Source organism: Streptomyces chisholmiae (assembly GCF_031845445.1).
Lineage (GTDB): Bacteria > Actinomycetota > Actinomycetes > Streptomycetales > Streptomycetaceae > Streptomyces > Streptomyces chisholmiae.
In genome coordinates this window covers 173,015-228,735 of sequence record NZ_JAVREO010000003.1, presented here as the reverse complement: position 1 = coordinate 228,735, position 55,721 = coordinate 173,015, and the positions used below count along the sequence as shown (strand labels likewise).

At 74.8% G+C, this 55,721-nt stretch carries 51 protein-coding genes and 1 pseudogene (2 of these 52 running past the window's edge); 36 read left to right on the top strand and 16 right to left on the bottom strand.

Annotated features, from left to right (window positions below; all coding sequences use genetic code 11):
* The 3 genes from RM844_RS06090 to RM844_RS06080 form a co-directional block, all read left to right on the top strand.
* A protein-coding gene (locus RM844_RS06090; RefSeq protein WP_311665631.1) for a serine/threonine-protein kinase crosses the window boundary here: on the top strand, window positions 1-60 show its 3' end. 2,199 nt of this gene lie to the left of the window's left edge; the window shows 60 of its 2,259 coding nt (coding positions 2,200-2,259); its start codon lies beyond the left edge, outside the window; it ends in the stop codon at window positions 58-60.
* A gap of 86 nt (window positions 61-146) precedes the next feature.
* The gene (locus RM844_RS06085) at window positions 147-1,172 is read left to right on the top strand and encodes an endonuclease/exonuclease/phosphatase family protein (RefSeq protein WP_394814448.1); all 1,026 of its coding nucleotides are present in this window, start codon (window positions 147-149) and stop codon (window positions 1,170-1,172) included.
* A gap of 49 nt (window positions 1,173-1,221) precedes the next feature.
* A complete protein-coding gene (locus tag RM844_RS06080) occupies window positions 1,222-1,599 on the top strand; it encodes a hypothetical protein (protein WP_311665629.1) in 378 nt (125 codons plus the stop codon).
* Between the two features lie 139 nt (window positions 1,600-1,738).
* Here RM844_RS06080 and RM844_RS06075 read toward each other — a convergent pair whose 3' ends face one another.
* Together RM844_RS06075 and RM844_RS06070 are read right to left on the bottom strand one after the other, a co-directional pair.
* Complete coding sequence (locus RM844_RS06075; RefSeq protein WP_311665627.1) at window positions 1,739-2,089, bottom strand: hypothetical protein; 351 nt, start codon at window positions 2,087-2,089, stop codon at window positions 1,739-1,741.
* An 81-nt stretch (window positions 2,090-2,170) separates the two neighbouring features.
* Complete coding sequence (locus RM844_RS06070; protein ID WP_311665625.1) at window positions 2,171-2,491, bottom strand: hypothetical protein; 321 nt, start codon at window positions 2,489-2,491, stop codon at window positions 2,171-2,173.
* A gap of 387 nt (window positions 2,492-2,878) precedes the next feature.
* Here RM844_RS06070 and RM844_RS06065 point away from each other — a divergent pair, with 387 nt between their 5' ends.
* Together RM844_RS06065 and RM844_RS06060 are read left to right on the top strand one after the other, a co-directional pair.
* Window positions 2,879-4,900: a glycosyltransferase family 4 protein gene (locus tag RM844_RS06065; protein WP_311665624.1), complete on the top strand. Its 2,022-nt coding sequence runs from the start codon at window positions 2,879-2,881 to the stop codon at window positions 4,898-4,900.
* A 284-nt stretch (window positions 4,901-5,184) separates the two neighbouring features.
* Entirely contained in the window at window positions 5,185-6,528 is a 1,344-nt protein-coding gene (locus RM844_RS06060; protein WP_311665622.1) for an MFS transporter, read from the top strand.
* A 109-nt stretch (window positions 6,529-6,637) separates the two neighbouring features.
* Here the strand turns inward: RM844_RS06060 and RM844_RS06055 are convergent, their stop codons facing one another.
* Complete coding sequence (locus RM844_RS06055; RefSeq protein WP_311665620.1) at window positions 6,638-7,066, bottom strand: PPOX class F420-dependent oxidoreductase; 429 nt, start codon at window positions 7,064-7,066, stop codon at window positions 6,638-6,640.
* A 123-nt stretch (window positions 7,067-7,189) separates the two neighbouring features.
* Between RM844_RS06055 and RM844_RS06050 the strand changes: the two genes are divergently transcribed.
* The 4 genes from RM844_RS06050 (at window position 7,190) to RM844_RS06035 (ending at window position 9,913) form a co-directional block, all read left to right on the top strand.
* Window positions 7,190-7,582 carry a winged helix-turn-helix transcriptional regulator gene (locus RM844_RS06050; RefSeq protein WP_311665618.1) on the top strand — a complete coding sequence of 131 codons (393 nt, stop codon included), beginning with the start codon at window positions 7,190-7,192 and terminating at the stop codon, window positions 7,580-7,582.
* A gap of 88 nt (window positions 7,583-7,670) precedes the next feature.
* On the top strand, window positions 7,671-8,453 hold the full coding sequence (locus tag RM844_RS06045) for a TSUP family transporter (protein WP_311665616.1): 783 nt from the start codon (window positions 7,671-7,673) through the stop codon (window positions 8,451-8,453).
* A gap of 125 nt (window positions 8,454-8,578) precedes the next feature.
* Window positions 8,579-9,331 (top strand): class I SAM-dependent DNA methyltransferase, encoded by a 753-nt coding sequence (locus RM844_RS06040; protein ID WP_311665614.1) that lies wholly within the window; start codon window positions 8,579-8,581, stop codon window positions 9,329-9,331.
* Window positions 9,332-9,394: 63 nt separating this feature from the next.
* Window positions 9,395-9,913 (top strand): hypothetical protein, encoded by a 519-nt coding sequence (locus tag RM844_RS06035; protein WP_311665612.1) that lies wholly within the window; start codon window positions 9,395-9,397, stop codon window positions 9,911-9,913.
* Window positions 9,914-9,961: 48 nt separating this feature from the next.
* On the opposite strand, the gene RM844_RS06030 is transcribed toward RM844_RS06035, so the two are convergent.
* Window positions 9,962-11,302 (bottom strand): MFS transporter, encoded by a 1,341-nt coding sequence (locus RM844_RS06030; RefSeq protein WP_311665610.1) that lies wholly within the window; start codon window positions 11,300-11,302, stop codon window positions 9,962-9,964.
* A gap of 374 nt (window positions 11,303-11,676) precedes the next feature.
* Between RM844_RS06030 and RM844_RS06025 the strand changes: the two genes are divergently transcribed.
* Genes RM844_RS06025 through RM844_RS06015 form a run of 3 tightly spaced genes read left to right on the top strand, consistent with a single transcriptional unit; the run spans window position 11,677 to window position 14,791 of the window.
* Entirely contained in the window at window positions 11,677-12,423 is a 747-nt protein-coding gene (locus RM844_RS06025) for a class I SAM-dependent methyltransferase (RefSeq protein ID WP_311665608.1), read from the top strand.
* Between the two features lie 5 nt (window positions 12,424-12,428).
* Entirely contained in the window at window positions 12,429-13,565 is a 1,137-nt protein-coding gene (locus RM844_RS06020; protein WP_394814447.1) for a pyridoxal-phosphate dependent enzyme, read from the top strand.
* A complete protein-coding gene (locus RM844_RS06015) occupies window positions 13,562-14,791 on the top strand; it encodes an ATP-grasp domain-containing protein (RefSeq protein ID WP_311665604.1) in 1,230 nt (409 codons plus the stop codon). The genes RM844_RS06020 and RM844_RS06015 overlap by 4 nt, the downstream gene beginning before the upstream one ends.
* A 34-nt stretch (window positions 14,792-14,825) precedes the next feature.
* Here RM844_RS06015 and RM844_RS06010 read toward each other — a convergent pair whose 3' ends face one another.
* Complete coding sequence (locus RM844_RS06010) at window positions 14,826-16,196, bottom strand: MFS transporter (RefSeq protein ID WP_311665602.1); 1,371 nt, start codon at window positions 16,194-16,196, stop codon at window positions 14,826-14,828.
* 315 nt (window positions 16,197-16,511) lie between these two features.
* Here RM844_RS06010 and RM844_RS06005 point away from each other — a divergent pair, with 315 nt between their 5' ends.
* The 11 genes from RM844_RS06005 to RM844_RS05955 all read left to right on the top strand — a co-directional run bounded on the left by RM844_RS06005 (window position 16,512) and on the right by RM844_RS05955 (window position 30,211).
* A complete protein-coding gene (locus tag RM844_RS06005) occupies window positions 16,512-17,468 on the top strand; it encodes an NAD-dependent epimerase/dehydratase family protein (protein WP_311665601.1) in 957 nt (318 codons plus the stop codon).
* A 43-nt stretch (window positions 17,469-17,511) separates the two neighbouring features.
* Window positions 17,512-19,170: a carbamoyltransferase family protein gene (locus RM844_RS06000; RefSeq protein ID WP_311665599.1), complete on the top strand. Its 1,659-nt coding sequence runs from the start codon at window positions 17,512-17,514 to the stop codon at window positions 19,168-19,170.
* 71 nt (window positions 19,171-19,241) lie between these two features.
* Window positions 19,242-20,270: a glycosyltransferase family 2 protein gene (locus RM844_RS05995; RefSeq protein ID WP_311665597.1), complete on the top strand. Its 1,029-nt coding sequence runs from the start codon at window positions 19,242-19,244 to the stop codon at window positions 20,268-20,270.
* The gene (locus RM844_RS05990; RefSeq protein WP_311665595.1) at window positions 20,263-20,892 is read left to right on the top strand and encodes a D-glycero-alpha-D-manno-heptose-1,7-bisphosphate 7-phosphatase; all 630 of its coding nucleotides are present in this window, start codon (window positions 20,263-20,265) and stop codon (window positions 20,890-20,892) included. The genes RM844_RS05995 and RM844_RS05990 overlap by 8 nt, the downstream gene beginning before the upstream one ends.
* Before the next feature lie 86 nt (window positions 20,893-20,978).
* On the top strand, window positions 20,979-22,007 hold the full coding sequence (locus tag RM844_RS05985) for a glycosyltransferase family 9 protein (RefSeq protein ID WP_394814455.1): 1,029 nt from the start codon (window positions 20,979-20,981) through the stop codon (window positions 22,005-22,007).
* Window positions 22,004-22,969, top strand: a complete 966-nt coding sequence (locus RM844_RS05980) for a glycosyltransferase (protein ID WP_311665593.1) — start codon at window positions 22,004-22,006, stop codon at window positions 22,967-22,969. Before RM844_RS05985 ends, RM844_RS05980 begins: the two co-directional genes overlap by 4 nt.
* On the top strand, window positions 22,969-24,210 hold the full coding sequence (locus RM844_RS05975) for a glycosyltransferase (RefSeq protein WP_311665591.1): 1,242 nt from the start codon (window positions 22,969-22,971) through the stop codon (window positions 24,208-24,210). The genes RM844_RS05980 and RM844_RS05975 overlap by 1 nt, the downstream gene beginning before the upstream one ends.
* A 114-nt stretch (window positions 24,211-24,324) precedes the next feature.
* Window positions 24,325-24,954, top strand: coding sequence for a D-sedoheptulose-7-phosphate isomerase (locus RM844_RS05970; protein ID WP_311665589.1), 630 nt, complete (start codon window positions 24,325-24,327; stop codon window positions 24,952-24,954).
* Window positions 24,951-26,384, top strand: a complete 1,434-nt coding sequence (locus tag RM844_RS05965; protein ID WP_311665587.1) for a PfkB family carbohydrate kinase — start codon at window positions 24,951-24,953, stop codon at window positions 26,382-26,384. Before RM844_RS05970 ends, RM844_RS05965 begins: the two co-directional genes overlap by 4 nt.
* Window positions 26,381-27,343 (top strand): glycosyltransferase family 9 protein, encoded by a 963-nt coding sequence (locus RM844_RS05960; protein ID WP_311665585.1) that lies wholly within the window; start codon window positions 26,381-26,383, stop codon window positions 27,341-27,343. Before RM844_RS05965 ends, RM844_RS05960 begins: the two co-directional genes overlap by 4 nt.
* Before the next feature lie 597 nt (window positions 27,344-27,940).
* Window positions 27,941-30,211 carry a catalase gene (locus RM844_RS05955; protein ID WP_311665583.1) on the top strand — a complete coding sequence of 757 codons (2,271 nt, stop codon included), beginning with the start codon at window positions 27,941-27,943 and terminating at the stop codon, window positions 30,209-30,211.
* A 33-nt stretch (window positions 30,212-30,244) separates the two neighbouring features.
* Here RM844_RS05955 and RM844_RS05950 read toward each other — a convergent pair whose 3' ends face one another.
* Both RM844_RS05950 and RM844_RS05945 read right to left on the bottom strand, forming a co-directional pair.
* A complete protein-coding gene (locus RM844_RS05950; protein ID WP_311665581.1) occupies window positions 30,245-33,253 on the bottom strand; it encodes an FAD-binding and (Fe-S)-binding domain-containing protein in 3,009 nt (1,002 codons plus the stop codon).
* Window positions 33,254-33,519: 266 nt separating this feature from the next.
* Window positions 33,520-34,371 (bottom strand): SDR family oxidoreductase, encoded by an 852-nt coding sequence (locus tag RM844_RS05945; RefSeq protein ID WP_311665579.1) that lies wholly within the window; start codon window positions 34,369-34,371, stop codon window positions 33,520-33,522.
* 101 nt (window positions 34,372-34,472) lie between these two features.
* On the opposite strand from RM844_RS05945, the gene RM844_RS05940 reads away from it, so the two are divergent.
* On the top strand, window positions 34,473-35,048 hold the full coding sequence (locus RM844_RS05940) for a TetR/AcrR family transcriptional regulator (RefSeq protein WP_311665577.1): 576 nt from the start codon (window positions 34,473-34,475) through the stop codon (window positions 35,046-35,048).
* A gap of 7 nt (window positions 35,049-35,055) precedes the next feature.
* On the opposite strand, the gene RM844_RS05935 is transcribed toward RM844_RS05940, so the two are convergent.
* On the bottom strand, window positions 35,056-35,436 hold the full coding sequence (locus RM844_RS05935; RefSeq protein WP_311665575.1) for a VOC family protein: 381 nt from the start codon (window positions 35,434-35,436) through the stop codon (window positions 35,056-35,058).
* 85 nt (window positions 35,437-35,521) lie between these two features.
* Here RM844_RS05935 and RM844_RS05930 point away from each other — a divergent pair.
* Window positions 35,522-35,602, top strand: a pseudogene (locus tag RM844_RS05930) (VOC family protein); the annotation flags it as partial.
* A gap of 69 nt (window positions 35,603-35,671) precedes the next feature.
* On the opposite strand, the gene RM844_RS05925 reads toward RM844_RS05930, so the two are convergent.
* Window positions 35,672-36,415 carry a hypothetical protein gene (locus RM844_RS05925; RefSeq protein ID WP_311665573.1) on the bottom strand — a complete coding sequence of 248 codons (744 nt, stop codon included), beginning with the start codon at window positions 36,413-36,415 and terminating at the stop codon, window positions 35,672-35,674.
* A 13-nt stretch (window positions 36,416-36,428) separates the two neighbouring features.
* Complete coding sequence (locus tag RM844_RS05920; protein ID WP_311665570.1) at window positions 36,429-41,048, bottom strand: DUF6531 domain-containing protein; 4,620 nt, start codon at window positions 41,046-41,048, stop codon at window positions 36,429-36,431.
* 573 nt (window positions 41,049-41,621) lie between these two features.
* Between RM844_RS05920 and RM844_RS05915 the strand changes: the two genes are divergently transcribed.
* The gene (locus tag RM844_RS05915; RefSeq protein ID WP_311665568.1) at window positions 41,622-42,062 is read left to right on the top strand and encodes a VOC family protein; all 441 of its coding nucleotides are present in this window, start codon (window positions 41,622-41,624) and stop codon (window positions 42,060-42,062) included.
* 106 nt (window positions 42,063-42,168) lie between these two features.
* Here RM844_RS05915 and RM844_RS05910 read toward each other — a convergent pair whose 3' ends face one another.
* Window positions 42,169-42,603, bottom strand: a complete 435-nt coding sequence (locus tag RM844_RS05910; protein WP_311665566.1) for a VOC family protein — start codon at window positions 42,601-42,603, stop codon at window positions 42,169-42,171.
* 48 nt (window positions 42,604-42,651) lie between these two features.
* Window positions 42,652-43,434 (bottom strand): SDR family oxidoreductase, encoded by a 783-nt coding sequence (locus RM844_RS05905; RefSeq protein WP_311665563.1) that lies wholly within the window; start codon window positions 43,432-43,434, stop codon window positions 42,652-42,654.
* A 157-nt stretch (window positions 43,435-43,591) separates the two neighbouring features.
* Between RM844_RS05905 and RM844_RS05900 the strand changes: the two genes are divergently transcribed.
* The 3 genes from RM844_RS05900 (at window position 43,592) to RM844_RS05890 (ending at window position 45,391) form a co-directional block, all read left to right on the top strand.
* A complete protein-coding gene (locus tag RM844_RS05900; RefSeq protein WP_311665560.1) occupies window positions 43,592-44,206 on the top strand; it encodes a TetR/AcrR family transcriptional regulator in 615 nt (204 codons plus the stop codon).
* 228 nt (window positions 44,207-44,434) lie between these two features.
* Entirely contained in the window at window positions 44,435-44,800 is a 366-nt protein-coding gene (locus RM844_RS05895; RefSeq protein ID WP_311665557.1) for a hypothetical protein, read from the top strand.
* A gap of 90 nt (window positions 44,801-44,890) precedes the next feature.
* Window positions 44,891-45,391 carry a hypothetical protein gene (locus RM844_RS05890; protein ID WP_311665555.1) on the top strand — a complete coding sequence of 167 codons (501 nt, stop codon included), beginning with the start codon at window positions 44,891-44,893 and terminating at the stop codon, window positions 45,389-45,391.
* Between the two features lie 19 nt (window positions 45,392-45,410).
* Here RM844_RS05890 and RM844_RS05885 read toward each other — a convergent pair whose 3' ends face one another.
* Window positions 45,411-46,145 (bottom strand): class I SAM-dependent DNA methyltransferase, encoded by a 735-nt coding sequence (locus RM844_RS05885; RefSeq protein ID WP_311665553.1) that lies wholly within the window; start codon window positions 46,143-46,145, stop codon window positions 45,411-45,413.
* 295 nt (window positions 46,146-46,440) lie between these two features.
* On the opposite strand from RM844_RS05885, the gene RM844_RS05880 reads away from it, so the two are divergent.
* Window positions 46,441-47,325 (top strand): UbiA family prenyltransferase, encoded by an 885-nt coding sequence (locus RM844_RS05880; RefSeq protein WP_311665551.1) that lies wholly within the window; start codon window positions 46,441-46,443, stop codon window positions 47,323-47,325.
* A 90-nt stretch (window positions 47,326-47,415) separates the two neighbouring features.
* Here RM844_RS05880 and RM844_RS05875 read toward each other — a convergent pair whose 3' ends face one another.
* Window positions 47,416-48,414 carry a LysR family transcriptional regulator gene (locus tag RM844_RS05875; protein WP_311665549.1) on the bottom strand — a complete coding sequence of 333 codons (999 nt, stop codon included), beginning with the start codon at window positions 48,412-48,414 and terminating at the stop codon, window positions 47,416-47,418.
* A 69-nt stretch (window positions 48,415-48,483) separates the two neighbouring features.
* Here RM844_RS05875 and RM844_RS05870 point away from each other — a divergent pair, with 69 nt between their 5' ends.
* Window positions 48,484-49,443 carry an EamA family transporter gene (locus RM844_RS05870; protein ID WP_311665545.1) on the top strand — a complete coding sequence of 320 codons (960 nt, stop codon included), beginning with the start codon at window positions 48,484-48,486 and terminating at the stop codon, window positions 49,441-49,443.
* A 22-nt stretch (window positions 49,444-49,465) separates the two neighbouring features.
* Window positions 49,466-50,599: a MerR family transcriptional regulator gene (locus RM844_RS05865; RefSeq protein WP_311665543.1), complete on the top strand. Its 1,134-nt coding sequence runs from the start codon at window positions 49,466-49,468 to the stop codon at window positions 50,597-50,599.
* Window positions 50,600-51,156: 557 nt separating this feature from the next.
* Here the strand turns inward: RM844_RS05865 and RM844_RS05860 are convergent.
* A complete protein-coding gene (locus RM844_RS05860) occupies window positions 51,157-51,765 on the bottom strand; it encodes a TetR/AcrR family transcriptional regulator (protein WP_311665541.1) in 609 nt (202 codons plus the stop codon).
* Window positions 51,766-51,856: 91 nt separating this feature from the next.
* On the opposite strand from RM844_RS05860, the gene RM844_RS05855 reads away from it, so the two are divergent.
* The 4 genes from RM844_RS05855 (at window position 51,857) to RM844_RS05840 (ending at window position 55,116) form a co-directional block, all read left to right on the top strand.
* The gene (locus tag RM844_RS05855; protein ID WP_311665538.1) at window positions 51,857-52,639 is read left to right on the top strand and encodes an SDR family NAD(P)-dependent oxidoreductase; all 783 of its coding nucleotides are present in this window, start codon (window positions 51,857-51,859) and stop codon (window positions 52,637-52,639) included.
* Window positions 52,640-52,688: 49 nt separating this feature from the next.
* Window positions 52,689-53,084 (top strand): ester cyclase, encoded by a 396-nt coding sequence (locus RM844_RS05850; RefSeq protein WP_311665536.1) that lies wholly within the window; start codon window positions 52,689-52,691, stop codon window positions 53,082-53,084.
* Window positions 53,085-53,349: 265 nt separating this feature from the next.
* Entirely contained in the window at window positions 53,350-53,655 is a 306-nt protein-coding gene (locus tag RM844_RS05845) for a DUF7677 family protein (protein WP_311665534.1), read from the top strand.
* A 384-nt stretch (window positions 53,656-54,039) separates the two neighbouring features.
* Window positions 54,040-55,116 (top strand): hypothetical protein, encoded by a 1,077-nt coding sequence (locus RM844_RS05840; protein WP_311665532.1) that lies wholly within the window; start codon window positions 54,040-54,042, stop codon window positions 55,114-55,116.
* Between the two features lie 149 nt (window positions 55,117-55,265).
* Here RM844_RS05840 and RM844_RS05835 read toward each other — a convergent pair whose 3' ends face one another.
* On the bottom strand, window positions 55,266-55,721 hold the 3' portion of the coding sequence (locus RM844_RS05835; protein WP_311665529.1) for a hypothetical protein. Its footprint extends 42 nt past the window's final position; the window shows 456 of its 498 coding nt (coding positions 43-498); its start codon lies off the right edge, out of view; it ends in the stop codon at window positions 55,266-55,268.

Here is a 55,721-nt window from a genome sequence, read left to right as displayed (position 1 = left end):
TACACCGTCCGGGACGTGTACCGGATGGAGCACTTCGTGCTGCACGCGGTCGCGCTCTGACCCCGCGGCACACCTCCCCACGCCCGCCGGGCACGGATCGCTCCGCCGGTTCGTCCGAGAGGGCGAGGGCTCAGGAAGGGGCGGGCGTGGCGGACGAGACGCGGGCAGGCGCCGGTGCGGCGGTCTCGGGTGCGGTGCGGGCGGTGCGCCGGTGGGTGGCGCGCTGCTGGGGCGAGGACGGGCGCGGCCGGTCGGCCTGGGCCAGGGGGCGGGTGCTCGGGGCGCTCGCGGTGGTGACCGGGGTGCTGCTGGCGTTCCCCCGGCTGGTGCCCAACTCGCCCGGCGGGCTGGGGAGTCTGCTGGAGTCCTTCCTGCCCTGGCTCGGCCTGGTGGTCGTGCTGCTGCTCGGCCTGGCGCTGCTGCGGCGGTCGGCCACCGCGCTGCTGGCCCTGCTGCTGCCGGCGGTCGCCTGGAGCTGGCTCTTCGGCGGGCTGTTCCAGGCGGACGCCGGCGAGCCGGACCTGGTCGTGGTGCAGCACAACGTGAGCGACGAGAACGCCGACCCGGCGGGCACCGCCCGCGCCCTGGCCGAGGCCGAGCCCGATCTGATCGCGCTGCAGGAGCTGCTGCCCACGGCGCTGCCGGCCTACCGGGAGGCGCTGGCCGCGCGGTACCCGCACCACGAGGTCCGGGGCACCGTCGGGCTCTGGTCGAAGCACCCGCTGACGGACGCGCGGGCGGTGGACATCAGGCCGGGCGCGGTCGAGGGGTACTGGAGCCGCGGGCTGCGGGCCGTGGTCCACACGCCGCACGGCGAGATCGCGGCGTATGTCGCGCACCTGCCCTCGGTCCGCGTCCGGGCCGGTGGCTTCGCCGCCGCCTGGCGCGACGAGAGCGCGGAGCTGCTGGGCCGGGCCATCGCCGCCGAGGAGCTGAGCACCGTGATCCTGCTGGGCGACCTCAACGGCACCGTCGACGACCGCGGGCTGGCCCCGCTGACCGGCCAGTTGAACGTGCCGGAACGCGGCTTCGCGTTCAGCTTCCCCACGGCCTTCCCAGTAGCCCGGATCGACCAGGTGATGACCCGCTCGGCGACCGTCCCGCAGATCAGCGCCCTGCCCGCCACCGGCAGCGACCACCTGCCGGTGGCGGCCCACGTCCGCCTGGACTGACGCCCGGCGCCGGCGCCTATCCTGGCGGTCGGCGAGTTGAGGAGGACGGATGGGGCTCGTGCTCTTCGCCGGGGACGACCCGACCGGCCCGGACGTCTCCTGGTCCCACAGCGGCTTCCACATGTACCGCGCGTGGCTGGCCCGGGCGGAGGGCCTCACCCTCAGCGAGATGCGGGGCTTCGGCGGCGACCGCACGTGGAGCACCGTCACCAGCCCGCTGACGCCACTGCTCGACCACCCGGACGACGACGGCGTCCTGACAGTCGCCCAATGTGCCGCGATGCTCCCCCGGTTGGAGGCGATCAGTACGGGGCCGCCCCCCGAGGACGACGACCCCGAGTTCGCGCGACGGGTCGCCGACACCCGCGAGCTGGTCACCGTCATCCGGCACTGCCTGCGGCGAAACACCGAGCTGGTCTTCGGCTGACCACCGCCGGCCCGGCGTCACCGCCGGCCACCACACCGACCCACGCACTACACCACGGTCCACCCCCGGCGCCCATCCCTCCCGTCACGCCTTCCTGGGACAGCGCCGCCCCGCGAGTCCGCCCCGCCTCCTGGCCGGCTCACGCGGCCATGCGCTGTGACCACTGCTCGCAGACGTCCTTCGTCACCGGTCCGAAAAGCTCCGGGCTCGACACCTCGACGAGAAACCGCGACAACAGGTCGAGGTCGCCCTCGACGATCTCAACGCTCTCCATCATGTGCACCGAGAACGCCCAGTGCGGAAGTTCCGCCAGGGCGAGATCGCCCGAGACGCAGCGCCGCAGCACATCTCGCACCGCGCTACGGCACAAGAGCGCCGCGGGCACCGTCCGGCGATCACACCTGTTCGCCGCCTCGATCAGCTCCCCCAGCGGCGCTTCCCAGCGGATCAGGCCGGTCAGGGCCTGAGCGTCGTCTGACTTCCCACTCATGTAGTCCCCTTCGAACGCGCCGTGCGCGACACCGCCACGGCGGCGGGCTGCCGGGGTGCGGGCGGGCGAGTGCGGCACCGTTCAGTCCGCGGTTGGGCGTAGCACGGCTGACGCGGGCAGCCCTGATTCCCTGAGGAACTGTTCGACGATCTCCTCGCCCGGTAGTTCCGAGACCGCGGTCATGATGTAGCCCGGAACCGGGGGGTGCACCTCGTGGCGGGCCAGGACGGCGATGACGCCCGTCTCCAGCCGCACGGGGGTGGAGAGCCTGGCCCCCAGGCCGTCCACCACCCGGTCAGGAGGCCCGCCTCCCAGTCGCTGGACTTCTTCGTCACTCACCAGGATCTGAGCGAGGTACTCCTGTCGCTTTCCGCGCAGCTCCGCGTCGCTGATCCTTCTCATCGGCTGAGCCTAGCCCGGAGGCGTGGAGCCCCTCCACACGTCGCACACCCCCGATGGCTGACGGAGGCCCCCGGGGCGTGGCGCTCGACATGGCGCAAAGCCGGGTGAACGGTCATTTCACGCCACCGGCGCGGCGGGATCGGCTCGTTCGCGATCGTGATCCCGATCGGATCACCGGACCCAAGAAGACTGTTGATCAAGGGAGTTGACGGGCACCCTACGCACTCCAGCGTCCCCGCGCGACCGCAACGAGGCAACGTCGAATGGCGTGTTCGACGCGTTGCGCTGACCTGCCGTCACAGCGCGTGGCATTATGGCCAACTGTCGAACAAAGGGTGGCTCTCGCGTGGGGGAACGCGGAGCCATGTGACCTGTGGGGGGTCTCCTGTGAAGATCGTGTTCCTGTTGAACAATGCCTACGGCATCGGCGGCACCATCCGGTCGGTCGCCAACCTCTCGGCCGGACTGGCCGCCCGCGGCCACACCGTGGCCGTCACCAGCCTCTACCGGCACCGCGACACCACCAGCTTCGCCTTCGATCCGCGGGTGCCGATCGAGACACTCATCGACCAGCGGGACGGCTCCCCGGACGCCGAGGCGCCGGCCGCCGGCAAGCCGAGCGAGCTGTTGCCGGCCTGGCAGGACGGCGTCTCGCTGCTCAGCGACCAGCGGATGCGCCAGCACCTCGCCGACCTGACGGCCGACGTCGTGGTCGCCACCCGGCCCACGCTCAGCGTCTATCTCGGCCACTGGGGCCAGCGCCGCTACCTGCGCCTCGGCCAGGAGCACGCGCCGCTGGCCACCCGCCCGCCCGAGGGGCAGGCGCTCCGGCTGGCGGCCGTCCCCCGGCTGGACGCCTTCACGCCGGTCTCCCAGGCCGACGCCGTCGCCTACCGCCAGGCCCTCCCCGAGGCCGGGACCGTCATCGAGCGGCTGCCCAACTGCTCGCCCCTCCCCCACACCGCGCCGGCCACCGGCGACTCCCGCACCATCGTGGCCGCCGGCCGGCTGGTCGAGACCAAGCGCTACGACCGGCTCATCGACGCCTTCGCGCTGCTCACCGACGAGTTCCCCGACTGGCGCCTGCGCGTCTACGGGCGTGGCCCCGCCCGGCCCGCGCTCCGCGCCCGGATCGAGGAGCGGGGCCTGTCCGACCGGGCCCGGCTGATGGGCGCCGTCAGCCCCATCGAGACCGAGTGGGCCAAGGGCGCCGTCGCCGCCGTCACCTCCCAGTGGGAGTCCTTCGGCCTCACCATCGTCGAGGCGATGGCCTGCGGGGTGCCGGTCCTGTCCACCGACTGCCCGCACGGCCCGGCCGAGCTCATCACCCACCGCCACGACGGGTACCTGGTGCCGCACGACGACGACCCGGTGCCGGAGATCGCCGCCGGGCTGCGCACCCTGCTCAAGGACGAGGCGCTGCGCCGCCGGCTCGCCGACAACGCGCTGGCCACCGCCCGGCGTTACTCGCCCGACGTGATCGCCGCGCAGTTCGAGGACCTCGTCGCGCGCCTGGCCCCGCGCCCCCGTGGCCTGGCCCGCCTCCGTGGCCTGTTCGGCGGCCGGAGCGGCGAGCCAGCCGGGGCGGCCGGCGCCGGCTCCGCGACCGAGGCGGCGCCGGAGCCGCCGCGGCCCGCCGCCCACGCCACGGCGGCCGGCGACGGCGGGCTGGCCGTCGCCCTCGACACCCCGGCGCGCGGCGAGCTGCTGTTCCGCCTGCGCAAGGACCCGCGCCGGCGCACCGTCCGGGTGCCCCTGGACCGCCACGGCCGGGCCACCCTCCGGCGGGCCGACCACCAGCTGGCCGAGGGCCGCTGGGACGCCTTCCTCGACGCCGGCGACGGGACCAAGCCGGTGCGGATCGCCGCACGCCTCGTCGAGACCGCGGCCCTGGTCCACGCGGCTCCGCTGGCCACGGCCCGGGGCGTCACCGGGTGGATCCCCTACCCGACCAAGGACGGCAACCTGACCCTCCGGGTCTGGCAGCGCGCCCAGCACGCCGAGGTCACCGAGATCCGCAGCACCGCCGGCGCCGCCACCCTCACCGTGGTCAGCGTCCCGCCGGTGGCGGACGCCGGCGTGGTCGCCCGCGACCAGGCCGGCCGGGAACGGCCGTTGACGGTCTCCCCCGGGCCCGGCACGGCCGCCGGCGCCGGCGGGGCGCTGCTGGCCACCCTCGACTGCCAGGGCCTGCACCCCGGCACCTGGACCCTGCACCTCACCACCCCCGAGGGGCAGCCCGACGCGCCGCTGGCCCGGATCGCCGGCGACACCGCCGACCGCCGGAAGACCGACGTCCAGCCCACCCACGCCGGACCCGACGGGGGCAGCCACCGACTCGTCTTCAACGGCGCCAACGAGCTGACGGTGAGCGTCACTTCGGCGGACGGCGCGGAGCAGCCCGGGTAGCGGGCGGGGCGGGGCGGCGGTGTGGGTAGCATGGTCGGCATGTCCGGTGCTTCGTGCGCGGCCGCCTGCGCCGCGGTGACGAGGACGCTCCGCTAGCGGCGGAGCGTTCGTCTCACTCTCTGTTGAACGTCTGAACGTTCCGCCGCTCCGTGTTGACCGGAGCGGCACGTTCGTGCTGCTCGGAACTCCCTTTCTGAGCAACGGAGCACCCGGTGTTTTCAGGCATTCTCCCTTCGCGCGGGGACACGGCGTCCCCGGCGCGCGCGTGGCTGACGCTGTCCTGCATGGCCATGCTGCAGTTCCTCATCGCGGTCGACGTGACCGTGGTCAATGTCGCGCTGCCCTCGGTCGGTGACGACTTCGGGGTGGCGGGTCACGCGCTGACCTGGGTGGTGGTCGGGTACACGATCACCGGCGGCGGGCTGCTGATGCTCGGCGGCCGGCTGGGCGACGTGCTGGGGCGGCGCCGCGTCCTGCTGCTGGGTACCGCGCTGTTCGGCGCGGCGTCGCTGCTGGCGGGGGTGGCGCCGACGTTCGCCGTGCTGGTGGCGGCGCGGCTGTTGCAGGGCGTCGGCGAGGCGATCGCGCTGCCGGCGGCGATGGCGGTGATCGTGCTGCTGTTCCCGGAGGGGCCGCGCCGGTCGCGGGCGCTGAGCGTGTGGGCGGCCGTCGCGAGCTGTGGCCTGGTCCTCGGCTTCGTGCTGTCCGGGGTCATCACCGAACTGCTCGGCTGGCGTTGGATCTTCCTGGTCTCGGTGCCGTTCATCCTAGTGGTGCTGGTGGCGGCGGCCGTCCTGGTGCCGGGTGAACGCCCGGCCGCCGGGGCGCCGTTGGACCTGCCGGGTTCGCTGCTGCTGGTCGCGGCCCCGTTCCTGTTCACGCTCGGCGTCGTCGAGGCGGGCGAGGCGGAGGGCACGCTGCCCTGGCTGCCGCCGGTGGCGCTGGTCGGCGCGGTGGTGGCCGGCGTGCTGTTCGTCCGGGTCGAGCGGCGGGCGGCGAGCCCGCTGGTGCCGCCGCGGTTCTTCCGCAACCGGCCGCGGGTGCTGGCCAACCTCGCCACCGCGCTGCTGAGCGCGGCGCTGTCCACCTCGTTCCTGCTGTTCGCCTACTACCTGCAGGAACGCTCGGGCGCCGGCCCGCTGCTTGCCGGTCTGACGATGCTGCCGCTGGCGGTGTCGCTGATCGGCGCCTCGGTGCTGGTCCCACGGCTGCTCGGGCGGTGGGGGGCGCGGGCCTGTGTGCTGGTCGGGGTCGGCTGCACCGCGCTGGCGATGGCGGTGATCGCGCTGGTGGCCCGCGTCGGGGCGGGCGGGGTCGCGCTGGTGCCGGCCATGGTGCTGATCGCCGCCGGGATGGGCTTCGGGATCGTCGGGTTGCAGTACGTCGCGGTGACCGGGGTGACCGAGGAGGACGCGGGGATCGCCTCCGGCGTGCAGCGGGCGGCCGACCAGCTGGGCGGTGCCACGGGCGTCTCGCTCTACGTCGGCGTCGGCTTCGCGCCGGCCGTGCACGGGGCGGACCCGTTCCTCGCCAGCAGTCTGCTGGCCGTCGCCGGCCTGGTGGCGGCGGGCGCCGTCGCCTGGCGGATCACCGGGCCGGCGGCGGTCCGCGAGGCCCCGGCGGGCTGACCGTCGGGCCGCGCGTCGGCCGACCGTTCGGCTCACCGCCGGCTCGCTCCGCGCCCGCCCGGGTACTCCTGGCGGGCGCGGGGGCGGGACGCGCGGGCAGCAGCTTGTCTTAGAGGGATATGGCAATGACCTTGCGCGCGGTGACGCGCACGACCAGGCGGACGACGTCGGCCGGTTCGGGGGGCGGGTCCTCGCCGAGGTACCGCTGGGAGAGTCGGCGGGGCAGGGCCTTGTCGGGGTCGGGCAGCAGTTCGGCCGTGCCCCGGATCTCCACCGACCGGTAGGGGTTGGCCCGGTCGTAGACGGTCAGGCTGACGCGCGGGTCACGGGCCAGGTTGCGCGCCTTCCGGCGCCCGGCGGTGGTGGAGAAGACGACGGCGTCCCGCTCGATCCCGACCCAGACGACGGAGGTCTGGGGGCCGCCGTCCGGGTTCAGCGTCGCCACCACCGCGAAGTTCCGGCCTTCGACCAACTCGCGCACGGTGGCGTCGAGTTTCACCGGTGGGGAAGGTTCCGCCGGGCCGCTGGTGTTGCTCATGGGTGGTCCTCCGTGTCCTGTCGCGCGCGGGGCGTTCCCACGCGGCCGGGCCCGCCCGTCGCGGAGCCGGTGCACGGGTTCCATCCTCGGAGGGAACGCCACACAACGGAAGGAGGCACATTTATGTCACGTACCACCGCATGTCGGACGGAAGGCGTCGAGGAGCGCGAAGTCTGCGTCATGCTCGACGTGTTGGGCCGGGTGAGCGGCAAGTGGAGCCTGGGCGTGCTGAGCGAGACCACCCGCGGCCCCGTCCGGTTCGCCGCGCTCGAACGGGCGCTGCCCGGGATCAGCCGGCGGATCCTCACCCTGACCTTGCGTGACCTGGAGGCGAACGGGCTGCTGACCCGCACGGTGTACCCGACGGTGCCACCCAAGGTCGAGTACACCGCGACCGAGCAGGCGCGCGAGCTGTACGCCCAACTCACCGGCCTCACCGCCTGGGCGGCCCGCCACCCGGCCGCACCCGCCCGGCCCGACCACGCCCGGCCCGACGCCGGCCGGCACCCGGCCTGACCGGGCCGCCACGGGGCACGCCGCCGTCGGGCGGGCCGCATACTGGGGCGGGCGGTCGGGCGGCGGGCCACCAGGTGGGAGGGGCGCGGTGGAGTGGGGAACGGGGCTGGCCGGCTTCGCCGCCGGTGGGCTGATCGCCGTGGTGACCGCGCCGGTCGGGGTCTCCGGGGCGGTCTTCCTGCTGCCGGTGCAGCTGAGCCTGCTGGGCGTGCCCAGCCCGGCGGTCACCCCGACGAACCTGCTGTACAACGTCGTCGCCGGCCCGGGGGCGCTGCTGCGCTACCGGCACGGCGGGGAGCTGACCGGCCCGTTGACCCGGCTGCTGCTCGCGGGCACCCTGCCGGGCGTGCTGCTCGGGGTGCTGCTGCGGGTCTTCGCCGTGCCGGGGCCGGCGGTCTTCCGGGTGCTGGTCGCGGCGCTGCTGCTGCCGCTGGGCCTGTGGCTGGTCGCGCGCACGCTGCGGCGGGCGCCCGGGCGGGCGCCGACCCCGCCGTCGCCGCGGGTCATCACCGGGCTGGCCGTGCTGGTCGGCACCGTTGGCGGGGTCTACGGGATCGGCGGCGGTTCGCTGCTCGGCCCGATCCTGGTCGGGCGCGGGCTGCCGCTGGCCAGGGTCGCGCCGGCGGCGCTCGCCGCCACGTTCCTGACCTCGGTGGTCGGCGCCGCCGGCTACGCGGCGTTGGCGCTGGCCGGCCAGGGGCAGGCCGCGCCGGACTGGCCGCTGGGGACGGCCTGCGGCCTGGGCGGGCTGGTCGGCGGCTATCTCGGCGCCCGGCTCCAACCCCGGCTGCCGGAACGGTTCCTCAGGCTGCTGCTGGGCGCCCTCGCCGCCGCCGTCGGCGCGCTCTACGCGGCCCAGTCCGTCGGCTGAGGCAGCTGAGCCGGCCCGCGGGGCCGGGAACTTCGGGGGGTGGCGGGCCGACCTGTGGGGTGGGTGCCCGTGGTGTGGCCCGGCGGGCACCGACGCCGGCGTTACCGATCCCTCGTGGAGGACGCGTGACACAGGACCAAGGACCCGAGACCTACGGCGAGTTGAACGCCGACGTGTACGACGAGTGGCATGCCGGACTGGACCCCGGGGAGGCGGTCGCGTGCCTGGCCGCGCTGGCCGGGGAGGGCCCGGCGGGGCCGGTGCTCGAACTGGCGGTGGGCACCGGCCGGGTGACGATCCCGCTGGCCGCCAGGGGCGTCGAACTGCACGGCATCGACGCCTCGCCGGCGATGGTGGAGCGGATGCGGGCCAAGCCGGGCGGCGAGTTGATCCCGGTCACCATCGGCGACATGGCGGACGTGGAGCCGGCGACCGACGCCGACTTCGCCCTGGTGTTCGTGGTCTTCTCCACCTTCTTCTTCCTGCTCACCCAGGAGGAGCAGGTGCGGTGCTTCGCCAACGTCGCCCGGCGGCTGCTGCCCGGCGGCCGGTTCGTGCTGGAGTGCCCGATGCCGGACGTGGGGCGCTACACCCGGAACCAGAACCTGGAGGTGCACCAGGTGGGACTGGACCGGGTGCGGCTGGTCGCCGTCCGGCACGATCCGGTCGAGCAGCGATTCGACGGGCACCACGTGCTGCTCACCAACGGCGGCGTCCGGATGGCGCCGGCGTCCATGCGGTACGCCTGGCCGGCGGAGCTGGACCTGATGGCCCGGCTGGCCGGGCTGGAACGCCGCCACCGGTGGGGCGGCTGGCGCCGGGAGCCGTTCACCGCCGAGGGCGGCCACGTGACCGTCTACGAGAAGCCGGCGGCCTGACCGACGGCCCCGGTCGGGGGCCGGAGCCGACGGGCGGGGCCGGAGCCGGCAGACTTGAGCGGCATGGACCTGGGGATCTCCGGTTTCCGGCCGTCGTTCCTGGTCGGGGTCGACGCGGTGCGGCGGGCGCACGGCGCCCGCCTGGCGGCGCTGGCCGGTCGGCGGCTGACGGGGTGCGCGGTGGTGCGGTTCGCCGAGGACGGGGAGTGGTTCGCCGACTGCCCGGTGGTGCTGGACTTCGACGGCGTCCGGGTGGAGGTGTGCCACTGGGGGCTGGCCGAACTCTCCCTCGGCTGGGACACGATCGACACCACCTCGCCGCTCACCGGCTGGGAGTGGCTCGGGCGCACGCCGCGCTGGGCGCACCACGACGAGCGTCTCGACCCGTTCGTCGGCGACCGGCTGCGGGAGGTGGCGCTGCTGGAGTGGCGGTCGGCGGAACGGGACGCGGCGGCCGGCACGGTGGCGGTGGAGTTCCGCTTCGGCGGCGGCCGCCTGCGGATCGTCAACGGCCTGGACGAGAACCGCGTCGAGGTCGGCCCCACCCCGCCCGGCTACCGCCGGCCCGGGCTCGGCCGCTGAGCCCGGCCGCTGCGCGCGTCCGCTGGTCGGGTGGCCGGCGGTGCCGGTTCAGTGGGGGGCGGTGCGGCGCTGGCGGCGGGCGGCGGCGAGCAGGAGCGGCGGGAGCAGCAGGCACTGGGCGGCGGCCAGCAGCCAGAACACGGGCGGCGCGGCCGCCTGTTCCAGCGTCGCGTAGAGCCGGCCGCCGACCGCCCCGCTGAGCAGCGCCCCGAGGCCGACCGCCAGCCGTTGCTGGCCGAAGACCACGGTCGGCGAGCGGCGGCCGGCCGCCAGCGCCTCCAGGTCGTTCTTCAGGAACAGCACGGCGTTGCCGACGCTCATCGCGACGGCGCCGGCCGCGAAGCCCGCCGGCCGGCCGGTGGCGATGGCCAGCATGCCGACGGCCATGCAGGGGAAGCCGACCGCCAGCGCGGTCGGGTAGCGCAGCCGGCCGATCCAGCCGGCCGCGAGCGGCTGGACCAGCGCCAGCCCGAGCGCGTACCCCATCATGACCGCGCCCAACGCCGGGGCGGCCAGCCGGCCTTCGGCGTACACCGACAGGTACTGGTAGAACTGCATGTACAGGTAGTGGGTGAGCACGGTCACCGCGAAGGGCAGCCCGGCGATCCCGTGCGGCACCCGCCGGAACGGCTCCGGCCGGCCGACGTTCCCCGCCGGCCGGTCCAACGGAGGGCTCCGGTCAGGTGGTTCGGGCGCGGCCGGGCGCGGCTCCCGGCGTGGCTCCGACGGCGGTCCCGGGCGTGATCCCGGCAGTGGTTCCGGGCGGGGTTCCGGGCGGGGTTCCGGGCGGAGGAGGAGGTGCCCGGCCGCCAGCAGGGCGTAGAGCACCGCGGTGCCGGCGAACAGCCGGCCCGGCTGGTCGAGGAGGAACGCACCCACCACAGGGCCGAGGGCGATGCCGAGGGTGCCGGCGGCGTTGCCGGCCGACACCAGGCGCGGGCGCCGCCCGGGCGGCGCCCCGTGCACCAGGTAGCCGCGGAACGCCGGCGAGTAGAGCGCCCCGGCGGCGCAGCTGAGGAACAGGCCGAGCACGGTCAGCGCCGGACTGCCCGCGCCTGCCAGGTAGGTGAGCGCGCCGAGGCAGTACAGCCAGGCGGCGAGCGACAGGGCGCGCTTGAGGCCGACCCGTTCGGCGAAGACGGCGGTCAGGGGCGCGCTGGCGAACTGCACCAGGGTGGCGGCGCCCAGCACCAGGCCCACCTGGGCCAGGCCGACGCCCAGCCGGTCGCGGAGCAGCACGGCCAGATACGGGTAGACCGCGAAGGTGCCGACGTTGACCAGCAACCCGGCGGCCAGCAGGGCGCGTTGGCTGCCGGTGAACGGCTGGCGGGCGGCCGGCCGCACGGGCCGGGCGGGGCGACCCGGCGCGTTCCTCGTCCACCGGACCATGAGGTGACCTCCGGGGGTCTGCTCCGACGACGCGAGCGACACGCCGGCCGGACGCGGGTGTGCTCCGGGTCTCGTAGCACGGGTCGGACGGCGACCCCGGTTGGTTCCCGGTGGCCGGCGGGGAATCCGAAGCAGTCAGCGGGAGCCGGAATACGCCGCGGAAATCCCCTTTACCAGTCGGATATGAGTAGCCGTCAGTTCCCGTATGCCCGGCGGTAATTCGGCTGACGTTTACCGAGTTTGCCGGGCTGGCCGGCGGGCAGCATGGCACTGCCCGGCGGACCGCATTCCCGGGTCATCGGGAAAAGGGAATGCGCGCATCGTGCGCGGTGTTCTCCGTCCCGCGCGGCTCCCCTCAGCGAGGTGACGACGACATGCAGTGGTACGAGGACGAGGCGTTCTGGTCGGACTTCTCCGACACCATGTTCTCCGCACGGAGACGGGACGAGGTGGCCCGCCTGGTGGCGGATTCGCCGCTGCTGGCGTTCGGTGCGCGGGCGCGGGTGCTCGATCTCTGCTGCGGCCCCGGGCTGTTTCTGGTTCCGCTCGCCCAACAGGGCTATGCGGTGACCGGAGTTGATTTGAGTCCGCACATGCTGGACCGGGCACGGAAAGTCGTCGCCGACGCCGGATTACCGGTCCGCCTGGTCCGGGCCGACATGCTCACCCATGTGGAGCCCGGCGGCTATGACGTGGTGCTCAACCTCTTCACCTCCTGGGGCTATTTCGACCGGCCGGCGGACAACGCACGGGTGCTGCGCAACGCGTTCGAGTCGCTGGCGCCGGGCGGCCGGCTGGTGGTCGACGTGCTGGGCAAGGAGGTGCTGGCCGGCTGGATCGGCCGGCCCCAACTCGTCGAGCTGGACGACGGGTACGTGGTCCAGCGGGACACCGTGCTGGACGGCTGGCGCCGGCTGCGCACCGACTGGACGCTGGTGCGGGACGGCAACGCCCGGGAGGCGTCGATCACCTGCTGGCTGTACAGCGGCGCCGAGCTGTGCGCGCTGTTCGAGGAGGCCGGGTTCACCGACGTGGAGTGCTTCGGCGGGTTCGACGGCGCGCCGTACGACCAGCACGCGCGCCGGTTGATCGTCCGGGGCGTCCGGCCCACCGGCCGGTGACCGCCATGTCCCCAACCGGCCCCGGGAGGCCGTCCGTTGACCCGTCCGCAGCCCGATCGGGCGAGCGTCCCCAGGCCGGTGCCCCCGATCGCGCGGTGCCCGTGCACGGGCACATCACCGACGCCGTCAAGGCGCCCGACCTGGTCCGGCTCGCCCCGCACACGGTGCTGGCCAGGTTCGAGACGCTGAAGGTCTACGCGGCGCTCGGCGCGGTCCGCACGCTGCTGGAGCGCGGCACCATCGCCCCGGGGCAGACCGTGATCGACAGTTCGAGCGGCATCTACGCGCTGGCCCTGGCGATGGCCTGCCACCGCTACGGCCTGCGCTGCCACATCGTCGCCTCCACCACGGTTGACGCCACGCTCCGCACCCAGTTGGAGGTGCTGGGCGCCACCGTCGACCAGATGCCGCCCTCCGACGACCTGCGGCTGGACCAGGAACGCCGGGTGCGGCGGGTCCGTGACCTGCTGGTCGAGCGGCCCGGCCTGCACTGGATGCGGCAGTACCACGACGCCGTCCACTACACCGGCTACCGGGAGTTCGCCGACCTGGTGGCCGCCGCGCTGCCGGGGCGGGAGTTGACGGTGGTCGGGGCGATCGGCACCGGCGCGTCCACCGCCGGCCTGGTGCTGCCGCTGCGCCAACGGGGCGTGGCGGTGCGGCTGATCGGCCTCCAGCCGTTCGGCAGCGTCACCTTCGGCAGCGACCGGTTCCAGGACCCGGAGGCGATCATCGCCGGGATCGGCAGCGCCATCCCGTTCGGCAACGTGCGGCACGAGCTGTACGACACCGTGCACTGGGTGGACTTCCGGCACGCCACCGCGGGGGCCGTCGGCCTGCTGCGGGACCACGCCGTCTTCGCCGGCCTGTCCACCGGCGCGGCCTACCTCGCCGCCAGCTGGGAGGCCGCGCGCCACCCCGAGCAGACCTTCCTGGTCATCGGCCCGGACACCGGCCACCGGTACAGCGAGCAGGCGTTCGCCCGGCACCGGGAGTTCCCGGACCACCGGACGCTGAAGCCGCACCAGATCACCGACCTGGCGGACCTGGTGCCGCCCTGGTCCGTCATGGAGTGGCGGCGTCGGCGCCACGACCACCCCGTCCCGCCGTCGCCGGCCGCCCGTCAGGAGAGCCCGAAATGACTGTCGCCGCAATGGAGTTGCTCACCTTCGGCCTCGGCGACCTGGTGCGGGCCGCCGGGCGGCGCGGGCACCGGCTGTGCCTGCTGACCCGGGACCGCGCCGTCTACCGGCACGAGCTGGCCCGGCTGGCGCCGGACGCGCTGGACCTCGTCGACATCGACACGCTGGACGCCGCCGCCTGTGCCGCCGCGCTGGCGGCGGTGCCCGAGCTGGGCGGGCTGATCAACGGCACGGACACCTTCGGCGTCACGGCGGCCGAGGTGGCCGCGCGGCTCGGGCTGCCGGGCCCGGACCCGGCGGCGGTACGGCTGGTGCGGGACAAGCGGCTGGTCCGCGAGCGCCTGCGGGAGCGGGGCCTGAGCCGGCTGCGGGCGCACCGGGTCGGCGCCCCGGACCCGGCCGCGGCCGCCGGGCTGGCCCGGGCCGTGGGGCTGCCGGCGGTGCTGAAGGACACCGCCGGCACCTCCTCGCGCGGCGTGTGGCTGGTGCGCGACGAGCCGGCCCTCGCGGCCGCCCTGGCGGCGGCCGGGCGGACCGCGCTGAAGGGGGAGCTGCTGGTCGAGCCGCTGCTGAGCGGCCCGCTCTACAGCGCGGAGACGCTCAGCTGGGACGGCGAGACGCGGCTGCTGGGCGTCTGCAGCCGGCAGATGTCGCCGGAGCCGGCCGTCCGGGAGGAGGCCGCGGCCTTCCCGGTGGCGTTCCCGGATGCCCAACTGGCGCTGTTGGAGCGCTGGGTGGGTGGGCTGCTGGCCGCGGTGGGGCACCAACGGGGCTTCGCGCACACCGAGTTCGTGTACACCGCCGACGGTCCCGAGCTGGTCGAGATCAACCGCCGGATCGGCGGGGCGCTCGTCGGGGAGGCGCTCCGCCGGCGGTTCGGCGACGACGTGTACGCGGCCGAGATCGACGTGGCGCTCGGTCGCCGCCCGGCGCTGCTGGCCGCGCCGCCGGGCACCGGGCCGGCCAGCGGCTTCGTGCTCCGCTACGCCCCGCGCACCGGGACGCTGACCGGCTGGACGGGGCTGGCCGGCCTGGCCGCCTTCCCGGGCGAGCCGCGCTGGTACCCGACGATGGCGCCGGGCGACGCGGTGGTGACCACCGACGACCAGCGCGGCTGCACCGGCATCCTGCTCACCGAGGGGCCGACCGCCGAGCTGGCGCTGCACCGGGCGCTGAGCGCCGCCGGCAGCGTGCACCCGGTGGTCGAGGGGCCGCCGGGCGGCTGAGCCGGCGCAGGCGCGGGCCGGCCGGGGCCGCCGGTCAGCCGGCCGGCACCAGCTCGGGCTCGGCGCGCGCGGCCGGGACGGGCGCCGGCGCGGCGGCGTCCGGGGTCGCGCCGGCCGGTGCGCCGGCCGGTGCGGTGGCGCGGCCCCGGCGGGCGTGCACGAGCAGGCCGGCGGCGGCGGGGACGGCCACCAGCAGGCCGCCGATGACGAGTGCCGTCCGGGCGCCGGCGAGTTCCATCAGCAGGCCCATGGCGGGCGGACCGACCAGCCCCCAGCCGGTGCTCAGGCTGCGCCAGACGCCCAGCACCCGGCCGCGCATGGCGGGGGGCGGGTCGGTCTGGAGCACGGTGGTGCCGGCGGTGTCGGCGACCGACTCGACGACGGCCATCGGGATCACCAGCAGGATCAGCAGGCCGAGCGTGGGGGTGAGGCCGGTGGCGATCTGGAGCACCGCGCCGATCGCCGACATGGCGGCGACCAGCCGCACCGAGGGGCGCTGGAGCACGCCGGCGAGCAGCGCGCCGGCGATGCCGCCGACCGCGAGCGCGGTGGAGACGGTGCTGAAGCCGCCGGGTCCGGCGGCCAGCGGACCGGTGACGAGGACGGCCAGGGTCAGGGCGTAGTTGCGGCCGAAGATGGAGCTGAGCGCCGTGATGGCGGCGAGCAGCATCAGCTGCGGCCGGGCCAGGAAGAAGCGCAGTCCGGCGCGGGCGCCGTCGTCGACGGGGGTGGCCGGCACGGTGGTGGCCGGCGCCGGCGCCGGCTGGCCGAGGCCCTCGGTGGAGTCGTCGGTGGCCCGGTCGACGAGCCGGAGGAAGGGGATGACCGCGGCCACGAGGACGAAGGACAGGCCGTTGGCGACGAAGGCGGACGCGGTGCCGAAGAGCAGCACCGCGCCGCCGGCGAGCGCGGTGCCGGCCAGCCGGCCGACGCTGTGCACGGCGGAGCCCAGGGCGATGGCGGACGGCACGTCGCGGCGCGGCACCAGGTCGTTGCCGAGCAGGGCGGTGGCCGGCCCGTCCACGGTGCTGATCACGCCGGTGACGGCGGCCAGCAGCAGGAGGGTGGGCACGTTGAGGGCGTCGAGGGCGACCAGGGCGGCGGTGGTGAAGGCGACCAGGCCGAGGGCCACCTGGCTGACGGCGGCGGTCAGCTTGCGGGGCCAGGCGTCCACGGCGGCGCCGCCGGCGAGCCCGAGCAGCAGGCCGGGGCCGGCCTGCACGGCCAGGCTGAGGCCGGTCATCGCGGCGGAGCCGGTGACCTGGAGCACCAGCAGGTTCTGGACGGTGAGCTGCATCCAGGTGCCGGCGTTGGAGACGAGGTTGGCGGCGGACCACCAGCGCATGCTGCGGTACCGCAGGGAACGCCAGGGGTTGCGCCCCCGGGGGCGACGGATGACAGGCATGAGGATTCCCGGTGCCCCGTGTCGAGGCGGGTGAGGGGGAGGACGGGCCGCGGCGCCCGTGCGTGGCGCGCTCCACCGTGGCAGACGGGTCGGCCGTTGAGAAGACCAAGATCGTTCCGCCCGGGCCGCGGGCCGGCCCCGGCCGTGTCAGCGCGGGGTGTCGGGGGCCGGGTGGGCTTGCTCACACGGCCTTCCGGGGGGTCATGCCGGGCCGTCGCGGGCGGTGCGTCCGGTTTGCCCTGGTCCGTCCGGGGTACCTGGGATCGCGGTCGGGGTGACGGGTCGGGGGTGAGCGTCGGGGCGAGAGGAGTGGACATGGATGGCAGGCCGTTTCGGCACGCCGTCGTCACCGGAGGCGCCGGCTTTCTCGGCTCCCACCTGTGCGACGCGCTGCTCGCCCAGGACACGGAGGTCACCTGCGTCGACGACCTGTCCACGGCGCCCCCGGAGCACGTGACGCTGCTGTCGGACCGGCCCGGGCTCACCCTGGTGCGCGCGAACGTCAACGAGCCCTTCGAGGTGACGCACGACGTCGACCTCGTCCTGCACTTCGCCTCCCCGGCGTCCCCGGCCGACTACCTGCGGCTGCCCCTGCACACCCTGGAGACGGGCAGCCTGGGCACCCGCAACGCGCTGGCGCTGGCCCGCGAGCACGGCGCCCGCTTCGTGCTGGCCTCCACCTCCGAGGTCTACGGCGACCCGCTGGAACACCCGCAGCAGGAGAACTACTGGGGCAACGTGAACCCGGTGGGGCCGCGCGGCGTGTACGACGAGGCGAAGCGGTTCGGCGAGGCCATGACGGTGGCCGAGGCCGAGGTCAACGGCACGGACACCGGCATCGTCCGGCTGTTCAACACCTACGGGCCCCGGATGCGCGGCCACGACGGCCGCGCCGTGCCGACGTTCATCCGGCAGGCGCTGGCCGGCGAGCCGCTGACGGTGACCGGCGACGGCGGCCAGACGCGTTCCCTGGCCTACGTCTCGGACACGGTCGCCGGGGTGCTGGCGATGGCCGCCTCCGACCTGCGCGGGCCGGTCAACATCGGCAACCCGGACGAGATCAGCATGCGGGAGCTGGCGGAGACGGTGATCAGGCTGACCGGCTCGCCGTCCACCGTGCGCCTCGTCGACCGGCCGGCCGACGACCCGATGGTGCGCCGGCCGGACATCACGCTGGCCCGCGGCAAGCTCCAGTGGCAGCCGGTGGTCGAGGCGGACGAGGGGCTGGCCCGCACCATCGCCTGGTTCCGCGACCACCGCCCGGCCGGCTGAGCGCCGGGCTCACCCCGCTCCCGGCCCACCTGACGGAGGTCCCATGCGCGTACTCGGCGTCAACGCCCTCTTCCACGACCCGGCGGCGGCCCTGGTGATCGACGGGCGGACCGTCGCCGCGGCCGAGGAGGAGCGGTTCTCCCGGCGCAAACACGGCAAGCGGCCGCTGCCGTTCTCCGCCTGGGAGCTGCCGCGGATGGCCGCCGCCTGGTGCCTGGGCCAGGCCGGGCTCCGCCCGCAGGACCTGGACGCGGTCACCTACTCGTTCGACCCCGGGCTGGCCCGGCCGGCCGACCAGCTGGGGCTGGACGACCCCTGGGACCACCTGCGGCAGACCTACGCCAGGGAGGCGCCGAACTTCCTCTGCGAGGCGCTGCCCGGCCTCTCCCCCGAGCAGGTGCGGTTCGTCCCGCACCACCTGGCGCACGCCGCCTCATCGGCGTTCGCGGCGCCGGCGGCGGAGCGTTCCTCGGTGCTGGTGCTGGACGGGCGGGGCGAGGCCACCTCGCACCTGGCCGGGCGGCGGGACGGGGCGCGGCTGGAGCCGCTGTTCGGGCAGGAGCTGCCGCACTCGCTGGGGCTGGTCTACGAGGAGCTGACGGAGCACCTGGGCTTCCTGCGGTCCAGCGACGAGTACAAGGTGATGGCGCTGGCCTCCTACGGCGACCCGGGGCGGTTCCTGCCGGAGCTGCGGCGGTATGTGCACCCGACCGGGGACGGCGGATTCCGGGCGGCCGGGGTGCCGTGGTCACAGCTGTGCCCGGCGCGCCGCCCGGGGCAGGGCTGGACGCCGGACCAGGCCGATCTGGCGGCCGGCGCGCAGGCCTGCCTGGAGGAGACGCTGCTGGACCTGGTGCGCTGGCTGCACGGCCGGACCCATGACGAGGTGCTGACCATGGCCGGCGGTGTGGCGCTGAACTGCGTGGCCAACTCGCGGCTGGCGGCGGAGGGGCCGTTCCGGCGGATCTGGGTGCAGCCGGCCGCGGGGGACGCGGGCACGGCGCTGGGCGCGGCCCTGCTGCACGCGGCGGAGGTGGAGCCGGCGGCGCCGGCCGCGATGCCGGGCGCCGACCTGGGGCGTGGCTGGTCGGATGCCGAGCTGGAGGGCTGGTTGAAGACGGCCGCCGTGCCGTTCGAGCGGCCGGCGGACGTGGCGGTCGAGGTGGCCCGGGCGCTGGCGGAGAACGCCGTGGTGGCGTGGTTCCAGGGCCGCTCGGAGTTCGGGCCGCGGGCGCTGGGGCACCGTTCCCTGCTGGCGCACCCCGGCCCGTCGGGGAACCTGGAGCGGCTGAACGACATCAAGGGCCGCGAGCAGTTCCGTCCGGTGGCGCCGATGGTGCTGGCGGACCGGGCCGCGGAGATCTTCGACGGTCCGCTGCCCAGCCCGTACATGCTCTTCGTGCACGGGGTGCGGCCCCAGTGGCGGGAGCGGATCCCGGCCGTGGTGCACGTGGACGGCACCGCGCGGGTGCAGACGGTGGACCCGGAGGCGGAGCCGCTGGTGGCGCGGATGCTGACCGCGTTCGAGCGGGCCACCGGGCTGCCGGTGGTGGTCAACACGAGCCTGAACACCGCCGGGCGGCCGATGGTGGACGACCCCAGGGACGCCCTGGAGTGCTTCGGCTCCTCCCCGGTCGACGTCCTGGCGCTGGGGCCCTTCCTGGTCCGGCGGCGGGACTTCTTCGCCGGCCGGGGCGACTGACCGGCCCGGCGCCAACGGCCGCCCCGGGCCCCCCGGGGCGGCGCCGACGGACGAGCCCCCGGAGGTGGCAGGTGAGCGAGGAGCCGTTCGCGTACGCCGTGGTGATCCCGACGCTGGGCCGGCCGTCGCTGGTGTCCACCCTGGCCGCGCTGGCCGACGGGGCGGGGCCGCTGCCGGCGCGGGTGGTGCTGGTCGACGACCGGCCGGCCGACCCGGAACCGCTGGCGGTCGCCGTGCCGGCCGCGCTCCGCGCGGTCACGGAGATCGTGCGCGGCCGCGCCCGGGGGCCGGCCGCGGCCCGGAACACCGGCTGGCGGCGGGCGACGGAGCCGTGGATCGCGTTCCTCGACGACGACGTGGTGCCCGGCCCCGACTGGCGGGCCGCGCTGGCGGCCGACCTGGCGGCCAGTGCCCCGGGGACGGGCGGCGTGCAGGGGCGGATCGACGTGCCGGCTCCCCCGGGGCGTCCCACGGACTGGGAGCGGACCACGGCGGGGCTGGCGTCGGCGCGCTGGATCACCGCGGACCTGGCCTACCGCCGGGCGGCGCTGGCCGCGGTCGGCGGCTTCGACGAGCGGTTCCCCCGCGCGTTCCGGGAGGACGCGGACCTGGCGCTGCGGGTGACGACCGCGGGCTGGCGGCTGACGGTCGGCGAGCGGCGCACCACGCACCCGGTGCGGCCGGCCGGCTTCTGGGTGTCGCTGCGCACCCAGGCGGGCAACGCGGACGACGTGCTGATGGGCCGGCTGCACGGGCGGGACTGGCGGGCGCGGGCCGAGGCGCCGCGCGGCCGGTTCCCCGCCCACCTGGCGACCACCGCCGCGGCGGCGGGCGCCCTGCTGGCGCTGACGGCGCGGCGGCGGCGGGTCGCGGTGGGCTGTGCGGCGCTGTGGCTGGCGGCCACGGCGGAGTTCGCCACCGCCCGGATCAGGCCCGGTCCGCGCACGCTCGACGAGCTGGGGCGGATGGCGCTGACCAGCGCCGCGATCCCGCCGGCCGCGGTGGGGCACTGGCTGCGGGGCGTGGTCCGACACCGTTCGGTCCCGCCCCACACCGTGTTTGAATCGGACATATCAGGAAACTCTGGGGCACATGACTGACCGCCCCGCGGCCCGGCCCCTGACGCCGTGGCTCTTCCCGCCCGGCGCCACACCACCCCGTGGCGTGGTCCGGCGGCAGCACGGCCCGGCCGCCGTCCTCTTCGACCGGGACGGGACCCTCGTCGAGGACGTGCCCTACAACGGGGACCCGGAGCGGGTCGTGGTGCTGCCCGGCGCGCGCGAGGCGTTGGCGCTGCTGCGGGCCGAGGGCGTCGCCACCGGCGTGGTCAGCAACCAGTCGGGGGTGGCCCTCGGCCGCGTCGACCGGGCCGGGCTGGCGGCGGTGCGGGCCCGTATCGAGGCGGAGCTGGGCGCGTTCGGGGTGTGGGCGGTCTGCCCGCACGGCCCCGGCGACGGCTGCGGCTGCCGGAAGCCGGCGCCCGGCCTGGTCCTCGCGGCCTGCGCCCGACTGGGCGTCCCGCCGCACCGCGCGGCCGTGATCGGCGACATCGGCGGCGACCTGGCCGCCGCCCGCGCGGCGGGCGCCCGGGGGGTGCTGGTGCCGACACCGGCCACCCGCCCCGAGGAGGTCGCCGCCGCCGAGGAACGGGCCCCCGACCTGCTGACCGCGGTGCGGACGCTGCTGGAGGGCGCCCCGCGCCTGGCCGGAGGCCGGCGGTGACCGGTCGGCCGCGCGGCGGCCAGCGCGGACACGGTGACCAGCACGGGCGGTACGACCGCCCCGCCCGGCCGGCGCCACGCTCGCTGGTGGTCCGGCTGGACAGCGCGGGCGACGTGCTGCTGGCCGGCCCCGCCGTCCGGGCGGTGGCCGCCGGCTCCAGCGAGGTGACGATGCTCTGCGGGCCGCTGGGCGAGGCCGCCGCCCGGCTGCTGCCCGGCGTCGACCGGTTCCTCGTCTACGACGCGCCCTGGGTCAGCCTGGCCGCCCCCGACCTGGACCGGACGCGGGTCGCCGACCTGGTCGACCGGGTGGCGGCCGGCGGCTACGACCGGGCCCTGATCCTCGCCTCCCAGCACCAGAGCCCGCTGCCGGCGGCGCTGCTGCTGAAGCTGGCCGGGGTGCCCTGGATCGGCGCCGACAGCGAGCACTACCCGGGCTCGCTGCTCCAGCTGCGCCACCAGCGGGACCCGCACCGGCACGAGGCCGCCGCCGCCGTCGACCTGGCCAGGGCGGCCGGCTTCGCGCTGCCCGACGGCGACTTCGGCGAGCTGCGGGTGCGCCGGCCGCCGGACACGGCCGCGCTGACCGGCCCGGGACCCTACCTGGTGGTGCACCCGGGAGCGGCGGTGCCGAGCCGGACGTGGAGCGCCGAGCGGGCCGTCCGGGCGGTGGCGGCGCTGGCCGCGGCCGGGCACCGGGTGGTGGTGACCGGCGGGCCGGGCGAGGCGGAGCTGACCCGCCGGGTCGCCGGCCGGCACGCGCTGGACCTAGGCGGCCGGACCGGGCTGGCCGAGCTGGCCGGGGTGCTGGCCGGGGCCCGGGCGGTGATCGCCGGCAACACCGGCCCCGCGCACCTCGCGGCGGCCGTCCGCACCCCCGTGATCAGCCTCTTCGCGCCCGTCGTCCGGGCCAACCGGTGGCTGCCGTACCGGGTGCCGCACCTGCTGCTCGGCCGGCAGGACGCGCCGTGCGCCGGCAGCCGGGCCCGGGAGTGCCCGGTGGCGGGCCACCCGTGCCTGGACTCGATCACCGACGAGGAGGTGCTGGCGGCCGTGGACCGGCTGCTGGTCGGTGGCCCTCCCTGCGACCACATCGGACGAAAGGCCCACGCGTGAACATCCTGCTGTGGCACGTGCACGGGTCGTGGACGACGGCGTTCGTCCAGGGCTCCCACACCTACCTCGTCCCGGTGCTGCCCGACCGGGGGCCGGACGGGCTGGGACGGGCGCGCACCTTCGCCTGGCCGGAGTCCGTGGTGGAGCTGGAGCCGGAGCGGCTGCGGGAGGAGCCCGTCGACCTGGTCGTGCTGCAACGCCCGCACGAGGCCGAGCTGGCCGCCCGCTGGCTGGGCGGCCGGCGGCCCGGCCGGGACGTGCCGGCGGTCTACCTGGAGCACAACGCGCCGGAGGGGGACGTGCCGCGCACCCGGCACCCGTGCGCCGACCGCGACGACCTGCTGCTGGTCCACGTCACCCACTTCAACCGGCTGTTCTGGGACAACGGGCGGGCGCCGACCGCCGTGGTGGAGCACGGCGTGGTGGACCCGGGCCACCGCTGGACCGGCGAGCTGCCCCGGGCCGCCGTCGTCGTCAACGAGCCGCTGCGGCGCGGCCGGACCACCGGCACCGACCTGCTGCCGGGGCTGGCCGAGGCGGTCGGTCTCGACGTGTTCGGCATGGGCACCGCGGGGCTGGCCGAGGCGCTGGGGCTGCCGGCCGGGCGCTGCCGGAGCTGGGAGCTGCCGCAGGAGCGGCTGCACGAGGAGCTGGCCCGCCGCCGGGTCTACGCCCACCCGGTGCGCTGGACCTCGCTGGGGCTGTCCCTGATCGAGGCGATGCACCTGGGGATGCCGGTGGTGGCGCTGGCCACCACGGAGGCGGTGGAGGCGGTGCCGCCCGAGGCGGGCGTGCTGTCCACCCGGCCCGAGGTGCTGCGGGAGGCGGCGGCCCGCTACGTGGCCGACCCGGACGCGGCCCGGGCGGCCGGCGAGGCGGCCCGCCAGGCGGCGCTGCGCCGCTACGGGCTGAAACGGTTCCTGGCCGACTGGGACCGGCTGATGGAGGAGGCGGTCCGGTGATGCCGCACGGCGACCCGCGAGACGGGCTCACCCTCGCCCTGGTCTCGGAGCACGCGAGCCCCCTGGTCGCGCTCGGCGGCGTGGACGCCGGCGGGCAGAACGTCCACGTGGCACAGCTGGCCGGGGAACTCACCGACCTGGGCCACCGGGTGACGGTGTACACCCGGCGGGACTCCCCCGGGCTGCCGGAGGCGGTCAGCCCCCGGCCGGGCCTGACCGTCCGGCACGTGCCCGCCGGCCCGGCCCGGGCCGTACCGAAGGACGAACTGCTGCCGTACATGGGGGAGTTCGCGGCCTACCTGGAGCGGGACTGGGCCCGTGACCAGCCCGACGTGGCGCACTCGCACTTCTGGATGTCCGGGCTGGCCGCGCTCACCCCGGCCCGGGCGCTGGGCGTGCCGCTGGTGCACACCTTCCACGCCCTCGGCGTCGTCAAGCGGCGCCACCAGGGCGCCGCCGACACCAGCCCGGCCAGCCGCGTCGACTGGGAGCGGCACCTCGGCGGCAGTTGCGACCTGACGGTGGCGACCTGCCGGGACGAGGTGGCCGAGCTGACCGCGCTGGGCGTCCCGCCGGATCGGGTGCGGGTGGTGCCCTGCGGGGTCGACCCGGACGTCTTCACCCCCGAGGGGGACCGGCTGCCCCGGGGCCCCTGGCGGCACCGGCTGCTGCACCTGGGCCGGCTGGTGCCGCGCAAGGGCGCGGAGATCTCGCTGGCGGCGCTGGCCCGGCTGCCGGACACCGAGCTGGTGATCGCCGGCGGCCCGCCGAGCGAGGAGCTGGCCGTCGATCCGGAGGCGACCCGGCTGCGGCGGGCCGCCCGGCGGCTGGGCGTCGCCGACCGGGTGCGGTTCACCGGCTCGGTGCCCCGCTCGGCGGTGCCCCGGCTGATGCGGGGCGCCGACCTGGTGCTGTGCCCGGCGGACTACGAGCCGTTCGGCATCGTGCCGCTGGAGGCGATGGCCTGCGGGGTGCCCGTGGTCGCCAGCGCGGTCGGCGGGCAGCGCGACTCGGTCGCCGACCCGGCGACCGGTCGGCTGGTCCCGCCGGGCGACCCGAAGGCGCTGGCCGACGCGGTGGCCGCGCTGCTCGCCGACCCGGCGGAACGGGCGGCCTGCGGCGCGGCCGGCCGGCGGCGGGTGCTCACCCGCTACCGCTGGGCCTCGGTGGCGGCCGCCACCGAGCAGCTCTACCTGGGGCTGCGCGCCCGCTGCCCGGCACCGGTCAGCGGCGCGGGCTGACCCGCCGGCGACCGACGAAGCGGCCACCCACCCGGCCCGGGAGCCCGGGACCGACCACCGCGAGACCACCGCACGACCACGGGACCGACGACGGGACGACAAGGAGACAGACACGTGGACGCACCCCCCACCGCGCGGCAGCACTGCGCGTCCCTGCAGGAGGCCCTGACCCACTTCCACGACGACCGGCGGGCCGGGCTGGCCCAGGCGGTCGCCTGGGGCCGCCGGCTGGCGGCGCTGCTGCCGACCGGCGGCCGGCTGCTGGTGGCCGGCAACGGCGGCAGCGCGGCGCAGGCGCAGCACCTGACGGCCGAGTTCGTCGGCCGCTACCGGCGGGAGCGCGCCCCCTACTCGGCCATCGCGCTGCACGCGGAGACCTCGGCGGTCACCGCGATCGGCAACGACTACGGGTTCGACGAGGTCTTCGCCCGCCAGGTCGCCGCCCACGGCCGGGCCGGCGACGTGCTGCTGCTGCTCTCCACCTCGGGCAGCAGCGACAACCTGCTGGCCGCGGCACGCGCGGCGCGGGCCGCCGGGCTGGGGGTGTGGGCGATGACCGGCCCGGCCCCCAACCCGCTGGCCGGCCGGGCGGACTCGACGGTCGCGGTGCGCTCCCCGTCCACGGCGACCGTGCAGGAGGTCCACCTGGTGGCGCTGCACGTGGTGTGCGAGGCGTTCGACGAGGCGCTCGACGCGGCCGACCGCGCGGCCGGGGCCGCGGTGCTGTCGGGGAAGGCCGCGTGACCGGCCGGCGCCCGGTCGTCGTGGTCGGTGACCTGCTGCTGGACCAGGACATCTCCGGGGAGGCCAACCGGCTCGCGCCGGACGCGCCGGTGCCGGTGGTGGAGGTGGCGGCCGAGCGGTGCCGGCCCGGGGGCGCCGGGCTGGCCGCCGCGCTCGCCGCCCGGGACGGCCGCGAGGTGATCCTGGTGACGGCGCTCGGCTCCGACGAGGCCAGCGAGACGGTCCGGGCGATGCTGCCGCCCGGGGTGCGGCTGGCGGAGCTGCCGCTGGCCGGCAGCCTGCCCGTCAAGTCCCGGGTGCTGGCCGGCGACCGGCCGCTGATGCGGATGGACCGGGGTGGCGGCACGCCGGGGGCGCCCGGCCCCGAGGTGCTGGAGGCGCTGGCGGCGGCCGGCTCCATCCTGGTGGCCGACTACGGCCAGGGCACGGCCACCGCCGTGCGGGAGCCGCTGGCCGGCGCCGCCCGCCGGCTCCCCGTGGTGTGGGACCCCCACCCCCGGGGGGACCGGCCGGTGCCGGGGGCGCGCCTGGTCACCCCGAACGAGCGGGAGGCCCGCTGGTTCGTCCGCGAGCACTGCGCCGGGGCGGCCACCGCGGTGGCCGAGGACGACGACTCACTGCGGGCACACAGCCTGCGCGGGACGCTGCTGGCCGAACGCTGGGCCGCGCTGTCGGTGGCGGTCACCCTCGGCGCGCGCGGTGCCGTGCTGGCCCGCGCCGAGTGCGACGACCCGCTGTACATCCCGGTCACCGCGGGCAGCGACGGGGACCCGTGCGGGGCCGGCGACTGCTTCGCCGCGACCGCCACCACGGTGCTGGCGGACGGCGGGCTGCCGACCGAGGCGGTGGACCTGGCCACCGAGGCGGCCTCGGCGTTCGTCGCCACCGGGCGGGCGGACCGGCGGGCCTGGTGCGGCGAGCCTAAGCGGCCGGTCCGGGTCGCCGCGGTGCCCCCGGCCAAGCCCCGCCGGCTGGCCGACATCACCGCGCTCGCCGACTCGGTCCGGGCCGGCGGCGGCACGGTGGTGGCGGCCGGCGGCTGCTTCGACCTGCTGCACGCGGGCCACGTGCGGTTCCTGGAGAACGCCAGGCGCACCGGCGACCTGCTGATCGTCTGCGTGAACTCGGACGCCTCGGTGCGCCGGCTGAAGGGCGCCGGCCGGCCGCTGAACCCGGCGGCCGACCGGATCCGGGTGCTGGAGGGGCTGGGCTGTGTGGACGCGGTCGCGGAGTTCACCGAGGACACCCCGCAGGCCCTGCTGCGGCTGCTGCGCCCCGACATCTGGGTCAAGGGCGGCGACTACAGCGTCCGCGACCTGCCGGAGGCGGCCCAGTTGCGGGAGTGGAACGGGCAGGCGCTGGTGCTGCCCTACCTGGACGGGCACTCCACCACGGCCATCGCCCACCGGGCCGCGCGCGCCGCGTCGTGAGCCGGGTGCTGGTGCTGCGGGCCCTGGGGCTCGGGGACCTGCTGACGGCGGTGCCCGCGCTGCGGGCGGTGCGGCGCTCGTTCCCCGCGCACCGGCTGCTGCTGGCCGCCCCGGAGTCGCTGGCCGGGGCGGTGGCGGCGCTGGACTGCGTCGACGAGCTGGTGCCGACCGTCGCGCCGGGCCGGGAGGTGCCGGCCCGCGTCCCGTGGCGGGGACCGGCCCCGGAGCTGGCCATCGACCTGCACGGCAACGGCCCGGCGAGCCTGCGCCCGCTGCTGGCCCTGCGGCCCGCGCGGACGATCGGGTACGCCCTGCTGCCGCCGGACCAGTGGGCGGAGCGGGAACACGAACGGGAGCGCTGGTGCCGGCTGCTGCGCCGGCACGGGATGCCGGCCGACCCGACGCGGCTGGGGATCGCCGCACCCGCGGTGGCCTCCCCCGCGCCCGGGGCGGTGGTGGTGCACCCGGGGGCGGACGCGGGCGCCCGGCGGTGGCCGGCCGAGCGGTTCGCCGCGGTGGCCCGCTCGTTGGGCGACCGGACGCGGGTGGTGGTGACGGCCGGGCCGGGTGAGGAGCCGCTGGCCCAGCGGGTGGCGGCGCTGGCCGGGCTGCCGGCGGGCGCGGTGCTGGCCGGGCTGCCGTTCCCCACGCTGTCCGCGCTGGTCGCCGAGGCCAGCGCGGTGGTGGTGGGCGACACCGGGGTGGCCCATCTGGCGACCGCGCACGGCACGCCGTCGGTGGTGCTCTTCGGCCCGGTCTCCCCCGCGCTGTGGGGTCCGCCGCCGGGCCGCCGGCACCGCGCCCTGTGGCACCCGGACCCGGCGGACGGCGCCCGGCCGGGGGACCCGCACGGGGCGGCGCCGGATGCCCGGCTGGCCCGGATCTCGGTCGCCGAGGTGCGGGAGGCGCTGGCCGAGGTAACGGGCGGCCGCGCCGACCGGACGCTGCGCCGGCCGTAGGTACCGACCGTGGCGCGGGGGTCGGGGGCGGCGTCGGCCGGTCCTGGCCGCGCGGCGCCGGTGGGGGGGGCGACGGCCGGTTGACGGACCCGGCGCGCGGGCAACCCGGCCCGCCCCGGTCGTGCCCGCCCGGCTCCGCCAGTTCGGGGGGCCGCACCCGGCCGGGCGGCACCGACAGGAGGAGTGGATCACGATGGGCCCGCCGGCTGCTGACGGCCGAGCGGATGGCGCCCACCCGCCCGCACCCCGGCACGGCGGGTTCGACCGTCGTGCGGTGGGCGGTCGGGCCGTTCGCCGCGATGACCGACCGGGTCAGGGACGCGCCGCGGAGCCGCGCCGACGGGCGGCTGACCGGCCGCAGGGCGAGCCCGCCCGGGCGAGCGCCGGGCGGGCTTCGCCGTGGGCGCGGCCCGGCGCCGGTCCCGGACGACTCACGTCCGCGGGTGCCGCCGGTCCCCGCGGCGCGGCCTCTAGGGTGACGTCCGGTGGGCGAAATATCCGACTTGCCCTACCGATGAGCTCGCGGGCCCGGGCATCGGACACCCTCAGGGCCCCAGGTGCCGGCCACGGCCGGCCGACGCGGAGGAACTACCGACGATGGACGAGAGCAACCCACTCAAGCGCGCCGCCGACCGGGTCAGCGAGGCCCTGCGGCCGGACACCGGACCGGAGGAGGGCATCCCCGGCAAGCCGGGCGCCGAGACGCCCCCGGTGGACGAGCCGGTCAAGCCCCGCGGCCCGCTGCCGCCCAAGCCGGACCAGCGCGGCCCGGACACCTACTCCCCCACCGGGCAGGCCACCGGCGTCGACCAGGCGGAGGTCGCCCAGGGCGGCAGCCGGCTGACGAACGCCCAGGGCACCCGGCTCCCCGACAGCGACCACTCGCTCAAGGCCGGCCCCCGCGGGCCCGTCCTGCTGCAGGACCACCACCTGCGCGAGAAGGTCATGCACTTCGACCACGAACGCATCCCCGAGCGGGTGGTGCACGCCCGGGGCGCGGCGGCGCACGGCGTCTTCCAGGGGTACGGGACGGCGACGGAGGTCAGCAAGGCGGCGTTCCTCGCCAAGGACGTGGAGACGCCGGTGTTCGTCCGGTTCTCCACGGTGCTGGGCTCGCGCGGCTCCTCGGACACCGTGCGCGACACCCGGGGCTTCGCGACCAAGTTCTACACCTCGGAGGGCGTCTTCGACCTGGTGGGGAACAACATGCCGGTCTTCTTCATCCAGGACGCGATCAAGTTCCCGGACGTCATCCACGCCGGCAAGCCGCACCCGGACCGGGAGATCCCCCAGGCCCAGAGCGCGCACGACACGTTCTGGGACTTCGTCACGCTGCACCAGGAGGCGACCCACCACACCCTGTGGAACATGTCCGACCGGGGCATCCCGCGCTCCTACCGGATGATGGAGGGCTTCGGCGTCCACACCTTCCGGCTGGTCAACGCCGAGGGCACCACCACGCTGGTGAAGTTCCACTGGAAGCCGCGTCTTGGCACGCACTCGCTGGTCTGGGAGGAGGCCCAGCTCATCAACGGGGTCGACCCCGACTTCCACCGCCGGGACCTGGCCGACGCGATCGAGGCCGGCGCCTTCCCGCAGTGGGAGCTGGGCATCCAGGTCTTCCCCGACACCCCGGAGCAGACCTTCGAGGGCATCGACCTGCTGGACCCGACGAACCTGGTGCCCGAGGAGCTGGCCCCGGTGCGGCCGATCGGCCTGCTGACGCTGAACGCCAACCCGTCGAACTTCTTCGCCGAGACCGAGCAGGTCGCCTTCCACGTCGGGCACCTCGTGCCCGGCATCGACATCACCGACGACCCGCTGCTGGCCGGCCGGCTCTTCTCCTACCTGGACACCCAGATCAGCCGGCTGGGCGGGCCCAACTTCGGCCAGCTGCCCATCAACCGGACGCACGCCCCGGTCAACGACATGCTGCGCGACGGCATGCACCAGACGGCCGTGCACCGGGGCGTCGCCCCCTACCGGCCCAACTCGCTCGACGGCGGCTGCCCGTTCCAGACCGGCGCGGCGGACGGCGGGTACGTGGAGACGCCGGTCCAGCTGCCGGCGGCGAGGAAGGTGCGCGAGGCCCCCGAGTCGTTCGCCGACCACTTCAGCCAGCCCCGCCGGTTCTGGCTCAGCATGTCGCCGGTGGAGCGCGAACACATCATCGGCGCCTACACCTTCGAACTCGGCAAGTGCTACGAGCAGTCCGTCAAGGAGCGGGCGCTGCGGGTGCTGGCCACCATCGACGGCGAGCTGTGCGCGGGGGTCGCGGCCGGGCTCGGCCTGCCCGCCCCCGAGCCCATCGAGGAGGTGCCCCCGGTGGCACCCAGCCCGGCCCTCTCGCAGCTCGGGAGCACCTGGCCGGTGGACGGCCGGATCGTCGGCGTCGTCACGGACGGGACGACCGGCCTGGACGGGGTGCGCGCGGTGCGGCAGGCGGTGCTGGACGCCGGCATGGTCCCGCTGGTGATCGCCCCCACCGGCGGGGTGCTGGGCGCCGGCGATGACGCCGTCACCGTCCAGCGGACCTATGTCACCGCCCGCTCCGTCGAGTTCGACGCCGTCCTCGTCGCCGGCACCCCAGGCCCCGGCCAGGACGCCTTCGGCGCCCGGGACGCCAAGGCCGCGGCCGGCGCCGGCGGCGCCACCGACCCGCGGGTCGGGCTGCTGCTGGCCGAGGCGTACCGGCACGGGAAGGCACTCGGCGGCTGGGCCGGCGCCGAGGCGGCGTTCACGGCGGCCGCCGTGCCGGCGGACGCGGCCGGCGTGGTCCTGGCCGAGGACGGGCCGGGCGCGCTGCGCGGCGTCGTCGAACTGCTGGGCGCCCACCGGGTGTGGGACCGCTTCGCCACCACCGGGTGACGGCCGGCCGACCCGCCCCGCGCCACCAGCGGCTCACCGCCGCCGGGGCGCCCCCTCCCCGGGGGCGGGGCGGGTCACCTGGTCGAGGAGTTCCAGCAGGTGCCGGTAGGGGTGCCCGGTCGCCCGGGTCATGCCGAGTTCGCAGGTGCGGTTGACCGAGGCGTGCGCGGCCGCCGCGTGCCGGCGCACCGCGCGGGCCTCGGCGGCGGTGGCCGACGCGGTCAGCTCCGGGTGCAGCAGGCCGCGGTCGCCGGCGAAGGCGCAGCAGCGCCACTCCTCGGGCTCGATCACCTCGTCGGCGACGGCCGCCGCCACCCGGAACAGGGCGGGGTTGAGGCCGAGTTGGGTGGAGGAGCAGGTCGGGTGCACGACCAGCGACGGAATCCGGCGGGCGGCGGGCAGCAGCGGCAGCAGGGTGGTGTCGACGAACTCGACCGCGTCGATCACCCGGACGCCCGCGTCGGCGAGCAGCCCGGCCAGGCCCTCGGTGCAGGAGGCGGCGTCGACCACCACGGGCAGCGCCCCCTGGTCGCTGGCCCGCAGCAGCAGCGGCACCACGCGGGCGCGCATCGCCTGGTGGCCGGCCGTCAGGCCCTTGGACTTCCAGGGCGTGCCGCAGCAGAGCGAGCCGATCCGCTCGGGCACCCGAACCTCGACGCCGGCCCGGGCGCAGAGCGCGAGGAACGCGTCCCGCACACCGGGGGCGGGCGCGGCGGACTCGGCGGGCGCGGGCCGAGGGGGGTCCCCCTCGGCCGTGGCCCCGGCCGGGCCGGTCGCCGGGATGACGCCCCCGGTCGTGGTGTCCTTCGCGGTCGCCGAGCCCGCCGAGCCCGCCGGACCGGTCGCCGAGCCCGCCGCGCCGGTCGCGGGCGTGGCCGGGCCGGTTTCGGTCGTGGCCGGGCCGAAGAGGGTGGTGACGCAGGACGGGAAGAAGACGGCCCGTGGTGCGGCGGCCGGCCGGGGGCGGCGACGGCTGCCGCCGGCGGGCAGGTCGGGGGACCAGGCGGGCACCGTCTCGTGGCCGAGGAGCGCCCGGCCGGCGGCGGTCGCGGCGCGCGGCAGCGCGTTCGGCAGCGCGCGGCCCACGGTGAGCGCCGCGGCCCCCGCCACGGTGGTGGCGTCCCAGTGCCGGGCGGCCGTCGCCCACAGGGCGCGCTCGGCGCGCCCCCGCCCCTCGGCACGGAGCCGGCGGGTGAGGTCGCCGGTGTCGATCAGCACCGGGCAGGCGGTCCGGCACATGCCGTCCACGGCGCACGTCTCGACGGCGTCGTACCGGTACTCCCGCTCCAGCTGGGCCAGCAGCTCGGTGTCGCCGGCGGCCCGGGCCCTGGCCGCCTCGCGGCGCAGCACGATCCGCCGCCGGGGGCTGGTGGTCAGGTCCTGGCTGGGGCAGACCGGCTCGCAGTAGCCGCACTCCACGCACCGGTCCACCTCCTCCTCGACGGTGGGGCTGGACTTGAGGTGGCTGACGTGCGCGGCCTCGTCGTCGTTGAGCAGCACGCCCGGGTTGAGCAGGCCGCGCGGGTCGACCAGCCGCTTGATCTCGCGCATCACGTCGTACAGTTCGTCGCCGTACTGGCGGCGCAGGTAGGGCGCCATCATCCGGCCGGTGCCGTGTTCGGCCTTCAGCGTGCCGCCCTGGCCGAGCACCAGGTCGACCAGGTCCTCGGTGAACGCCAGGTAGCGGTCGCGCAGTTCGGGGCGGTCGAAGGACTCGTTGAGCAGGAAGTGCAGGTTGCCGTCCTTGGCGTGGCCGAAGATGACGCTGTCGGTGTAGTCGTGCGCGCGGAACAGCTCGGTGAGCGCGACGCAGGTGGGCAGCAGGCCATCGACGGGGACGGCGATGTCCTCCAGCAGCGCGGTGGTGCCCGACGGGCGGGCGCCGGCGACGGCCGCGTAGAGACCCTTGCGGATGTGCCAGAGCGCGGCCCGGGCGGCCGGCTCGTCGCTGAGCACGCCCGGCACCTCCAGCGGGAGCGTGGCGAAGAGGCCGGTGCCGGCGCGGACCCGGTCGGCGAGCGCCTCGGCGGTCGGCTCCTGGTACTCGACCAGCAGCGCGGCCTGCCGCTCGACGGCCAGCCGGCGCAGCGGCTCGGCGGCGCGGGCGTCGCGCTGGGCGACCCGCAGGCTGGTGGCGTCGAGGAGTTCGACGGTGGCCAGGCCGGCGGCGACCAGCTCGGGCAGGACGCCGGTGGCCGCCGTCAGGTCGGGGAAGAGCAGCAGCCCGGTGGCGGTGTGCGGGTGCGCCGGGACGGTGCGGAAGGTCGCCTCGGCGACGAAGGCCAGGGTGCCCTCGCTGCCCACCACCAGGTGGCCGAGGATGTCGACCGGACGGGTGTGGTCGACCAGGGAGTTGAGCCCGTAGCCCATGGTGTTCTTGATGGCGTAGAGCCGGCGGATGGTGGCCAGCGAGGCGGGGTTGGCGCGGACCCGGTCCCGGAGCCGGGCCAGCCCGGCGTGCAACGCGGGGGCCACGGCCCGCAGTCGCTCGTCGGCGTCCGGGGCGCCGGTGTCCACGACGTGACCGCTCGGCAGGACGAGGACCGCCGACTCCAGGGTGCGGTAGGTGTTGAACTCGGTGCCGCAGGCCATGCCGCTGGAGTTGTTGGCGACGACGCCGCCGATGGTGCAGGCCGACTCGCTGGCCGGGTCGGGCCCGAGCTTGCGGCCGTACCGGGCGAGCCGGGCGTTGACGGCGCGCACCGTCGCGCCGGGCTGGACCCGCACCCGGGCCCCTTCGTCCAGCACCTCGACGGCCCGGAAGTGGCGGCGGGTGTCGACCAGCACGCCGTCGTTGGTGGCCTGGCCGGAGAGGCTGGTGCCGCCCGAACGGAAGGTGAGCGCCAGGTCGTGCGCGGCGGCGGCGCGCAGCAGCGCCGCCACCTGCTCCCGGTCCCGTGGGGTGACGACGGCCTGCGGCACCAGCAGGTAGTGCGAGGCGTCGTGGGCGAAGGCGAGCCGGTCGGACGCGCGGGCGGCGACCGCGCCCGGTGCCGCCTCCTCAAGTCGGGCGAGCAGGGCGGCTGATGGGCTGCGGAACATGGCGGGCGTTGGCTCTTTCCAGTCGGGCCGGCGGGGCCGTTCGGGTCGGGAGGTCCGGCGGGGCCGGTGCGGGTGGCTTCCGGGCGGCCTTCGCCGCTTGCGGGTGTCCCGGTGTTGATACCGCCGCCGGCGCCGCTTTGCCAGGGGCGGCACGCCGGGACCCGCCGGGGGACCGCCCGACCACCGTCTTCCGCGGCGCCGAGCTGCTCAACGGGACCGGGTGCGGTGCGCGGGCCGGTCCGGGCCAGGCCGGCAGCCCGGCCGTGTCAGTCCCGGAAGGCGACGGAGGCGGCGAGGGGTTGTTGGGATTCGAGGGCGGTGCGGCGCTCGGTGAGGGCGGCGTGGATGGCGTGGTAGGTGTCGGCGCCGAGGGTCAGGCGCAGGGGTGGCCGGTGCTGCCGGGTGGTGGCGTGAACGGCGGCGGCGAGCCGCGCCGGGTCGCCGGTGAAGAGGCTCTCGTCCGCGCCCGCCAGGGCACGCCGGGTCCGGCCGACGACGTGGTCGCGGTAGGGGGCCGTCTCGGTCGTGTACCGCAGGGCGGCGGCGAAACCGGTGCGGGTGGCGCCGGGTTGGACGAGGGTGAGGTGGATGTCGAAGTCGGCGACCTCCTGGCTGACGCTCTCGGTGTAGCCCTCAAGGCCCCACTTGCCCGCGTGGTAGGCGCTGTGGGTGGGGGTGCCGATCTGGCCGCCCATGCTGGAGATCTGGATGATCCGGCCGCCGCCCTGCTCGCGCATCGGCCGCAGGAAGGCGCGGGTGATCATCATCGGGGCCAGCAGCAGGACCTCGACCTGGTCGCGGACCTGCTGGGCGGTCATTTCCTCGGCGGCGCCGACGACCGCGTAGCCGGCGTTGTTGACGACGATGTCGACCGGCCGGCGGCGGAGCGTCGCGCCGATCACCCGGTCGATGTCGGCGGGCCGGGTGAGGTCGAGGACCTCGACGGTGAGCCGGTCGCCGTGGGTCTCGCGCAGGTCGTCCAGGGCCGCGGGGCGGCGGACGGTGGCGGTGACGCGGTCGCCCTCGCGCAGGGCGTGCGCGGTGAGGTGGCGGCCCAGGCCGCCGGCGGCTCCGGTGATGAACCAGTGCCGTTCGGCCTGGTCGGCAAGGGTTGGCATGGCGGGCTCCAGGCATAGAGTGTGAGCGGAATCCGTTCCGCTTGAAGTTAAGCGGAACATGTTCCGGAAAGCAACCGTCCGCCGACCCCAAGGGATTCCGCGTGCCCGCCACCCCCCGTCGCACCAGGAGCGACGCGCTACAGAACCGCGAGCGCCTGCTGGAGGTCGCCGCGCGGATGTTCGCCGAACAGGGCCTGGAGGCCGCCCCGGCCGCCATCGCCAAGCGGGCGGGCGTCGGTGTCGGCACGCTCTACCGGCACTTCCCGACGCGCGAGGTGCTGATCGACGCCGCCTACCGGCGTCAACTCGCCCAGGTGTGCGCCAAGGCGGACGACCTGCTCGCCGCGCACCCGGCGGCCGAGGCGACCCGGCTCTGGATGGACCACTTCGTTCGGTACGCCACCGCCAAGAGCGGCATGTCCGAGGCGCTCAACGCGGTGATCGCCGCGGGCGTCGACCCGTACTCCGACAGCCGCGCGCTGCTGACCGACGCCGTCGCCACCCTCCTCGCGGCCGGCGCCCGGGACGGCAGCCTGCGCGCCGATGTCGATCCCGAGCACGTGCTGCTGCTGATGGGCGGCGTCGCGTACGCGGTGCGGCAGGGTACCCCGGAACAGGCCAGCCCGCTGGTCAACCTCCTGCTGGACGCGCTGGTCAGGGGGACGACCCGGGGGTGAGGTCGCCTCAGGCGGGGCGGACGTTGGCGCGCAGCAGGCAGAACTCGTTGCCCTCCGGGTCGGACAGCACGTGCCAACTCTCCTCGCCGGTCTGGCCGATGTCGACGGGGCGCGCGCCGAGGGCGAGCAGGCGGGCCAGCTCGGCGTCTTGGTCGTGGTCGGTGGGGTTGACGTCGAAGTGCAGCCGGAGCTTGCCGGCGCGCGGGTCGTCGGTAGGACTGATGACCAGGGTGGGCCGCGAGCCGCCGAAGCCCTCCCGGGGCCCGAGCTGGATGCTGCCGTCCGGCTCGCGGTCCAGCTCCACGTAGTCGAGGACCGCGCGCCAGAACGCGGCGAGCCGCTCGGCGTCGGCGGCGTCGATGACCAACTCGGTGATGCGGCATGCCATGTGCGGCAGTGTAGGCAGCGGCGGCGCGCCGGGCGCCGGTGTTTTTGGCGGGGCGGGTCGGTGGGCGCTGCCTATGCTCGGCGGCATGGCTATTCAGCGGATGGACAACGTCGCCATCGTCGTGGACGACCTGGACGCGGCGATCGCGTTCTTCACCGAACTCGGTCGATGACACCAGTCCCTGACAACCTTGCCTTCGGCCACGGGCGGCTGGGGCACCGCCCCGCCCTGACGGCTACTCGTTCAGGCGGGCGGAAGCGAAGGCGAGAAGCGCGTCGAGCGTGGTCTCCCACGGTGCGCCGTCCTGGGTGTCCCATTCAGCGATGTACCAGGTACCGTGCCATTCCACACGCCACACCTGCCCATGTCGATTCTCGAATTCGACGAAACTTCCGGGGGCATCGGCCATCTGGCTCAGCTCGCGTTCCAGGATGACGGGTTCGGCGAGTCCACGTCCCTCGTTCGTACTGCGGCCCAACGTCCTGGTATTCGCGAACCGCATTTTGAGGAAGGGGACGGGACCGCGCTTCCATCGGACAGCCTGGAGCATCTGGTAGCGCGTGATCGATTCCGCCAGGGTCTCACCGCCGGAGAACTCGCACACGTAGGCCGGGAAGACGACGCGAACCAGCGGCGTCAGCTCCGGCAACTCCACCGCGTAGAACCGGTGAACGGCCGGTGCCACACCGGCGACAGCGTCGAAAGGCGCCCCGTTCGGCGCGGTGAACCCTGCGACGGACCCCAGGTTCGGGTTTCGTGCGAAGATCTCCTCCTCCCGTTCTTGGGCGAACCGCAGGATCGCTACCGCGAGGTCCTGCTCGTAGGAGTCACGGCTGCTGGTCTGGATCAACCTGTTTCCGTCGGCGGAGAGTGTGCCGGCGAAGTCGATGCCGGGCGCCGGCGACCAGCGCCAGGCGTCTTCGAGGCCCTCAAGTTCCGCCACGGCAGGGAATCCGGTGACGGCCTCCCGGATATTCATGAGATCTCCTTGGTCAGGAACACGAGTAGCCCGGTCCGGTCTCCTGGATGTACTCGGTTGTCATTCTGCCTCCACCGGCCGAGTTCTGACTCCAGTCCATTGGTTCGATCCGTTCCGTGTGGTTGTAGAAGCTGTTCCGAGTGGCCCGATCGGAGAACCTTCCTGTGTTGTTCCAATGTTCGACCACTGGGTCGAGGTGTTCGTACGTCACTGTCCGACTGAACGGCTTCGGATTGTTCGCATGAGGGTCCCAGATCACATTGTTCGCGCCGTCGCGCCAGGTTAGTTGATCCCGGGGGATACGGTTGCCGTCGCTGTCGAGCGGCGTGCCTCCTGCGGCCCTGCCCTCGTCGGTATAGTTGGCGGTCATGTAGTCGTGTGTTCCTTGCCAGTATTCGGAAGGGTACTGGTTGCCACGGGTGAACTCGCGACCGCCTTCGGCTGGGGGCGGGAGGCTAGGGTCACGGCCGAACCGCATGCCGTTGTTCGGGTCCTGCCAGGCGAGTCCCAGCGGGTCGGAAGCGCTGTAGGGGTTGGGCACGTACCCCGAGTCGTGCGGTCCCGGCGCGAGCCCGAGCGGGTCGGCAGTGGCGTACTGTCCGACCTGCGGGTCGTAGTAGCGCTGGTAGTTGTAGTGCCAGCCCGTCTCAGCGTCGGCGTACTGCCCGGGGAAGCGTAGGGGGCATTCCACTCCTCCGGTGGCGGGCACCGATGTCTCGTCGTGCGCTCGGCCAGGCAGGGGGATTCCCCACAGTGTGGTCCGGTGTCGCCATGCGATGTTCCCTTCGGCTGATACCAACTCCGTCGGTGCGCCGGACAGGTCCGCGACGATGGCGTGGAAACGTACATCGATGTCGGTGCGATCGACCTGGGCGAGCGGGCGGTGACTTCCGGGCGCATAGTCCCAGGAAGTCGCGTGCCCTCCGTCGGTGATCTGCTCGATCAGACGTGCACCGTCCCAGACGAACAGCGTCTGGTCTGCGACGCCGCCACGGCTGTCGAGGCGCTGCTTCGCCACCCGGCGGCCAGCGGGATCGTAGACATAGCGCCAACGAATACCCTCAGGAGTCGTTGCCCCGACGAGCCGACTCTGGCTGTCCCAGCTGAACCCGCGCTGCCGCTTCTGGCCGTTGAGCAGCCGGTGCACGATGCGAACGACACGTCCTTCGGGATCGCGCTCGTACCGAGTACGGCCACTGTGGGTGATCCGGGTGCCCCTATGCGTGCGCTCAGCCCGTTCGTCGCCGGTGCCTGGAGTCGTCGCCGCACTGATGTTGCCGATGGCGTCGTAGGCGTATGTCTCCGTCCAGTTCCGTCCGTTCACAGCTGTCACGCGGCCGTGCGTGTCCAGGTCGAATCGGCGCGTACCCGAGGTGAGTTCGTCGATGGCCGTCAAGACACCGTCGGGCCGGTAGGCGTAGGTACGGTGCTCCAGCAGCGCCTCCTCGGCCTGCTCGGTGGCCCGGGCTAGCCGTTGTTCAACAAGCAGCCCTGCCTCATTCCACGATTGGGTGAGCTGGGCACCTCCCGGGAGCCGGCGCACGCGCTCCCGGAGGGCGTGGTCGAATTCGAAATCGATGCGGTGCCCCGCTGTTATCAGCGTGAGGGGGGATCCGGAGGCGTCATACGTCCAGGTCGACTCGATGCCGCTGGGGGTGCGGCGCCCGGTGCGCCTACCGAGCGCATCGTAGGTGAAAGTGGTCCTCCGGCCGTTGACGGCCTCGGACAGGAGCAGGCCGACCGGGCTGTACTCCCGCTCGACGACCACTTCTGAGTTGGCCTCCCGCACGATGTTCCCGGACGAGTCGTAGGTGAAGTAGGCAGTCACACCGTCGTGGTACATCTCCACTGTCCGACCGAGCTCGTCGCGGCAGAAGAGAATCCGCTCATCGGCCCCGTTGGTGCGCGAAACCAGCCCGCCGGCCGCGTCCACCTCATAGTTGAGCGCGCGACCACCGAAGTCGGTCTCGGAGGCCACTCGATTCGCGGCATCGTAGGTGTATGTCCACACCTGGCCAGCGGGGTTCGTCACGCGCAGCAGGTTGAGCTCGGTGTCGTAGGCGAAGGCGTATCCGCTGTCGCTGTCCTTCGTTTGCGACGTCACCTGGCCAAAGGGGCCAACGGCATAGCGCGTCCGACTCCCCGCGCGGTCGGTGTGCGAGACGAGGTTTCCCTCACCATCCCATTCCCAGGTCTCGCGGTTTCCTGTTTGGTCCTGACGCCAGGCGATCTTGCCCTCGACGGTCCAGCCGAACCGCGTCGTGTGACCGAGCGGGTCGGTGAAGCAGGTGACCCTGCCGAACGCATCACGCACGATGCCGCTGACCGCCCCCCGGGCATCGGTGAACCGCACAGGGAGACCCGCGGCATTGGCACGCGCCCGGCTGGTCCTTCCGGCGGCATCGGTCACACCGACAAGAGCTCCTGTAGCGTCATACGCGTAACGCGTTTCCGTCCCCGACGGGTCCCGGGTGAAGACGTGGTTCCCGGAATCGTCATAGTCGTGCCGCCAGACCCGACCGTCCGGCATCACGGCCTGTACCACTTGGTGCCGCTCGTTGTAGGCGGCCCTGGTGACGTTGCCGTCTGGGGTCTGGATGGCAACGAGGTTGCCCTCGTCGTCATGGTCCTGACGCCGCGTATGGCCCAGCGGATCAGTCCGGGCGACCAGCCGTCCCGCCTCGTCAAAGGTGTTGCGCACAACGCCGCCCAGCGGGTCGATGACCTCGACAAGCCGGAAGCGGTCGTCGTGCCGGTACGTCCGGGTGTGCCCTCTGGAGTCGGTGTAACGGGTACTGCGCTGGGCCGAGTCATAGGTGATGACGCAGCTCAGCACGCCTTCTTCCCCCTCCCCGACGACGCAGCGGCTCTGGTCGTCGTAGGCGAACCGGTACCAGTGCCCGTTCCGGTCCGTGTGGCAGATAATCCGAGCCCGCTCGTCGTAGTCGAAGACCGTGGGTATCCCGGAGGAGTTGTAGTCCTCTCGCAAGAGGCCGTCGACGGTGTACGCGTAACGCCGCAACTCGGTTCCGTCGTACTCTCCCGAGGCATCCCTCAGCCGCAGTCGGAGTATTCGGTCGCTGCGGATGTCGACGTCGATGTGATAAGCCGCGTGACGCACGGCCTGGGGCAGGCCCGCTTCGTCGCGGTCGATGCTGACCCTGTTGCCGTTTCGGTCGGTGATCTCCACCAGGTAGAGGGTGAACGCCGAGGTGCCCTGTGGCGCCCGGGCCATAGGCGCGAAGTGCCGGGTCCAGCCGCTGTCGGGATCAGTGATGAGCATTCGGTCACCGACCCGGCCGGACCAGGTGAGCGGCCGGCGCGAATTCGACGTAGGCAGCGTAGGACGGCCGGGCCGAGGTATGGGATAGACCAGAATCATGCCGTCCTCGGTGGCGAACCGGACACCCTCCTCGTCAATCTCCAGCCGCTCATCCAACGTCGAGGCCCACGAAGCACCGAAGAATCGGCCCCACTGGTAGGTCGAAAGGTAGGTGCGCCGCAGGACCACCGGCAGCACGCCAGGCAGGATCACGTCGGTCTCCTGCGTGATCATCTCACCGGAAACCATGTCCACCGGATGCCCGTTGACGCACCTCCCGCTTGGCGGCACATCATGTGGAACCGGCACGTCATCCGCCCCACGCAGCCCGCCGCGCCCGATGTTGCGGATCGACCGGCCCATGTTGCGCATCCCGGCAGCCAGACCGGCGGCGGTGGTAATGCCGCGGCCACCCGGAATGCAGTCCAGGGCCGCGAAAGCGACATCGAGGAGCCCGACTTCTCCTCGTGCGTACTTGATGAGGGTGTCGGCAAGGACTACCACCGCCGCCGCGAGGACCACCCAGGTCAGCGGGCCACCGATGATCAACACGACCACACCGAGAACTGCCACGACGACCTTGCAGATCTCGACGAGGGTGTCCCAGTTGTCGGTCACCCAGTCGATGGCCTTCTCCCACCAACGCCGGTTCTGGATGCCGGCGTCAGAAGCCTCGCCGATGTCACGGGCGCACTCGCGAGCAGCTTCCTCACGCATCTCTTGAGCTTCCAGGGCGAGTTGACGTGCCGCCGAGAGACGCTCCTCAGCGCTGTCGACCCGGCCCTGAGCGGCGCTGGCCGCCGTCTCGGCGGCCTGTTGATCGCGGGCGGCGGCGCGGACGGTGTGCTCATCGGGCGGCTCGACGTTGTCCCGTTCGCCCCCGCGTTGCAGGCGCTCGCTCTCCTCAGCGGCGCGACCGACCCAGTCGGTGGCGTCCCCAAGCGCGGACTGGGCCGCTACCAGGTCCGTCTGAGCGGCGATGGCGCGGTCCAGCGCCCGATCGGCCATGCCCTGCGCCGTCTGGAGCTTGGGCCAGTAGGTGTGGAGGGCTTGAGCGCACAGGGAGTAGGAGTCTTCGAGCTTCGTGAGATTGTCAGGGACGCCGTCGAACTCCCGTCGGAAAGCGTCTGCTGACAGACCAGCCCAGTCCAACATGGCACGCTCACCCGCCATGCCACGGATCTTCCCCAACGCCTCACCGACATCATCAGCGAAATGCTGGAGGTCATCTGCCAGCTCACGAACCTCGTCCGGGTCGCCCGGTGTTGGATCCCGATCCATGTCTACCGGCGACCAGTCAAACGCTCGCATCACGCCTCCCCCGAGACAGCATCACAAAAATACACCCTGAAGGCTACTCAGGGTAATATCTCAGGGTAACACCTCACATCTGGAGCGGGTTGCCCCCGGGCACCAGGAGTAGGCCTGCACACTGGCCCACCCACCGCTGGACGCGCTGGCGGAGGAAGTACCCTCGAGCTAAGGGCTGGTCAGGAGCAGCTCGCACAGATCCAATCGAGGCTGTTCCAGCTCGGCCCCTGTCCAGCAAGAAGGAACAGGAGACGGGGCGTCAGCGCGAGCTGGCAGACACGGGTGCACCCAGGGCGGGGCTCGCCACTCTCCGGGGCTTCGATCGCATGAGGTCCCGCTCGCGGCCCCGATCTCGGCACAGGGCAACGCTGTCCACGAGCGGCCCACCGCAATTCACGACGCGGTCGGCCGACTTGGCACCAGGGTCGGCCTCGGCCCTCTCAGGGATTCCGTCATCGGCCCACGGCCCGCCCTGCTCGCGGCAGCGGCGGCGCGCCGGGCGCCGGTCGCGGGTGTTTCTTGGCGGGGCGGGTCGGCGGGGCGGGTCGGTGGGCGCTGCCTATGCTCGGCGGCATGGCTATTCAGCGGATGGACAACGTCGCCATCGTCGTGGACGACCTGGACGCGGCGATCGCGTTCTTCACCGAGCTGGGCATGGCGCTGGAGGGCCGGGCCGAGATCGAGGGCTCGTGGGCGGACCAGGCCGTGGGGCTGGCCGGGATCCGCAGTGAGATCGCGATGCTGCGGACCCCGGACGGCCACGGCCGGCTGGAGCTGACCGTGTACCACTCCCCCGCGCCGGTCACCGCCGAGCCGGCCGTCCCGGCGCCCAACACGTTGGGCCTGCACCGGGTGATGTTCGCCGTCGACGACATCGACGACACCCTGGCCCGGCTGCGCGCCCACGGCGCCGAACTCCTCGGCGAGGTGGCGCGGTACCAGGACGCCTACCGGCTGTGCTACCTGCGCGGCCCGGCCGGCATCGTGGTGGCCCTGGCCGAGCAGCTCAACTGATGTGCGGGCCGGGCTGGTTCGGGCGCACCAGCCGGCCCTGGCCGAACAGCTGAACTCACCTGCGGGCCGGGCCGGTCGAGGCCGCCGGGCCGGCCCGGCCAAGCGGTCAGTCGAGGCAGAACTCGTTGCCCTCGATGTCCCGCATCACGATGCAGGACTCGTTCTCCTCGTCGGCGAGCATCACGCGCTCGCAGACCGCGCCGAGGGCGACCAACCGGTCGCGCTCGGCCTCCAGGGTGGCCAACCGCTCGGCGCCCACCAGGCCGGCGCCGGCGCGGACGTCGACATGCACCCGGTTCTTGGCGACCTTGCCCTCGGGCACCCGCTGGAAGTACAGCCGCGGGCCGGCCCCCGTCGGGTCGGCGCAGGCGAACCACGCGCCGCGCTCCTCGGGGCGCAGCGAAAGGTGGTAGTCGTCCCAGGTGGCGAAGCCCTCCGGGGGCGGCGGCGCGACGTACCCGAGCACCTCGCACCAGAAGCGGGCGACGCGCTCGGGGTCGGCGCAGTCGAAGGTGATCTGGATCTGCTTGACCGATGACATCGGCGCACCCTAGCAGGGGGCCGGGCCCGGCGGCCCGGCCGTTTCCGGCTACGCGGTCTTGATCGCGCCGCCGTCGATCAGGTAGTCGGCGCCGGTGGTGGCGGCGGCGCGCGGGGAGGCGAGGTAGGCGACGAGGGTCGCGACCTCCGCCGGCTCGATCATCCGGTCCAGCAGCATGCCGGTCGCCGCCGGCAGCCCGGCCAGCAGCTGCTCCTGCGTCACTCCCGCGGACTCGGCGACGCCGGCGCCGAAGCCGGTGGGGCTCTCCCACAGGGAGGTCCGGACGGCGCCGGGCGAGACGGTGTTCACCCGGACCCCGCTCGGGCCGTACTCCTCGGCCAGCGCCTTGCCGAACGCGGTGAGCGCGGCCTTGGCCGTGGTGTACGCGATCGGCCCGCCGTGCGGGGTGCGGGCGCCGGCCGAGGAGATGTTGACGATCGAGCCGCGGGCCTCGACGACCGCGGGGAGCGCGGCGCGGGTGACGCGGACGGTGGCGAAGAAGTTGAGGTCCACCACCTCCGCCCAGCGCTCCTCGGTGGTGTCGAGGAAGCCGCCCTTGAGGGGGCCGTCGCCGCCGCCGACGTTGTTCACCAGGATGTCGATGCCGCCCAACTCGGCCCGGGCGGCGGTGACCAGGCGCTCGGCGGCGTCGGGCGCGGAGAGGTCGACGGCGAACGGGACGGCGCCGGTCGCCGTCAGCTCCGGCGGGGTCGTGCGGGCGGCGGCGACGACGCGGACGCCCTCGGCGGTGAGGGCTTCGACGACGGCCCGCCCGATGCCGCGGCTGGCGCCGGTGACGAGGGCGGTCTTGCCGTTGAGGTTCAGGTCCATGGGATTCCTCCACCAGGGGAGACACATGAGCGCGTCTCGGTTGATGCAGCAAAGGTAGAACACGCATCACTACTGTTGCAAGTTAAGAGCGAGCCGCCACATCGGCGTATCCTTGTGGCGTTGCCCGACAGCCCGCCCAGGAAGGAGCCCTGCCGGCATGACGCCCCCCACGCCGAGGGACTCGCCCCCCGCCGCCCCGAAGCCGCTGCGCGCCGACGCGGAACGGACCGTGCGCACGATCCTGGAGGCCGCCGAGCGGGTGCTGTCCGTCCACCCGACGGCGCCGATGGAGCAGATCGCGGAGGCGGCCGGGGTCGCGCGGACCACCGTGCACCGGCGGTTCGCGTCCCGCGAGGCGCTGGTCACGGCGCTGTCGGCGTGGGCGACGCAGCGGTTCCACGAGGCCGTCGAGTCGGCCCGGCCCGACACCGCGCCGCCCGCCGTGGCGCTCTACCAGGTGACCGCCAACGTGCTCAGGGTGAAGGTCAGTTGGCGCTTCGGGATGGGGGCGCTGCCCACCGAAGCCCCGGAGGTCGCCCGGGTGCACGCCGAGGTGCTGGCCACCTGCGACCGGCTCTTCGCGCGCGCCCGCGACGTCGGCCTCTTCCGGCCGGACGCCGACCTGGAGTGGGGCCGGCGGGTCTACTACGCGCTCATCTACGAGGCCGCAGCCGAGGCGCCCGACACCGACGACGCGGTGGACGCGCTGGCGGGCCGGGTCGTCGAGACCCTTCTGCACGGCATCGGCACGGCGCCGGCCCCCCGGGGGTAGCCGCGCAGGGCGAGCGGGCGCGGGGCACTCCGCGCCCGACCGGTCGGAACGCGACCCGCGGCGGACCGCCGGCGACGGCCCCACCGCCCGCCGGCCCCCCGGGGGCAGCAGCGCCGGGCGAACGGACGGGGCAGCCCGCGCCAGGCGGCGGCGACCGCCGACGACGGCCCAACGCGGCGGCAGGCTGGCAGAATTGACGCATGACCTTCTCCTCCGACCGAAAGGCCCGTGCCGCGTAGCCGGCCGGGGCGGGTCCGGGCCGGGCAGCGCCCCCGCGGCCCGGCCCAGGAAGACCAGCGGCTCCGCCGCGCCGGGCTGTCCGCGGCGACCCGTGCCGAGATCGCCGGGATAGAGCGGCGGCGAGGCTACCTCTGGCCGGGCGCCACGGCGACGGCCCTGCGGCACTGGCGGGACTTCGCGCACGACCCGTACCGCCGCCTCCGGGTGGCGGACGACGGCGGCTGCGGCGTCTGGGAGTGCTGCGGCGACCCGTTCGAGGCGCGGGACTTCCTCGAAGCGGTCCTGCTCGCGCTGTCCCGGCGCGGCCGTCGTGAACTGCGCGCCCTCGTCGACTCACTCGACGCGCGCTACTGACCGCGGGGGCCGGGGGCCGGGAGGCCGGGCGGTGCGCGGGCCGGGCGACGCCGGGAGGCTGGTCGGTGTGGTCACGGAAAGGACGGGACCGTGGACGTGAGCGGGTGGCCGCTGGAGCGGCTTCGGGTGTTCGCGGTGGAGGGGGACGACTGGTGGCGCCTTGAGGCGGTGCGACTGGTCGCTCAGCAACGCGCCCTCGCCGCCGGCCAGCCGGCCGAAGTGCGGCGCCGCTGGGCCGCGTTGGCGCTGTTCGCCAACCGGCGCACGGCGGGGGACGGGGCGACGCGGGCGCTGACGCAGGAGTTCTGGCTGCGGACGTGGGTGATCGAACGGCTCGGCCCCGAGCCGGGTCAACCCGACTGGGAGGCCGAGGCGTTGGCCGACGACACGCTGGCCGCGCTCACGCTCACGGCGGCGGACGCGGCGGCCCGGGCCGACGACTGGCGGGCGCTGCCCCTCGACGAGATCCGCGCGCTGCGGCGGCACAAGAACCTGACGGCCCATCTGGCCACGCTGGTCGACCAGTTGGAGCCTGGGCCGAGGCGTGACCAGCTGCTGCCCTGGGTGCGGGTCCGCGGGCTGCTGCCCTGACGGGCGGCGGGGTGCGGCGTCAGCCGCTCGGCTTCCGCCAGACGGAGACGTGCGAACGGCTGTCCGAGGTGAAGGGCGACTCGTCCCAGTCCGCCCACCGCTGGTGCGGTGCCAGGCCCGCGAGTAGGGCCATCAGGTCGAGTTCGGACGGCCACACCCAGCGGTGCGGGGAGCGGAAGACGTCCGCCGGCCCGTCGTCGATCCGGTAGTGGTGCGAGACCAGCCGCTGGTTGACCAGGTCGTAGGTGTCGATACCGACGTGGTGTTCGCCGACGTGGAACGGGCGGGCGGTCTCGCCCGGCGGGAGCCGTTGCAGGTCGGGGACCCAGACCTCGACCACCAGGCGCCCGCCCGGGGCGAGGTGCCGGGCGGCGTTCCGGAAGCAGGCGACCTGGTCGTCCTGGGTGAGCAGGCAGGTGATGGCGTTGTAGACGAGGTAGACCAGGCTGAACTCGCCCGGCGCCCGGACGTGTGCCATGTCCCCGATGGTCACCGCGATGTCGTCGCCGCCGGGCTTCTCCCGCAGCCGCCGCGCCATGGGTTCCGACCGCTCGACGCCGGCCACCCGGACGCCCCGGGCGCGCAGTGGCAGCGCGACGCGGCCGGTGCCGATCGCGAACTCCAGCGCCGGGCCGGCGCCGGCCTGCCGGGCGAGGAAGTCCACCGCGGGCTCCAGCACCGCCGGCTCGTACATGGAGGCGGAGGCCGCGTCGTAGCCGCGGGCGACCTGTTCGTTCCACACGTCCGCTGCCATGGCCGGCAGGTTGACACACCCCCGACCCAACCCGCCACCGGTTATGGCGCGTTGACCATGGCGCCGGGTTGGTGCGCATGGGGCCGGGTAACCGACCGACGGCGTGGCCGACTTCGCCGGCCGGGCCGATCCGGCCGGCCACGCACGCCGGCCGACTGGGCGACTTCGGCCGGGGTGATCCGGTTCCGGGTCCGCGCGCGGGTGACTTTCACCGTTCCAGGTGATCGTTTGGCGGCATCCACGCCGGGAGAATGGCACGTTGTCGCCTCGTCTGTCCGGAAAGAGTCCAACCTCCATGCCCACTCGCTCGTCCTCCCCGCCGCACCCAGCTGCCGGAGCACGGCTCTCGGCGACCGCCGGCGACCCGGGCCCCCTTCGCCCGGGGCCGGTGACCCTGCTCGCCTGGACCAACGTGCTCTTCGGGGCCACCGGCGCCGCCTGCGCCTGGGTGACCAGCACGGCGCTGGGACACCCCGGTGATCCGGTGCTCGCGGCCTTCGCCTTCTTCCTGGTGGCCGCCGTCTACACCCGGGACCGACTCCAGTCGGCTGGGGACGGCACCAGCCGGCGCTCCGCGTGGACGGCGCGGCACGCGCGCTCGCTGCGTGGATGGACCGCCGCCTGCGTGCTGGTCCTGCCGCCGCTGGCCGTGCTGCGCCCGTGGTGCGCCGTGGCTCTGGCCACGGCCGGGACCCTGGGCTGGTGCTACGCCACTCCGTTGGTGCCCTGGCGCGGGCCGCGCCGGGCGCCCCGGGATCTGCCGGGTCTGAAACTCCCCTACGTGGTGGCCGTTTGGGCCGTGGTGACCGTCCTCCTGCCCGCCGCCCAGCACGGCCGTCTCCAGGACTCGCGCACCTGGTGCCTGGCGCTGAGCCTCGCGCTGATCATGAGCGTGACGGCGCTGCTGAACGACGTGCGCGATGTGGACGACGACCGGCACCAGGGCGCCATGACCCTGCCCGTACTCCTCGGGGAGCGCGGGACCCGCGTCACCGCCTACGCGCTGGCCGCGGGAGGCGTCGGCGTGGGCCAGCTGGTACTGCCGTTGCCGACGCTGGTGTGGGCGTTGTACAACGTCACGCTGCTCGCCCGCTACCGCCCGCGCCCCGGCGTCCATCCCCGTCCCTGGGTCGATGTCCAGGGACTGGTCCCCCTGACGGCGGTGCTGCTGACCGGGTAGTGGCCGCGGGCGTCCCGGGCGGGCACGGGCTCGGCGCGGCGGCCCCGAACTCCCCCGGTGGGCCGGCGGCTTCCGGACGGCGGTGCCCGGTCAGGAGCGCCGGCGCGGGCCGGTCGAGCGGGTGGGCGCCGGGGCGTGGTGGTCGGCGCGGTAGAGGGAGGTGGCGAGGGCGACGACGGTGTGGGTGGCGGGGTGGGGGTCGTGCGGGCGCCAGACGAGGTGGACGGGGACCAGGTCGGCGTCGCGGAGCGGGCGGTAGGTGATGCCGTCGCGCCGGTACTGGGCGGCGGTGGCCCGCGGCGTCAGTCCGACGCAGCGGCCGGTGGCGATGACGGCGAGCCAGTCGTCGATGTCCCGGGTGTACTCGACCGCCGGCCGCTGTCCCTCGGGCCACAGGTCGAGGGTGGTGGTGCTGGTGCGGCGGTCGAGGGCGAGGGTGCGGGTGGTGATCTCGGCCAGCCGGAGGTGGCGGCGGCGGGCCCAGGGGTCGTCGGAGGCGAGGGCGACCCAGCGGGGTTCGTGTCCGATCAACGCGTGGGCCCAGGGGCGCAGGTCGATGGGGGCGCGGATGACGGCGAGGTCGCAGAGGCCCTCGGCCAGTCCCCCGGTCGGGGTGTTGTGCCGGATGAGACGTAGCTCGGTCTCCGGGTGCTGCTCGTGCCAGCGGCGCTGGAACTCGGTGGTGTGGCGGCCGAAGGAGGACCACGCGTGGCCGATGTGCAGGCGGGTGTGGCCGGTGGTGGCCTCGCGGACGAGTTCGTCGGCGCCGGTGAGCAGGACCCGGGCCCGGGCGAGGACCCGCACGCCGGCGGTGGTGGGGGCAACGTGGCGGCTGGTGCGGTGCAGCAGCCGGGTGCCCAGCAGGCGCTCGAGTGCGGCGAGGGTCCGGGAGACGGCGGCCTGGGAGATGCCGAGCTGAAGGGCGGCGTCGGTGAAGCTGCCGGTTTCGACGATGGCGACCAGGCAGCGCAGGTGTTTCAGTTCGAGCGCTCCGGCATCGCCGCGCGCCCCCGCGTTGTCCCGCGCCCCGGCGCGTGTCACGGCACCGCGCGCCCCGTCCGGGTGTCCGTCCACTCCTCCGGCATCCATACGCCCAGCGTATAGGTAGCGCCGTGGATGCATTTTGCGTATGGGCGGGGCGCTTCCATGGTGGGAGGCATGCAGCCTGACTCCGCCACCCGGCCGACCGTGGCCGGCCCGGCCGCCGGTGCCGAAGCGCCCGCGGCTGCCCGGCGGGCCGGGCGCTGGGGCGGGGTGGCGCTGATGCTGGGCAGCGGCCTGTCCAACCAGGCGGGCGCCTCGGTCGGGGCGCTGGCGTTCCCGGTGCTCGGCCCGGTCGGGGTGGTCGCGGTCCGGCAGTGGGTGGCGGCCGTGGTGCTCGCGGTGGTGGGCCGGCCGCGGATCGGCCGGTTCAGCGCGGCCCAGTGGCGGGTGGTGCTGGCGCTGGCGCTGGTCTACGGCGGGATGAACCTGGCGCTGTACGCGGCGGTCGACCGGATCGGGCTCGGCCTGGCCGTCACCCTGGAGTTCCTCGGCCCGCTGACCGTGGCCCTGGTCGGCTCGCGCCGCCGGGCCGACCTGCTCGCCGCGCTCGCCGCCGCGGGCGCGGTGGCGGTCATCGCCCGGCCGACACCCACCACCGACTACCCGGGGATCGGGCTCGCGCTGGTGGCGGCGCTGTGCTGGGGCTGCTACATCCTGCTGAACCGGAGCGTCGGGGCCCGCCTGCCGGGGCTTGAGGGGTCGGCGGCGGCGGCTGTCGTCTCCGGCACCCTCTATCTGCCGGTCGGCGCCTGGGTACTGTGGCAACACCCGCCGACGCTCGCGGCGTTGGGCTGCGCGCTGGTGGCCGGGGTGCTGGCATCCGCCGTGCCGCTGCTGTCCGACCTGCTGGCGCTGCGCCGGGTGCCGGCGCACTTCTTCGGCGTCTTCATGAGCGTCCACCCGGTCTTCGCGGCGCTGATCGGGCTGGTCGTCCTGGGGCAGCACCTCGACGCGCCCGCCTGGTCGGCGATCGCGGTGATCGTGGTGGCGAACACCGTCGCCGTCTCCGCCCCGGCGCGGTCCGCCGCGCGACGGGCACCGCGCCGGGCCACGGTCCGGGGTCGTGGGGCTTGACCCTCACGTGACGTGATGCCGCATGGTCGGTGTCGTGGCAGAACATCTGACCGTGGGGCGCGTGGCCGAGCTGGCCGGGGTGAGCGTCCGCACGTTGCACCACTACGACGAGATCGGCCTGGTGCGCCCGTCCGCGCGGACGGCCGCCGGCTACCGGGCCTACGCGGCGGCCGACGTGGCACGCCTGCGGGAGGTGCTGGCCTACCGGCGGCTCGGCTTCGGGCTGCGGGAGATCGCGGCGCTGGTCGACGACCCGACGACGGACGCGATCGCGCAGCTGCGGCAGCTGCGCGGCCTGCTGCTGGATCGCCGCGACCGGGCCGCCGCCATGGTGGCCAACATCGACAGGGAGCTGAGGGAACGGGTGACAGCGGTGGAGACGGAAGACGGCGCGACGGAGCGACCCAGGCTGTCCGGCGCGGAGTTGTACGAGGTGATCGGGGCGGACTACCCGGCGACCCGGCGCACCGAGCCGCGGATCGCGGCGCAGGTCAACGCCGCGCTGGGAGACGCGCGGACGGTGCTCAACGTCGGCGCCGGCACCGGCTCCTACGAGCCGGCCGACCGGGAGGTGGTGGCGGTGGAGCCGTCGGCGGTGATGCGGGCGCGGCGCCCGCCCGGGGCGGCGCCGTGCGTGGCGGCGCACGCGGAGCATCTCCCGTTCCCTGACCAGTCCTTCGACGCGGCGATGGCGTTCAGCACGGTGCACCACTGGCGGGACCCGCTCGCCGGGCTGCGGGAGATGCGGCGGGTGGCGCGGCGGGTGGTGGTCTTCACGCACGACGCGAGCGAGGCCGGCTGGCGGCAGCGGTTCTGGCTGATCCGGGACTACCTGCCGGAGGTGGCGGGCCTGGTCGCCGGCCGGCCCTCGGTGGTGGACCTGGCCCGGGCGGTGGGGGGCCGGCTTGAGCCGGTGCTCATCCCGTGGGACTGCGCGGACGGCTTCTTCGAGGCCCACTGGCGCCGGCCCGAGGGGTACCTGCACGAGCCGGTGCGCCGGGCGGTGTCGATGTGGACGCGGGTGGGCCCGGCGGCCGAGCGGCGCGCGGTGCGCGAGCTGGGCGCGGACCTGGACTCCGGCCGGTGGGCCGAACGCAACCGGGACCTGGTCGAGCTCGACGCGGCCGAGCTGGGGCTCCGGCTGCTCATCGCCTGACCCGGCGGGCCGGTGCCGGCGGGCCGGTGCCGGCCCGAAGCGGTGGCCCGTCGGGGCTGGGGCCGGGCGAGGGCGCGTTCGATGTCGTCCAGGGTGGCCGTGGCGAACCGGGCGCGGAGCGCGGCCCGTTGGTCGGCTGGCGGCTTCGGCGGGCGGCTTCGGCTGGCGGGGCCCGGCGTCCCTGGCGGTGAGCCACTCCACGGCGAGGGCGCGCACGGCCCGGTCGAGCGCCGGGGTGCGCGACAACGCACCGGCGTGGTCGTACACGGCGTACTCGTCGCCGTCCGCGACGAGGATGAGTTCGGGCTTCGCCTGCGACGCCCAACGCCAGGAGCTGGCCCGGCAGGTGGGCCGGCTCGTGGACGTCGTAGACGCCGGGCGCGTGGTGCCAGTCGGCCTTCACGTCGGCGAGCCAGCGGGCGATGCGGGGCAGGTGCGCGCGGTCCAGGGGCACGGTGCGGCTGTCGGCGATCCGCTTGCCGAGGAGCGGGCACCCTACTCGGTGGCCGGACCGCCGCCGGGCGCCGCCCGGGAACGCGCTCCGCGGGTGAACGGGCTCAGGCCGGGGGCCAGTCGCGCAGCGCGGTGTCGGCGACCTCGCGGAGCTCTTCGCGGGTGGCGCCGCTGGCGGCGCTGACGGCGATGCCGTTGGCCACCACCATGATGTACCTGGCCAGCCGGCCCGGGTCCGAGTCGGGCGGCAGGTCGCCCTCGTCGCGGGCGCGTTGGAACCGGTCGGCGAGGCTGGCCCGGGCGTCGTCGCGCCAGCCGGCGAGCAGGTCACGGACGGGCTGGTCGCTCGGGGCGGCGGCGAGGCAGCCCTGGACGACGAGGCAGCCGGATGGCCGTTCCGGGGTGGTGACGGTGCACACCGCGCCGTGCAGGAAGGCGGTGGCTACCTCGCGGGCGGTCGGCTCCCCCAGGGCGGACGCGGTGTAGGCGGCGGGCCCCTCGGAGTAGCGCGTCAGCGCCTTGCGGAACAGCTCCTCCTTGTTGCCGAACGCGGCGTACATGCTGGTGCGGTTGATGCCCATGGCGGCGGTCAGGTCGCTGAGGCTGGCGCCCTCGTAGCCCTGCTCCCAGAACACCGTCAGGGCGCGCTCCAGCGCCTCGTCCGCGTCGAATCCCCGCGGGCGGCCGATCGCCGCCCTCTCCTTGCCCGCCATGCCTTCGAGCATAGACCGCCGGTGCCGGTCCTGAGCCGTGCTACGGTATTTCCGTACCGAGCGGTTCAGAACTAGGGAGAGGTCAGAACCCATGGGACAGCTGGATGGCAAGACCGCGGTGGTGACCGGCGGCAGCACCGGCATCGGCCTGGCGGCGGCGGAGCGGCTCGCCGCCGAGGGGGCGCACGTCTTCATCACCGGGCGGCGCGAGGCCGAGTTGGCGAAGGCCGTCGCCACCGTCTCCGCCGCCGTCGGGAACGCCGCCACCGGTGCCCCCAGCGGCGGCGGGGTCACCGCGGTGCGCGGCGACGTCAGCGTCGCCGCCGACGTGGACCGGCTCTACGAGCGGGTGCGGGAAGGCGGCCGGGGCCTGGACGTGCTCTTCGCCAACGCGGGCGTCAACCCGCTCGCCACGCTGGACGAGTTGACCGAGGAGCTGCACGACCTGATCTTCGACATCAACGTCAAGGGCACCTTCCTCACCGTGCAGAAGGCGCTGCCGCTGCTCAACGAGGGCGCCTCGGTGATCCTCACCGGCTCGACCGCCGGCGAGGGCGGCTCGGCCGGGATGAGCGCCTACGGCGCGTCGAAGGCCGCGATCCGGGCCTACGCCCGCGCCTGGACCAGCGAGTTGAGCGGCCGGGGCATCCGGGTCAACGTGGTCTCCCCGGGGCCGGTGGACACTCCGCTGATGGACACGGCCTTCGGTGCGCGGGCCGCGGAGATGAAGGCGAAGCTGGGGGCCGGGCTGCCCGCCCAGCGGATCGGGGAACCGGCGGAGGTCGCCGAGGCGGTGGCCTTCCTCGCGACCCGGCGCAGCAGCTTCGTCTACGGCGCCAACCTCTATGTCGACGGCGGCATGAACCAGGTCTGAGTCGGCCAACCGGCGAGCGGAACGAAGCAGGAGGGGACAGAAGACGGTCATGCCCGAACAGCACGAGGCGCACGCCTTCTACCGGCGCTACCTCGCCGCGCTCAACGCGCACCAGTTCGACCGGATGGGCGAGTTCCTGCACGAGCGGGTCACCCACAACGGCGCGCCGACCACCCGGGCGCACATCCAGGCGGCCCTGCGGGACATCGGCGAGGCGGTGCCCGACTTCACCTGGCGGCTGCGCGGCCTGGTGGCGGAGGGGGACCAACTGGCGGCGCTGCTCACCAACACCGGCACGCCGACGCGGGAGTGGCTCGACCAGGCCCCGACCGGGGCCTCGTTCGAGATCACCGAGTACGGCTTCTACCGGCTGCGCGACGGCCGGTTCACCGACCTGTCGAACCTGCACGACGCGGACACGCTGCGCCGGCAACTGGCCGGCTGACCACGCGCTCCGGGCGCGCGCGGGCCGGCGCGCCGGCCGGGCGGCCGGCCGCGCGCCGGTATGCGATCAGTTGTTTCCATCTCAACGACTCGGCGGGCGGGGCGGTCGCCGAGGGCGACGGGCACTGCCCGGCCTGGGGCCCGGACTCCTGACGGCGGCGGCGACGAGCGACGTGCCGGGGCGCCGTGTTGTCAGTCGTGGCGGCCCCGGCCGGGTCGTCAGGAGATCCCGCCGGGACGGTGCCGAGGTGGTGCATGATGCGTGCGTGGAACATCTCCCCGTCGACGTGCGCGCCTCGCTCCGACTGTTCGCCTTCTACCTGGCGAACGGCACCATCGACGTCGAGTTGCTCGACGGGATCGACTACCGCTCCACCGTCTTTCACTCCGGCTCGTCGCTGGAACAGGTCTTCGCGATCTACGGCAACGTGCTGCGCGTCGACGCGGAGGGCACGGTGCTGAACGACGGGGACGCGCAGTACCGGGTCGCGCAGTGGATTCGGGCGTGCTGCGACCCGAGCTACCGGGTCGAACCGCCGTTCGAGGCCTGGGAGACCGAACTCCATCTGTGAGGACAGCCCCCATCCGCAGCAGGCCAGGCGCATTTCGCCGGTCGGACCCGCCTCGGGACGGTCCGAGGGCAGGGCTCGAAACCCCCTATCCCCGCTCCGGCGGCGTGCCGGTGGGCACGGACGACGCCCAAGTCGGCCGACACCGGCCGGTAGAGGTCACCGGCCGCGTCAGCCTGCGCTTCGCGCGGTCCGGGGCATCAGCGGATCCTCGCCAGGCCGTCCGCGAGCCCACCGGCGGTTCTCCGACATGGCGTTCGCCGAGACCCGCGCCGTCCGCGAACCCCGCACCACCGGGCGAACGCGCGGCCACGGCCGCTAGGTTGGTGCGTCACAGGGGCGCTGTTCGGGGGCGGCTGGCTGATGGCAAGGACGTGGGGTGTTGCCGTGGACGGGTGGGGCACGAGGTCCGGGGAGCGGGCGGCGTGGGTGCTGGAGCCGCTGGTGAGGGTCGGGCCGTTGTGGTTCGGGATGCGCCCGGGTGAGGTGGCCTCAGCGCTGGGCGGGGCAATCGCCCGCGCCTCGCGGGGGTTGGGCAGCGGCATCGGCTGGGGCTCCCACCCCGACTGGGGCGCGACCGCGATCTACGGCGCGGACAACGGCCTGGTCGCGGTGGCGGTCGACGCGACGGACGGGCCCCTGGTACGTCTGCGGGATGTCGAACTCATCGGCCGGGTGCCGTCCGAGGTGCGCACGGACCTGCGGGGTCTCGCGCTCCGGGAGGGGACTTCCGTGCGGGTGAACCGGGGCGGTGATCCGGAGGTCGAGGCGTGGGGGATCTCCCTGGGTGCCGTACCGGCACACGGGTTGACGCCCGAGGGGTACCTGCGGCGGTTGGACACGGTGCTCACCCACGCGCTGCTGGTCGGCCCGGAGTTGGCGGCGGACCCGTTCGGGTCCGAGCCGGTGGTCCGTTGGCGCGACGTCCGTGCCGAGCCGCCCGACGCGGGGGCGTGGCCGGTCAGGGCCGACCGAGAGCGGCAGCACTGGGACTGGACACCGTTGGTGAACGTCGGTCCGCTCGCGTTCGGCATGCGGCCGCGGGAGGTGGCCGGCGCGCTGGGCGAGGAGCCGACGGCCCGCCACGGCCGGTATCCCTTCGGAACGTCGGGGGAAGGTCCGGGGCCGTGGCTCCTGGGCGAGGACCGCTTCGACCGCGTGGGGGTGACCGCGCACTACTCCGGTGGCCGGCGCCGGTCCCCCACCCTCGACGCCGTCACCGTGCACGGACGGACCGGCCCGCAGGTCGAGTTGGCGGGCATCCGGCTGGTCGGCCGACCCGTCTCGGCCGTGGACGCGGCCCTGGTCCAGCACGTCGAAGGGCAGGGACTGCGGTTGGTGGTCGGCCCTGACGGCGAGCTGGCGGTGGCCGAGCTCGGCATGCGGATACGGGCCGCCAGGGCCGGGGATGCCGTGGTGAGCGAGGCCAGGTTCGGCGCGGCCGGCGGGGCGGACCACGGCTGATCCGGGCGGCGCCGCGGCCACCGTGCCGCGCACCACCCGTCGTCGGCGCCGTTGACCACGCCCCAACTCCCGCGGGTCCAGCACGTGGACGAGCAACCGCCCGACCCGTCCCAGGAGTCGGCGACGAACGCCGCCGCAGGACTGGCGGGTCAGTACGCGCGCAGGACGGCGCACTTCTCGCGGACCTGGGGGTTCGGGTGCCGCTCCGCGCTCCGCAGAAGCGGCTGGGCCTCGTCGGCGTCGATCTGCCCGCGCGACAGCAGCTGGTCCAGGACGCCGATGCCCCAGAGCTGGATGGCCGGATCGGCGTCGGCGAGGAACTCGGCCACCAGCGGCAGGTCATCAGCCGTGGCGACGACGCGCAGCAACTCGACCGCGAGGTGCCGACGTTCCGCGTCCGGGTCGGTACGGTAGATCTCCAGGCAGCGGGATCGGGCGGCTTCGGGCCGCAGCAGCGAGAGAACCGAACGCGCGTGTTCGGCGGCCGGGAGGCCCGCCACGTACCAGTCCACCGCCCCGCGCATCGCCTCGTCACCCAGCAGCGACGCGATGGCCCGCCGAGCGACGCGGTCACCGCCGCTGTTCGGATCGGCACCGATGCTGTC

What these genes read in the sequence shown, in the direction of transcription:
- RM844_RS06080 (WP_311665629.1), top strand. Translation starts at nt 1,222, where the DNA reads ATGGGGCTCGTGCTCTTCGCCGGGGACGACCCGACCGGCCCGGACGTC.
- RM844_RS06075 (WP_311665627.1), bottom strand. Translation starts at nt 2,089, where the DNA reads ATGAGTGGGAAGTCAGACGACGCTCAGGCCCTGACCGGCCTGATCCGC.
- RM844_RS06070 (WP_311665625.1), bottom strand. Translation starts at nt 2,491, where the DNA reads ATGAGAAGGATCAGCGACGCGGAGCTGCGCGGAAAGCGACAGGAGTAC.
- RM844_RS06060 (WP_311665622.1), top strand. Translation starts at nt 5,185, where the DNA reads ATGGCCATGCTGCAGTTCCTCATCGCGGTCGACGTGACCGTGGTCAAT.
- RM844_RS06055 (WP_311665620.1), bottom strand. Translation starts at nt 7,066, where the DNA reads ATGAGCAACACCAGCGGCCCGGCGGAACCTTCCCCACCGGTGAAACTC.
- RM844_RS06050 (WP_311665618.1), top strand. Translation starts at nt 7,190, where the DNA reads ATGTCACGTACCACCGCATGTCGGACGGAAGGCGTCGAGGAGCGCGAA.
- RM844_RS06035 (WP_311665612.1), top strand. Translation starts at nt 9,395, where the DNA reads ATGGACCTGGGGATCTCCGGTTTCCGGCCGTCGTTCCTGGTCGGGGTC.
- RM844_RS06030 (WP_311665610.1), bottom strand. Translation starts at nt 11,302, where the DNA reads ATGGTCCGGTGGACGAGGAACGCGCCGGGTCGCCCCGCCCGGCCCGTG.
- RM844_RS06025 (WP_311665608.1), top strand. Translation starts at nt 11,677, where the DNA reads ATGCAGTGGTACGAGGACGAGGCGTTCTGGTCGGACTTCTCCGACACC.
- RM844_RS06020 (WP_394814447.1), top strand. Translation starts at nt 12,429, where the DNA reads ATGTCCCCAACCGGCCCCGGGAGGCCGTCCGTTGACCCGTCCGCAGCC.
- RM844_RS06015 (WP_311665604.1), top strand. Translation starts at nt 13,562, where the DNA reads ATGACTGTCGCCGCAATGGAGTTGCTCACCTTCGGCCTCGGCGACCTG.
- RM844_RS06010 (WP_311665602.1), bottom strand. Translation starts at nt 16,196, where the DNA reads ATGCCTGTCATCCGTCGCCCCCGGGGGCGCAACCCCTGGCGTTCCCTG.
- RM844_RS06005 (WP_311665601.1), top strand. Translation starts at nt 16,512, where the DNA reads ATGGATGGCAGGCCGTTTCGGCACGCCGTCGTCACCGGAGGCGCCGGC.
- RM844_RS06000 (WP_311665599.1), top strand. Translation starts at nt 17,512, where the DNA reads ATGCGCGTACTCGGCGTCAACGCCCTCTTCCACGACCCGGCGGCGGCC.
- RM844_RS05990 (WP_311665595.1), top strand. Translation starts at nt 20,263, where the DNA reads ATGACTGACCGCCCCGCGGCCCGGCCCCTGACGCCGTGGCTCTTCCCG.
- RM844_RS05975 (WP_311665591.1), top strand. Translation starts at nt 22,969, where the DNA reads ATGCCGCACGGCGACCCGCGAGACGGGCTCACCCTCGCCCTGGTCTCG.
- RM844_RS05955 (WP_311665583.1), top strand. Translation starts at nt 27,941, where the DNA reads ATGGACGAGAGCAACCCACTCAAGCGCGCCGCCGACCGGGTCAGCGAG.
- RM844_RS05950 (WP_311665581.1), bottom strand. Translation starts at nt 33,253, where the DNA reads ATGTTCCGCAGCCCATCAGCCGCCCTGCTCGCCCGACTTGAGGAGGCG.
- RM844_RS05945 (WP_311665579.1), bottom strand. Translation starts at nt 34,371, where the DNA reads ATGCCAACCCTTGCCGACCAGGCCGAACGGCACTGGTTCATCACCGGA.
- RM844_RS05935 (WP_311665575.1), bottom strand. Translation starts at nt 35,436, where the DNA reads ATGGCATGCCGCATCACCGAGTTGGTCATCGACGCCGCCGACGCCGAG.
- RM844_RS05925 (WP_311665573.1), bottom strand. Translation starts at nt 36,415, where the DNA reads ATGAATATCCGGGAGGCCGTCACCGGATTCCCTGCCGTGGCGGAACTT.
- RM844_RS05920 (WP_311665570.1), bottom strand. Translation starts at nt 41,048, where the DNA reads ATGCGAGCGTTTGACTGGTCGCCGGTAGACATGGATCGGGATCCAACA.
- RM844_RS05915 (WP_311665568.1), top strand. Translation starts at nt 41,622, where the DNA reads ATGGCTATTCAGCGGATGGACAACGTCGCCATCGTCGTGGACGACCTG.
- RM844_RS05910 (WP_311665566.1), bottom strand. Translation starts at nt 42,603, where the DNA reads ATGTCATCGGTCAAGCAGATCCAGATCACCTTCGACTGCGCCGACCCC.
- RM844_RS05905 (WP_311665563.1), bottom strand. Translation starts at nt 43,434, where the DNA reads ATGGACCTGAACCTCAACGGCAAGACCGCCCTCGTCACCGGCGCCAGC.
- RM844_RS05900 (WP_311665560.1), top strand. Translation starts at nt 43,592, where the DNA reads ATGACGCCCCCCACGCCGAGGGACTCGCCCCCCGCCGCCCCGAAGCCG.
- RM844_RS05885 (WP_311665553.1), bottom strand. Translation starts at nt 46,145, where the DNA reads ATGGCAGCGGACGTGTGGAACGAACAGGTCGCCCGCGGCTACGACGCG.
- RM844_RS05880 (WP_311665551.1), top strand. Translation starts at nt 46,441, where the DNA reads ATGCCCACTCGCTCGTCCTCCCCGCCGCACCCAGCTGCCGGAGCACGG.
- RM844_RS05875 (WP_311665549.1), bottom strand. Translation starts at nt 48,414, where the DNA reads ATGGATGCCGGAGGAGTGGACGGACACCCGGACGGGGCGCGCGGTGCC.
- RM844_RS05870 (WP_311665545.1), top strand. Translation starts at nt 48,484, where the DNA reads ATGCAGCCTGACTCCGCCACCCGGCCGACCGTGGCCGGCCCGGCCGCC.
- RM844_RS05865 (WP_311665543.1), top strand. Translation starts at nt 49,466, where the DNA reads ATGGTCGGTGTCGTGGCAGAACATCTGACCGTGGGGCGCGTGGCCGAG.
- RM844_RS05860 (WP_311665541.1), bottom strand. Translation starts at nt 51,765, where the DNA reads ATGGCGGGCAAGGAGAGGGCGGCGATCGGCCGCCCGCGGGGATTCGAC.
- RM844_RS05855 (WP_311665538.1), top strand. Translation starts at nt 51,857, where the DNA reads ATGGGACAGCTGGATGGCAAGACCGCGGTGGTGACCGGCGGCAGCACC.
- RM844_RS05850 (WP_311665536.1), top strand. Translation starts at nt 52,689, where the DNA reads ATGCCCGAACAGCACGAGGCGCACGCCTTCTACCGGCGCTACCTCGCC.